Annotated in this window: 42 protein-coding genes, 2 pseudogenes and 1 riboswitch (1 of these 45 running past the window's edge); of the genes and pseudogenes, 30 read left to right on the top strand and 14 right to left on the bottom strand. The window is 62.8% G+C overall.

All coding sequences use genetic code 11. The features are described from left to right. Both xylG and PQR53_RS22685 read left to right on the top strand, forming a co-directional pair. Nucleotides 1-704 carry the 3' portion of a D-xylose ABC transporter ATP-binding protein gene (xylG, locus tag PQR53_RS22690; protein ID WP_408458682.1) on the top strand. Its footprint begins 865 nt before the window's first position, so the window shows 704 of its 1,569 coding nt (coding positions 866-1,569); the start codon falls outside the window, past its left edge; it ends in the stop codon at nt 702-704. Further along, nucleotides 701-1,900 carry a sugar ABC transporter permease gene (locus PQR53_RS22685; protein WP_408458679.1) on the top strand — a complete coding sequence of 400 codons (1,200 nt, stop codon included), beginning with the start codon at nt 701-703 and terminating at the stop codon, nt 1,898-1,900. Before xylG ends, PQR53_RS22685 begins: the two co-directional genes overlap by 4 nt. 394 nt (nt 1,901-2,294) lie before the next feature. Here PQR53_RS22685 and PQR53_RS22680 read toward each other — a convergent pair. Together PQR53_RS22680 and PQR53_RS22675 are read right to left on the bottom strand one after the other, a co-directional pair. Beyond that, nucleotides 2,295-2,747 (bottom strand): annotated as a pseudogene (locus tag PQR53_RS22680) (MFS transporter); the annotation flags it as partial. 639 nt (nt 2,748-3,386) lie between these two features. After that, nucleotides 3,387-4,313: an NAD(P)/FAD-dependent oxidoreductase gene (locus tag PQR53_RS22675; protein ID WP_408458676.1), complete on the bottom strand. Its 927-nt coding sequence runs from the start codon at nt 4,311-4,313 to the stop codon at nt 3,387-3,389. A 202-nt stretch (nt 4,314-4,515) separates the two neighbouring features. Here PQR53_RS22675 and PQR53_RS22670 point away from each other — a divergent pair, with 202 nt between their 5' ends. Further along, nucleotides 4,516-5,286, top strand: a complete 771-nt coding sequence (locus PQR53_RS22670) for a TIGR04086 family membrane protein (RefSeq protein ID WP_408458673.1) — start codon at nt 4,516-4,518, stop codon at nt 5,284-5,286. Nucleotides 5,287-5,412: 126 nt separating this feature from the next. On the opposite strand, the gene PQR53_RS22665 is transcribed toward PQR53_RS22670, so the two are convergent. After that, complete coding sequence (locus tag PQR53_RS22665) at nt 5,413-6,834, bottom strand: aldehyde dehydrogenase family protein (protein WP_408458670.1); 1,422 nt, start codon at nt 6,832-6,834, stop codon at nt 5,413-5,415. A gap of 101 nt (nt 6,835-6,935) precedes the next feature. On the opposite strand from PQR53_RS22665, the gene PQR53_RS22660 reads away from it, so the two are divergent. The 3 genes from PQR53_RS22660 (at nt 6,936) to PQR53_RS22650 (ending at nt 10,923) form a co-directional block, all read left to right on the top strand. Beyond that, on the top strand, nt 6,936-7,829 hold the full coding sequence (locus PQR53_RS22660) for a LysR family transcriptional regulator (RefSeq protein ID WP_408458667.1): 894 nt from the start codon (nt 6,936-6,938) through the stop codon (nt 7,827-7,829). A 335-nt stretch (nt 7,830-8,164) separates the two neighbouring features. Then, entirely contained in the window at nt 8,165-10,435 is a 2,271-nt protein-coding gene (locus PQR53_RS22655) for a xanthine dehydrogenase family protein molybdopterin-binding subunit (RefSeq protein ID WP_408458664.1), read from the top strand. Between the two features lie 26 nt (nt 10,436-10,461). Further along, nucleotides 10,462-10,923: a (2Fe-2S)-binding protein gene (locus PQR53_RS22650; RefSeq protein ID WP_179739193.1), complete on the top strand. Its 462-nt coding sequence runs from the start codon at nt 10,462-10,464 to the stop codon at nt 10,921-10,923. 287 nt (nt 10,924-11,210) lie between these two features. Here PQR53_RS22650 and PQR53_RS22645 read toward each other — a convergent pair whose 3' ends face one another. The 8 genes from PQR53_RS22645 to PQR53_RS22610 form a co-directional block, all read right to left on the bottom strand. Then, nucleotides 11,211-12,755, bottom strand: coding sequence for an efflux transporter outer membrane subunit (locus tag PQR53_RS22645; protein ID WP_408458660.1), 1,545 nt, complete (start codon nt 12,753-12,755; stop codon nt 11,211-11,213). Next, nucleotides 12,752-13,849: an efflux RND transporter periplasmic adaptor subunit gene (locus tag PQR53_RS22640; RefSeq protein ID WP_408458657.1), complete on the bottom strand. Its 1,098-nt coding sequence runs from the start codon at nt 13,847-13,849 to the stop codon at nt 12,752-12,754. Before PQR53_RS22640 ends, PQR53_RS22645 begins: the two co-directional genes overlap by 4 nt. Then, complete coding sequence (locus PQR53_RS22635) at nt 13,846-14,055, bottom strand: DUF1656 domain-containing protein (protein WP_408458654.1); 210 nt, start codon at nt 14,053-14,055, stop codon at nt 13,846-13,848. The genes PQR53_RS22640 and PQR53_RS22635 overlap by 4 nt, the downstream gene beginning before the upstream one ends. 45 nt (nt 14,056-14,100) lie before the next feature. Then, complete coding sequence (locus tag PQR53_RS22630; RefSeq protein WP_408458651.1) at nt 14,101-16,203, bottom strand: FUSC family protein; 2,103 nt, start codon at nt 16,201-16,203, stop codon at nt 14,101-14,103. A gap of 6 nt (nt 16,204-16,209) precedes the next feature. Then, entirely contained in the window at nt 16,210-16,671 is a 462-nt protein-coding gene (locus PQR53_RS22625; RefSeq protein ID WP_408458648.1) for a MarR family winged helix-turn-helix transcriptional regulator, read from the bottom strand. Nucleotides 16,672-16,823: 152 nt separating this feature from the next. Next, the gene (locus PQR53_RS22620) at nt 16,824-18,482 is read right to left on the bottom strand and encodes an ATP-binding protein (protein WP_408458646.1); all 1,659 of its coding nucleotides are present in this window, start codon (nt 18,480-18,482) and stop codon (nt 16,824-16,826) included. A gap of 4 nt (nt 18,483-18,486) precedes the next feature. Further along, nucleotides 18,487-20,004, bottom strand: a complete 1,518-nt coding sequence (locus PQR53_RS22615; RefSeq protein ID WP_408458643.1) for an ATPase domain-containing protein — start codon at nt 20,002-20,004, stop codon at nt 18,487-18,489. 148 nt (nt 20,005-20,152) lie between these two features. After that, nucleotides 20,153-21,061, bottom strand: a complete 909-nt coding sequence (locus PQR53_RS22610) for a LysR family transcriptional regulator (RefSeq protein ID WP_408458640.1) — start codon at nt 21,059-21,061, stop codon at nt 20,153-20,155. A 201-nt stretch (nt 21,062-21,262) separates the two neighbouring features. On the opposite strand from PQR53_RS22610, the gene PQR53_RS22605 reads away from it, so the two are divergent. The 5 genes from PQR53_RS22605 to PQR53_RS22585 all read left to right on the top strand — a co-directional run bounded on the left by PQR53_RS22605 (nt 21,263) and on the right by PQR53_RS22585 (nt 26,488). Then, on the top strand, nt 21,263-22,318 hold the full coding sequence (locus PQR53_RS22605; RefSeq protein ID WP_408458637.1) for a porin: 1,056 nt from the start codon (nt 21,263-21,265) through the stop codon (nt 22,316-22,318). A gap of 74 nt (nt 22,319-22,392) precedes the next feature. Continuing rightward, a complete protein-coding gene (locus PQR53_RS22600; protein ID WP_408458635.1) occupies nt 22,393-23,469 on the top strand; it encodes an alpha/beta hydrolase in 1,077 nt (358 codons plus the stop codon). After that, a complete protein-coding gene (locus PQR53_RS22595; RefSeq protein WP_408458632.1) occupies nt 23,466-24,821 on the top strand; it encodes an MFS transporter in 1,356 nt (451 codons plus the stop codon). The genes PQR53_RS22600 and PQR53_RS22595 overlap by 4 nt, the downstream gene beginning before the upstream one ends. Before the next feature lie 53 nt (nt 24,822-24,874). After that, nucleotides 24,875-25,888 carry an alpha/beta hydrolase gene (locus tag PQR53_RS22590; RefSeq protein WP_408458630.1) on the top strand — a complete coding sequence of 338 codons (1,014 nt, stop codon included), beginning with the start codon at nt 24,875-24,877 and terminating at the stop codon, nt 25,886-25,888. A gap of 159 nt (nt 25,889-26,047) precedes the next feature. Then, nucleotides 26,048-26,488 carry a hypothetical protein gene (locus PQR53_RS22585; protein WP_408458628.1) on the top strand — a complete coding sequence of 147 codons (441 nt, stop codon included), beginning with the start codon at nt 26,048-26,050 and terminating at the stop codon, nt 26,486-26,488. A 113-nt stretch (nt 26,489-26,601) separates the two neighbouring features. Here the strand turns inward: PQR53_RS22585 and PQR53_RS22580 are convergent, their stop codons facing one another. After that, entirely contained in the window at nt 26,602-27,177 is a 576-nt protein-coding gene (locus tag PQR53_RS22580) for a histidine phosphatase family protein (protein WP_408458625.1), read from the bottom strand. A 97-nt stretch (nt 27,178-27,274) separates the two neighbouring features. After that, nucleotides 27,275-27,362: riboswitch (adenosylcobalamin (AdoCbl) riboswitch) on the top strand. A gap of 53 nt (nt 27,363-27,415) precedes the next feature. On the opposite strand from PQR53_RS22580, the gene PQR53_RS22575 reads away from it, so the two are divergent. From PQR53_RS22575 to PQR53_RS22555, 5 genes and pseudogenes are all read left to right on the top strand, one after another. Then, nucleotides 27,416-27,637, top strand: a complete 222-nt coding sequence (locus tag PQR53_RS22575) for a CbtB domain-containing protein (RefSeq protein WP_120348989.1) — start codon at nt 27,416-27,418, stop codon at nt 27,635-27,637. 11 nt (nt 27,638-27,648) lie between these two features. Next, nucleotides 27,649-28,395 carry a CbtA family protein gene (locus PQR53_RS22570; RefSeq protein ID WP_408458623.1) on the top strand — a complete coding sequence of 249 codons (747 nt, stop codon included), beginning with the start codon at nt 27,649-27,651 and terminating at the stop codon, nt 28,393-28,395. Nucleotides 28,396-28,654: 259 nt separating this feature from the next. Beyond that, nucleotides 28,655-29,839 (top strand): annotated as a pseudogene (locus tag PQR53_RS22565) (ABC transporter substrate-binding protein). Between the two features lie 57 nt (nt 29,840-29,896). After that, the gene (locus PQR53_RS22560; RefSeq protein ID WP_408458620.1) at nt 29,897-30,712 is read left to right on the top strand and encodes a VOC family protein; all 816 of its coding nucleotides are present in this window, start codon (nt 29,897-29,899) and stop codon (nt 30,710-30,712) included. 924 nt (nt 30,713-31,636) lie between these two features. Next, nucleotides 31,637-32,029 (top strand): hypothetical protein, encoded by a 393-nt coding sequence (locus tag PQR53_RS22555; RefSeq protein ID WP_408458618.1) that lies wholly within the window; start codon nt 31,637-31,639, stop codon nt 32,027-32,029. A gap of 170 nt (nt 32,030-32,199) precedes the next feature. Here PQR53_RS22555 and PQR53_RS22550 read toward each other — a convergent pair whose 3' ends face one another. Beyond that, on the bottom strand, nt 32,200-34,128 hold the full coding sequence (locus PQR53_RS22550; protein WP_408458616.1) for an FUSC family protein: 1,929 nt from the start codon (nt 34,126-34,128) through the stop codon (nt 32,200-32,202). Nucleotides 34,129-34,636: 508 nt separating this feature from the next. Then, a complete protein-coding gene (locus tag PQR53_RS22545; RefSeq protein ID WP_408458613.1) occupies nt 34,637-35,473 on the bottom strand; it encodes a 2OG-Fe(II) oxygenase in 837 nt (278 codons plus the stop codon). Nucleotides 35,474-35,717: 244 nt separating this feature from the next. Between PQR53_RS22545 and PQR53_RS22540 the strand changes: the two genes are divergently transcribed. The 14 genes from PQR53_RS22540 (at nt 35,718) to PQR53_RS22475 (ending at nt 57,656) form a co-directional block, all read left to right on the top strand. Beyond that, entirely contained in the window at nt 35,718-36,560 is an 843-nt protein-coding gene (locus PQR53_RS22540; protein ID WP_408458610.1) for an HTD2 family dehydratase, read from the top strand. A gap of 27 nt (nt 36,561-36,587) precedes the next feature. Continuing rightward, nucleotides 36,588-37,751, top strand: a complete 1,164-nt coding sequence (locus PQR53_RS22535; protein ID WP_408458607.1) for an acyl-CoA dehydrogenase family protein — start codon at nt 36,588-36,590, stop codon at nt 37,749-37,751. A 19-nt stretch (nt 37,752-37,770) separates the two neighbouring features. Further along, a complete protein-coding gene (locus tag PQR53_RS22530) occupies nt 37,771-38,949 on the top strand; it encodes a CaiB/BaiF CoA transferase family protein (RefSeq protein ID WP_408458604.1) in 1,179 nt (392 codons plus the stop codon). 112 nt (nt 38,950-39,061) lie between these two features. After that, nucleotides 39,062-40,459, top strand: coding sequence for an MmgE/PrpD family protein (locus PQR53_RS22525; RefSeq protein ID WP_408458601.1), 1,398 nt, complete (start codon nt 39,062-39,064; stop codon nt 40,457-40,459). Next, nucleotides 40,456-41,304, top strand: coding sequence for an HpcH/HpaI aldolase/citrate lyase family protein (locus PQR53_RS22520; protein WP_408458598.1), 849 nt, complete (start codon nt 40,456-40,458; stop codon nt 41,302-41,304). The genes PQR53_RS22525 and PQR53_RS22520 overlap by 4 nt, the downstream gene beginning before the upstream one ends. A 172-nt stretch (nt 41,305-41,476) precedes the next feature. After that, complete coding sequence (locus PQR53_RS22515) at nt 41,477-42,364, top strand: LysR family transcriptional regulator (RefSeq protein WP_408458595.1); 888 nt, start codon at nt 41,477-41,479, stop codon at nt 42,362-42,364. A gap of 305 nt (nt 42,365-42,669) precedes the next feature. Next, nucleotides 42,670-44,169 (top strand): L-piperidine-6-carboxylate dehydrogenase, encoded by a 1,500-nt coding sequence (gene amaB / locus PQR53_RS22510; protein WP_408458593.1) that lies wholly within the window; start codon nt 42,670-42,672, stop codon nt 44,167-44,169. A gap of 156 nt (nt 44,170-44,325) precedes the next feature. Then, nucleotides 44,326-45,498: an NAD(P)/FAD-dependent oxidoreductase gene (locus PQR53_RS22505; protein WP_408458591.1), complete on the top strand. Its 1,173-nt coding sequence runs from the start codon at nt 44,326-44,328 to the stop codon at nt 45,496-45,498. 136 nt (nt 45,499-45,634) lie between these two features. Further along, nucleotides 45,635-46,843: an aminotransferase-like domain-containing protein gene (locus PQR53_RS22500; RefSeq protein ID WP_408458588.1), complete on the top strand. Its 1,209-nt coding sequence runs from the start codon at nt 45,635-45,637 to the stop codon at nt 46,841-46,843. A gap of 498 nt (nt 46,844-47,341) precedes the next feature. Then, nucleotides 47,342-49,180: a DUF2138 domain-containing protein gene (locus tag PQR53_RS22495; protein ID WP_408458586.1), complete on the top strand. Its 1,839-nt coding sequence runs from the start codon at nt 47,342-47,344 to the stop codon at nt 49,178-49,180. 146 nt (nt 49,181-49,326) lie between these two features. Continuing rightward, nucleotides 49,327-50,028 (top strand): DUF1175 domain-containing protein, encoded by a 702-nt coding sequence (locus tag PQR53_RS22490; protein ID WP_408459040.1) that lies wholly within the window; start codon nt 49,327-49,329, stop codon nt 50,026-50,028. Then, complete coding sequence (locus PQR53_RS22485) at nt 50,025-54,857, top strand: alpha-2-macroglobulin family protein (RefSeq protein ID WP_408458583.1); 4,833 nt, start codon at nt 50,025-50,027, stop codon at nt 54,855-54,857. Before PQR53_RS22490 ends, PQR53_RS22485 begins: the two co-directional genes overlap by 4 nt. A gap of 149 nt (nt 54,858-55,006) precedes the next feature. Further along, nucleotides 55,007-56,818, top strand: coding sequence for a DUF2300 domain-containing protein (locus PQR53_RS22480; RefSeq protein ID WP_408458581.1), 1,812 nt, complete (start codon nt 55,007-55,009; stop codon nt 56,816-56,818). A 40-nt stretch (nt 56,819-56,858) separates the two neighbouring features. Beyond that, nucleotides 56,859-57,656, top strand: a complete 798-nt coding sequence (locus PQR53_RS22475; protein ID WP_408458578.1) for a YfaP family protein — start codon at nt 56,859-56,861, stop codon at nt 57,654-57,656. Nucleotides 57,657-57,671: the final 15 nt, after the last annotated feature.

Here is a 57,671-nt window from a genome sequence, read left to right as displayed (position 1 = left end):
GTGGCGAGATTCTCGGTGTTGCGGGTTTGGTTGGCGCGGGGCGCACGGAGCTGATGCAGGCGATCTTCGGCGCGTATCCCGGTGTGAGCGAAGCGACGGTGGTGATGGAAGGCAAGCCATTGAAGATTCGCGCACCCGTGGACGCGATTCGCGCCGGTGTGGGTATGGTGCCGGAAGATCGCAAGCGTCACGGCATCGTGCCGGGTCTGAGCGTCGGGCACAACATCACGCTTGCTGTGTTGCAACGCTTCGCGAAGGGTGGCCGGATCGATTCCGCCGCCGAACTCGACACGATTCACACGGAGATGAAGCGGCTTTCAGTGCGTGCCGCGCATCCCATGTTGTCGATCGCGAGCCTGTCGGGTGGCAATCAGCAGAAGGCTGTGCTCACGCGCATGCTGTTGACCGACCCCAAAGTGCTGATCCTCGACGAACCGACTCGCGGTGTCGACGTCGGTGCGAAATACGAAATCTACAAACTGATTTTTCAACTGGCACAGCGTGGCATGTCGATCGTGATGGTGTCGTCAGAATTGCCCGAAGTACTGGGCATCAGCGACCGCGTGCTGGTGATCGGCGAAGGCGAATTGCGTGGTGATTTCGTCAACGACGGCCTCACGCAAGAGGACATTCTCAGCGCCGCGATCCGTCCTGTGCAGCGATCCCTAAACCCAGGCGCACCAACCGAAGCGAGTGCCGCATGACTCCCGACGTCACTTCCCAATCCGCAGAAGGCGCCGCGCCACGAGGCGCATTCGGTGGCCCGCAGCGCATTCAGCAATTATTCGCGCGCTACAAGATTCTCGCGTTGCTGATCGCCGTGGCCGTGATCTGGATTTTCTTTTCTTTTCTGACGCACGGCGCGTTTGTCACACCGCGTAATCTGTCGAATCTGCTGCGGCAGATGTCGATTACCGGCATGCTCGCATGCGGCATGGTGTTCGTGATCATCGCAGGCGAGATCGATCTGTCGGTCGGATCGTTGCTGGGTTTGCTCGGCGGCGTGGCGGCGATTCTCGACGTGAACCGGCATTGGCCGATCGGCGTCACCGTGCCGGTGGTGATGCTGCTCGGTGTACTCGTCGGCATGTTCAATGGATGGTGGTCGACGTATCGGCGAGTGCCTTCGTTTATTGTCGGCCTGGGCGGCATGCTCGCGTATCGCGGCATTCTGCTCGGCGTCACGGGCGGTTCGACGATTGCGCCGGTTTCCGACGGCTTTGTGTTCGTCGGCCAGGGGTATTTGCCGCGCGTCGCGGGCGACTCGCTCGCTGTCGTGCTGTTCGTGGTGCTGGCGTTTCTGACGCTGCGCCAACGGCGCAACCGCGAGCGTTATAAGTTGCGCGTGGTGCCGGTATGGCAGGACGTCATGAAGGTGGTCGGCGCCGGCGTGATTCTGGCCGCGTTTGTCGCCACGCTCGATCGTTATGGCGGGATTCCCGTGCCGGTTTTGCTGCTGCTCGCGCTGCTAGGGATTTTCACGTGGATCGCCACACAGACCGTGTTCGGGCGACGCATCTATGCGGTGGGTTCCAATCTGGAAGCGACGCGGCTTTCCGGCGTGAATACCAATCGCGTGAAGCTCGCCATCTTCGCGTTGATGGGACTGATGTCCGCGTTCGCCGGGATCGTCAATACGGCGCGGCTTGCGGCCGGTTCGCCGTCGGCGGGATCGATGGGCGAACTCGACGCGATCGCTGCGTGCTTTATCGGCGGCACCTCGATGCGTGGCGGTTCCGGTACGGTGTATGGGGCGTTGATCGGCGCCCTGGTGATGGCGAGCCTGGACAACGGCATGTCGATGCTCGACGTCGACGCTTACTGGCAAATGATCGTGAAGGGCAGCATTCTCGTGTTGGCTGTTTGGATCGATGTTGTGTCGGGGTCGAACCGGCGGTGAAGCGCTTGGCGGCAAGGCGTGTCGGCCATGGAGCGGTTCATCACTAGTTCGTATTTTGCGCGCCTCCGGCGCCGCAGAACGCCAAATCAGTTGAACGCCGACGCATGTTTCGATTGTCGGGATGGATTCTCATTCTTCTCCCGATTGCCGTCGTCGGAGTGTCGCAAATTCGTCATCGAGACACCCTGTTCATGTTGATAGACGGGATAGTGCTGTTAGAGATATTCCTAGGCGGACTCGGGTGGTTCACGCTGTGGATGGCGGGCCAATGTAAGGAATGCGCACGTCAGATGGGAGCAACTCTATAGGATGTTCGAATATCCGTTCGCTTTCCAGACAGAACCCGTCCATTTGTCGCACCGGCCAAACAGAAGTCTTGATATTAACAACTGAGCTAAGTCGCCGTACCCAGATCCCTTCTGGACGTTTCCGCAATCAGCAGCAACGCAGCAATCGAAATGACCGCTGACGCGACCATAAGCCACGCAACCGAGGATCCCTTCCCGGTGGCCGACAGTAGTGCCGTCGTGACGATCGGCGTCGCGGCGCTGCCCAACAGTCCAGACAGCATGTAGCTGACCGACAGGCCGGAGTACCGAATCTGAGCGCCGAACGGCTCCGCGAGAAAAGTGGCAATTGGTCCGTAGTTGGCGGCGAAAGCGGTCATCATTAGCAGGTATCCCAGCAGTGCGAAGGGAAACTCGCGGGTGTCGAGCAGCCAGGATAGCGGGAATGCCAGCAACGCTTCAGCGACAATTCCGCCGACGATCACAAGCTTGCGCCCGATCAGATCCGAAAGCCGCCCAGATGCGGGCAACTTCACGACGCAAAGCGCGCCCTCGACAAACGAGCTGGTTAAAACGCTCTTCGCCTAGGGTTGTTCGATGGGAACGACAAGGCTCCGACTATATGGCCGGCGCGGCACGGTCCATGCTGATAGTTTGCATCATGAACTTTGGAGACCATCATGAGCAGATCAGCGCGGGTGCTCGCCCTCGTCGCGGGCGTAGCTTTCGGGGCGTCAGCAGGCGTGCAAGCACAGCAGGAGCGACCAAAGACGGCAAGTGGAACTGGCGCCATTGACTCTGGCACTGCCAGCAAGAAAATGGACGAGGCGGGAAACAAGGGAAGTCCTGGCAACGCGAGCGGGACGCTGATGGACAAGCGCTCGAAGGCTATGTCGCCTTCAGGCGCGTCGTCCACAGATAAATCGGGCGAGGTTCGGCAGTAAGCCGCTGCTAGTCATTGACGGAGGCTGCTATGCGAACATAGCCGAGCCGTTCTACGATCCGCGACGATTGGGCGGCCGGGGGAGCCGTCATCATCAATTTCGAGTCAGAAAGCCCCACCGACCTTCCTCGGCGATAGATCTTGTGATCGGCGGTATCCCGCTGCCAGCAATTCCCCCCCGCGGCTTCATCGCAGCGGAAATCACGAACGCGAAGCGGCAGCGCTGATGCGCCGTGGTCGGAGCAACGCAAGCGCTCTAACGGGCGTTGTGTGGAAGGCTCTTGTGAATCGCCGTCGCGGCAATGGCCGCTTCGCCCGAGGCAACGCTGATCTGATTGAGGGTATTGACGATGTCGCCAGCCGCGTACAGACGTTGGATGCTCGTACGCTGATGCTTGTCGGTTGTCACCATTCCATCCTCGTCGCGCCCTACTTCAAGTCCCAATACATCGGTCTGAGGATGGCAACCCATGACCGGATATACCGAGTCGAAACGGTGGATGACTCCGCCTTGATCGATGATCTGTATCGCCTGGTCATCGCCCGTAGGTGCTTCGAGTCTCGATAGAGCTATCAAACTGACGCCACTGGCCGCAGCTGCATCCACTTCTGCGCCAGAGAGCCCGTCAAGGTCGGACGCCACCACAGACACGTCGCGTGAAAAAGTCCGCATAAAGATGGCATGCGGTAGCGCGCACTTCGCCGGTCCTAACATCGCGACCCGCCTGCCTTCACTCTCGTAACCGTCGCATATCGGACAGAGGCGGAACAGGCCGGCGCGCGTCAACTCATCGGCGTTGGGCACCAAGGGCAGTCCGTCACGTATACCGGCGGCGAGCAAAACACGCCTGGCGTGTACCGAGCACGCTGTGTCCGCGTCACCGCCTCGTAGTGGACGATAGTCAATCCGGAATCCATCGCCGACAGCCACGATGCTTTCCACCACGGCATGTTCGGGCGCCACGTCGTAGAGCGTAAGCTGTTCACGCAGGTTCGCCAGCCAGGCCTCACCGCTGATACCCGCTGGAAAGCCGGGCACGTTGCGCGCAATGGGGATAAGTCGCGCGCGACTTTCGCCAGCGTCGAAGACGCGCGTCGTCCGGCGATAGCGCGCAAGATAAAGAGCCGCAGTCAAGCCGGCGGGCCCTCCGCCTACGATTACACAGTCGATCGAACTATTCATCGGAAAGCACCGCCATTAAGCACAATGACCGCACAACGCCCTTCAGCAACGCGCGCTACGGACGGCGAGCATCGACCGCGAGTCAGGTCGCTGCACGCGCGTCCTCTATCGTTTCAGTTTCAGGTGACGTAGCACTGATGGGGGCATTGTCATCATTGGATTGCGTATCCTCGCGGGAGAGTCCTTCAAGCCCGCAACGTTCATGCCGCGACCGCGCATTGGCGCCGGCGCCGCCCGTGGCTGGTGTCAAACCTGGCACGCTACGGACCCGTCCATCGTTTCCCTGTTCCGCGTTTCATGGGGTTCCGTGATCGCGGGCGTCATTCTCTCGTTGATCGTCTATCTCATCCTTACTGTACTCGGAGCGGCGATAGGCACGTCGGCCCTTTCTCCACTCACGCGGCCCAACCCGCTGCAGGGTTTTGGCTTTGGGTCAGGCGCCTATCTGATCATCATGAAGGTCATCGCGGTATTTGTGGGCTCTTACTTCGCGGGTCGCTGCGCGCCCGTGCTGGGATGGCTTCACGGCCTGCTTGCGTGGGCAGTCATGATTCTGATGGTGGTCTATGGCGCGACCGCGCTGGTCGGGGGCGCGATGAGTACCGCCGGAAGCGTCGCGCAGACCGGTGCGACAGTCGGGGCGACAGCTAATCTGTCGGGGACGGCCGGCGCGGTGACCCACTCCCTGGCGCAACAGGTACAGGGTGCGTTCGCCTCCGCGACCGCTGAGGCATCGAGCCCCCAGACTGAAGCCGATGCACGTCAGGCCGCCGACACAGCAGCACGCGGCGTAGCACGGGCGTCATGGTTTTCGTTCGCCGCACTCATAGTCGGCGCAATCATTTCGATCGTCTCGGGCCAGGCAGGCTTTCGTCATCAGCCGCCGTTCGAAGAAGCCGGTGGCGCTTCGACTGAAAGTGCCCTTCGGAGCCGCAATCCGCTTCCTGAAGTGCCTGGCTACCGGGCATCTTGATGCCCGGTTCCGACACCACCGATAGTTCAAACTCGTGCGAAACACAGGTTCAAGCTTAGCTGAGCGGCATAGCCGCCAAGCCCTGTTTTCGACGCCCATAGTTCAACCTTAAGTGAATCACGACAGTCAGTTCACGCCGAGAAGCGACTTCGGCTCCATGAACGCTTCCAGCCCGAAAGTACCGTACTCCCTACCGATGCCCGATTGCTTGAAGCCGCCGAACGGTGCAGCGGGTTCGTGTGCCAGTGTGTTGACCAGCACGCGCCCCGCGTCGATGCGAGTGGCCACGGCGCGAGCCCGCGCCGCATCGGCTGAGAGTACGTAAGCTTGCAGCCCGTAGCTTGTGTCATTGGCGATCGCGATCGCTTCCTCGGTATCGCGATACGCAATGATCGACAGCACGGGTCCAAAAATCTCCTCTCGGGCAATCGTCATGTCATTGCTGACGCCGCTAAACACGGTAGGCCGCACGAACCAGCCGCGCTCCAGTCCTGCGGGCCGGCCTTCGCCACCGGCAATCAGGCGCGCACCTTCGTCGATGCCAATGCGGATATAGCGCTGCACGCGTTCCCATTGTTTGCGGCTGACCATCGGGCCGATCTGCGTAACCGGGTCGCGCGGATCACCAGCTTGCGTGCGAGCGACTTCAAGACGCACCCGCTCTTCGAATTCCGCAAGACGGCTTTGCGGCACCAGGATGCGTGTGCCGGCAATACATGCCTGGCCGCTGTTCATAAAACCGGCTTGGAGCGCCAGCGGAACCGCTTCGGCGAAATCGGCGTCGTCGAGGACAAGCACCGGCGATTTGCCGCCCAACTCCAACGTGACGCGCTTCAATGTCTCGGCGCCCGTGCGCAGAATCGTCTTGCCGACAGCCGTCGATCCGGTGAAGGAAATCTTCGCCACATCGGGATGCGCGCTGATTTCCGCGCCGACAGTTTCGCCGCGGCCCGTAACAATGTTGAACACGCCAGCCGGCAAACCGGCATCGTGCAATGCCTCGGTCACGATCTGCGTCTGGATCGCGCTCATCTCGCTCGGTTTGATCACGGCCGTGCAGCCGGCCGCCACGGCCGCCGCCAGTTTCCCGCAGATAAAGCCGCCATTGCTATTCCACGGCGTAATCAATCCGGCGACGCCGAGCGGTTGCATGACGACGTCGGCCGTGCCGGCGCGCCGCGTGAATTCGTAGCTTCGCAGCACCGTGACGACACTCGCAATCACGTCGGCCGGATACTTCGCCATCCAGCGCGCACGTGAAACCGGTGCGCCGTATTCGTCGACGATCGCTTCGAAGAGCTGCTCTTCTCTTGCTTGAACCGCGTCGTGCATGCGTTCGAGCAGCGCGATGCGTTCCTCTTTGCTCGTGCGCGAAAACTGCGGGAAGGCTTGTTTGGCGGCGGCGATGGCGCGGCGCGCGTCTTCTGCGTCGGCGAGATGCACCTTGCCGATAACCGTCTCCCTAGCCGGATTGAACAGCTCGAACCATTCCTCGCCGTGCGGCGTGACGAACGCCCCGTCGATATACACCGTGTCGATTTGCTGCATGAAAGCTCCTGGACAAAAGTCGTGTTGCGTCAACGATAGGCTCAAGGGATTAGGCTGACTAGCCATATAATCAAGGATGATTCGTTGAGCAGGATGGGATAATGAAAACGCCCGGTTTGAGCGAACTGGAAGGCGTGCTGGCGGTGGCGCGCCATCGCAGCTTCCGCGCGGCGGCAACGGAACTCGGTGTGTCGACATCGGCGCTAAGCCATGCGATTGCGGCGTTGGAGGCGCGCATTGGGGTGCGGCTGTTCAATCGCACGACGCGCAGCGTGTCGCTATCCGAAGCGGGCGCGCAATTCGTCGACAGTGTGGCGCCCGCGCTGTCGACGATACGCGTGGCTATCGAGCAGGCCGGCAGCTATCGCGACACGCCCGCGGGCACGCTGCGCATCAACACCTCGGCAGGCGCGGCGCGGCAGGTCATGCCCTTATTGCTGGACTACCTGCGCCGCTATCCGGAGATGAAGCTCGATCTCGTCACCGAGGGGCGCATGATCGACATCGTGGTGGAAGGCTTTGACGCCGGCATTCGTCTGGCTGAGTCCGTGCCGCAGGACATGATCGCGGTCCCGTTCAACGCGCCGCAGCGCTTTGCGGTAGTTGGGAGTCCAGCTTATTTCGCCGATCATCCCAAGCCGCGCACGCCCGACGATCTGCGCGCGCACCGTTGTATCCGGCTGCGCATGCCGAGCGGGCGCATTTATCACTGGGAGTTCGAGCGGCGTGGCGAGGCGATCAGCGTCGATGTGCAGGGCATGCTGACGCTCGACGAACCCTTGCTGGTGATGCAGGCGGCCCGCGAGGGCTTCGGGTTGGCGTATATGACGGAATGGAACGTGGCCGCGGATTTGGAGGCGGGAACGTTGCAGCGCGTGCTGGAAGACTGGACGCCGCCGTTCGACGGGCTGTGTCTCTACTATCCAGGACGGCGCCATGTGCCGGCGGGGCTGCGGGCGTTGATTGAGATGATTCGGGAGGGCGGGGGGAGCTAGGCCGTTCAAAGGCTTTTCGTATGCGCGTTCGGCGCGTCATCGACTCGGCGCCCGATCGTTAGCAAAAATACGCCACGCCTGCGCTTCTTCGCCGTTCAACCCAGGTGCACTGCAGCGTGCCGCCACGCGACCAATAGCATTTAATGAACTGACATACGGCACGCGCATGTCCTTTTTCGCTAAGGCTCCGTCAGCGCCGAACCTGACGGCTGAACCTCTGGCTTTCAGTCCTCCACGCACTCGCCCGTCTTATTAGTGTTCTGAAGTACTAATCGCGAGCGTGCCCCGCGCTTTCACAGCTTCCCCGTCACCGTGCAAGCTGACCGAGCCATACGATGTTAAAGCGCAGAACCTTCCTGCTAGGCGGCGCCAGCGCCCTCGGCGCATTGCTGGTCGGCTGGTCGGTGCTGCCGCCGGGCCAGCGCCTGACCCCCTCCGCGCCGCTGCCGGCCGAAGGTAACCAGCTCGCGCTCAACGGCTGGGTCAAAATCGCCGCCGACAACAGCGTCACGATCATGATGTGCAAAGCGGAAATGGGCCAGGGTATCCACACCGGCCTCGCGATGCTGCTGGCCGAGGAACTGGATGCCGACTGGTCGCACGTCCGAGTCGAAAACTCGCCGATCGACAGGATCTACAACAGTGTGCAGAACATCATCGACGATCTGCCGTTTCGTCCGGACGACGACAGCACGGTCAAGCGCGCCACTGTCTGGCTGACCCGCAAGCTAGTGCGCGACGCCGGCACGATGATGACGGGCGGCTCATCGAGCATGAACGATCTATGGACGCCGATGCGCGAAGCCGGCGCCTCGGCGCGCGCGATGCTGATCGGCGCGGCGGCCGGGCAATGGAAGGTGCCGCCCGGCGAATGCCGTACGGAAGGTAGCTACGTACTGCACGCATCAGGCCACAGGGCGAGCTTCGGCGAACTCTCCACGTTGGCCGCACAGCAGCCGCTGCCGCGCAAGGTCGCGCTGAAAGATCCCGCGGACTTCAAACTGATCGGCAAACCAATGCGACGCATCGAAGCCGCATCGAAAATCAACGGCACGGCCCGGTTCGGCATCGACGCATTGCCCGACCGTCTCATCTACGCGAGCGTGGTGATGTGTCCGACACTGGGCGGCACGGTGGCGCACTTCGACGCCACGCCTGCTACAAAAATGCCGGGTTTTATCAAGGCGTTCGCGTTACCGCGCTACGCCGGCGGCAGCGGCGGTGTTGCGGTTATCGCGGACAACCCATTCCGCGCGATGAACGCGGTCAGCGCCATCGACGTAGTGTGGAACAATGGTCCCGCGGCCACGCTGTCGAGCGCGGATGTGGATGCCCACCTCGCGCAAGTACTGGATAGCAGCGACGGCCACGCTTACTACCAACACGGTGACGTCGACGCCGCATTGAGCGGCGCGGCGCGAACCCTCGCCGCCGAGTACCACGCACCGTATCTCGCGCATGGCGCGGTCGAACCGGTGAATTGCACGGTGCAGGTGGCGGACGGCACGGCCACCGTCTGGGTCTCGACGCAAATGCCGGCCCTCGCGCGGCAGCACGTCGCGAAGGTGCTGGACATCGACGCCGACAAGGTCGACGTGCAAACGCAACTGCTCGGCGGTGCTTTCGGGCGTCGTCTCGAACTCGATTTCATCGCGCAAGCCACGGCGATTGCGCGCGAAGGCGGCGGACGTCCGGTGCAAACGATCTGGTCGCGTGCGCAGGACTTCACCCACGATTTCTATCGTCCGGCGTGCGTGTCGCGATTGAAGGCCGGTTTCGACAAGGACGGCAAGCTGGTCGCGTGGCATGCCACGTCTGCGAGTCAGGCGATCGTGCCGGAAGCGCTTGCGCGTTACTACGGTGTGCCCCGCATTCCGATCGACAAGACCACTTGCGAGGGCGCGTTCGATCAGCCGTACGAATGGCCCAGCGCGCGCGTGGCACACAAGATCGTCGAATTGCCGGTGCCGGTGGGATTCTGGCGATCGGTCGGCCATTCGCATCAGGCGTTTTTCACCGAGGGCTTTACCGACGAGCTCGCCGTAGCCACCGGTCAGGACCCGATTGCGTTTCGCGCGTCGCTGCTCGCGCAGCATCCGCGTCACCTGGCCGTGTTGAGGCGCGTTGCCGCGCTATCGGAGTGGGACCGTCCAATGGCTCACCGCGCTGACGGCAGTAAGCAGGCGCGTGGTGTTGCGCTGCACGAAGCGTTCGGCAGTGTCGTCGCGCAAGTGGTGGAAGTATCGGTCGGTCCGAATAAGCTGATTCGCGTGCATCGGGTGGTCTGCGTGATCGACTGTGGACTGCCGGTGAACCCGAACCTGATTCGTCAGCAGATGGAGAGCGGCATCGTGTTCGGCCTCTCGACAGCGTTGCAGGACGAAATCACCATCAACGCCGGACAGGTGACGCAGAAGAACTTCGTCGACTTTCCCGTCGTGCGGATGAACGATTGCCCACTGATCGAAACCGACATCATGCCGAGCCAGATGCACCCGCAGGGCGTTGGCGAACTGGGCGTGCCGCCGGTCGCGCCGGCGGTGGCCAACGCGATCTTCGCGCTGACCGGCCAGCGCTTGCGCGCATTGCCGTTGAGGCTCGCATGAAACGCATCGGATTGACGGAGACAAGCATGGGATCGCTGAACATCAACGGCCGGGCGGTGGCCGTGCAGGCCGAACCGGATATGCCGCTGCTGTGGGTGCTGCGTTGCGATCTTGGCATGACCGGCACCAAGTTCGGCTGCGGCGTGGGCATTTGCGGCGCGTGCACGATCCATCTGGACGGCAAGGCGGGTCTTGCGTGCCAGACGCCCATGTCGAGCTTGCACTCGCAGAAGATCACGACCATCGAAGGCGTGCAGGGCGCCGAAGCGCAGGCGCTAAAAGCGGCGTGGATCGATCTCGACGTGGTGCAGTGCGGCTACTGCCAAAGCGCGCAGTTGATGGCCGCCTGCGCGCTGCTCAAGCAGAAGCCTGATCCCACCGATGCGGACATCGACGCGGCGATGTCCAACATCGTGTGCCGTTGCGGCACGTACCCGAGGGTGCGGGCGGCGATTCATCAGGCGGCCGCGAAGCGGCGGCCTGCTTAGGGCTGAAATCGCTGCGGCGGGCGCGGGCGCTTGCGTAAGCCGTTCGCTCGCCGATAACGCGGCAATCACACGGTAATCACCAACCAGGCGAACTCAATTCGCCAGCATCTCCACGACCGCGACGACTACCGTGAAAACGCCGATACAACCGCCCAGTGTGGCTGCGCCTTGCAGGAAATGCGACATACGTGACCCCGTAACGTGGTGTTGAGGCTCGTATTTAACCTGAATTGAAAGGTAAAAGAAAGCTTGTCAATAATAGCGATTTACCCGGATGTCAAAACCCGTCAGGGTGTTTTGCCAGCCGCCGCTGGCACGTCCTTAACCGGCACCGCAGCAGCAGGAGTCGCAGCCCCGGTCCCCGGCGCCGTCTGCGCATCAATCTCCCAGCCACCGCCAAGCGCGAGGAACAGGTTGACCTGGTCGATCGCCACCTGACCTTCCGCGGCCGCGACCTGCGACTTCGTCGACGTCAGCGTGCGCGTCGCGTCGAGATCCGAAATGAACGACTCGCGTCCGGCTAGATACAGCCGATGCGTTTCATCCGCCGACTCGGTCGCCGATTTCAACGCGGCACGCAGAGCGTCGGCGCGGGCGGCGTCCGACGCGTAGGTTGCGAGGTTGGTCTCGGTTTCGCGCAACGCGGTCAGTACCACGCCGTCGAACTTCGCCAGTGCCACGTTGCTCGACGCCGCCGCTTCGCGGACCCGGCCACGCGCGCCATTGGCCGGAAAGGTCCAGCTGATCAACGGACCGAAGGCCCAACGAGCCGTGGGCGACGTGCCGAGGTCCTCGAGAATCCCGGTCAAACCCGCCGACGCCCCGATGCTCACCGTTGGATACAACGCGCCGGTGGCCACGCCGATGCGCGCCGTCGAAGCCGCCAGTTGGCGCTCGGCCTCGCGCACGTCCGGGCGGCGCCTGAGCAGCGCGGCGCCGTCGCCGACCGGGATCGGCTGACGGATTTGCGGCAGCGTGTTGCAGGCCAGCACGGCCGGCGGCAAATCGGACGGTGCGCGCGCCAGCAGCGCCGCGAGCCGGTATTGCGCGATCTGGCGGCGCGCCGTATAGCGCGGAATATCCGCCGACAAGGTATCGACCTGGGTCTGCCCGCGTGTTACGTCAGGCTGATTGCCGCGGCCCGCGTCGCGCAATCGGCGCGACACGTCCACGCGCTGCTTCTGCAACGCCAGCGACTGCTGCGCGATCCTCAGCTCCTCGGCGGCGGAGCATTGTTCGACGTAAGAGCGCACCACGTCGGCCACCACCGTGATCCGGGCGAGATCGCCGGCCGCTTGCACGGATTCCGTATCAGCCGACGCCGCTTCGACACCCCGCCGCAGCTTGCCGAACAGATCGATTTCGTACGAGATGCTGATACCGATGTCACCTTCGTTAGCGACCGGCAGTTTGTTGAAGAGCAGATACTGCTCGGCCGATTCCTGAGCCCGCTCGAAGGCCGCCGACGTCTTGCCGGAGAAGCCGCCTTGCGCCTGCGCGACGCCCAGCGCTTCACGCGAACGCGCGAGATTGGCCGCCGCGACGCGTAAGTCGGTATTCGATTGCAGCGCTGCGTCGACGAGGCTGTTCAGCACCGGATCGTCATAGAGCTTCCACCAGATCGTGGGCACGTCCTGCCGGGTGGTCAGTTTGGCATCGGCGCCTTCGATCGGTGCATTGGCGAGGGGCGCGTTGACCAGCGCCTGCTTCGGCAGCGCGTAATCCGGGCCGACGTTCATGCAGCCGTTGAGCGCCACGGCTAATGGCAACAGCGGCAACAGCGGCAGTCGCGACAGCCGCGGCAATGAGGGCAGGGCACGCGACAGCTTCATTGCGATGCGCCCGACATGACGGCAGCAGATGCCGGCTGCGTAGCGGAAGCAGCAGAGACCGCCGGAACAGCAGACGTAGCCGAAGCCGAAGCCGGAGCCGGAGCCGAAGCCGTAGCCGAAGCCGAAGCCGAAGCCGAAGCCGAAGCCGAAGCCGAAGCCGAAGCCGAAGCCGCCGACGCATCCACCGCGCCCGAAGCCCCCGCAGCCGGACGCGGCTTACCGGTCGGCGATAGATCACGCACCGACACCGTCGCCGTGCGTCCGGCGATCAGACGAAAGTCGGCGGGCACCTCGTCGAGCGCCACGCGCACCGGAATCCGCTGCGCGAGCCGCACCCAGCTAAAGGCGGGATTGACATTCGGCAGCAGATTCGACCCTTGCGTGCGGTCGCGGTCCTCAATCCCCGCGACGATGCTTTGCACATGACCGCGCAGAACAGTCGGCTCACCCATCACCTGAATATCGACTCGCTGGCCGATGTCGATGCCGCGCATCTTGGTTTCTTCGAAATAACCGTCGACGCGGAACGAATGCATATCCACCACCGCGAGCACTGCACGCCCCGCGGAGACGAACTCGCCGGCCCGCGGCGCGCGGTCGTTCAGATAACCGTCCACCGGACTCACGATCGTGGTGCGTTGCAGATTGAGCCTGGCGGTATCGATCGCGACGTTCGCATCGGCGAGCGCGGCCTCCGCTGTTTCGACGCGCGAGCGGCTTTCTTCCGCGACTTCGGCCGCGACCAGGTTACCCAATTGGCGATTGCGCGCATCTTCACGGCGCGCCTGGTCGAGGGTGGCGCGGCGCTGCTGCGCGGTGGCCTGCGCCTGGCGCAGTGTGAGCGCATAGCGGGCCTGATCGATCACGAACAGCACCTGGCCTTGCTTGACCTGCTGGTTATCGGCTACCTCGACCGATGAAATCAGACCCGAGATATCCGGCGCGACCTGGATCACATCGGCGCGCACGTGTCCGTCGCGGGTCCACGGTGCGAACATGTAATAGTCGACCAGTTTCCACAGCACGAAGGCTGCCACCACAACGACGATCAGGGTCAGCAGAATTTGACCGACGGAGAACCAGGTTTTTTTCACGTTATTAGTCTGTGCGAAACGACGACGACAAGGCCCAGCACCAGCACATAGATGCCGAGATCGAAAATGGAACGGTGCCAGACGAAGCGGTAAAAGCCGACGCGCGCGAGCACCATGCGAATGCCCAGGTTGATCAGATAGGCGATCAACATCAGCACGAGCACGGCCGGCACGAACACGCCGAAGATATCGATTTCACCGATCATCGCGGAAATGGGCAAAGGGATGGATGGGATGGCGGGACGGGCGCATCAGGCAGCGGCTTCCGGCTCGGGCGGCGTGGGTGTGATCAGCGTGGCCGGAAACAGCGAAAGACGCAAGCCGACCAGTGCATGCAGCGCGTCGCGCAATTGGCGCGCCGAGGTTGGCGAGGTCGCGCTCGGTGCATCGGCGTTGGCGAGCCCTTGGGCCGTGACGCGCGCCACGGCTGCATCGATCGACGACATCAAGCTTTGCGGCACCGGCTGGCGCTCCCGCAGATCGACACACGATTCGAAGTATTGCTGCACGTCTTCAAGCACATGCGCGATCGCGGCCGGTGCATCGCCGCCGAGCTTGGCGGTCAAGCGGCGCAAATCGAGTGCATTGAAAGCAATGCGCAGATCGCGGAAGCTTTCGATCGACGGATGGCGATGGTCGTCCGTGGCGGCAAGACGCGGGATCAGCTGCATCAGCCGGTCGAGCATGCGCGCGGCGAGATTGCGCGGGTCGTCGATCGCGCGGGTGGAGGCGGTCAGCGCCACGTCGGCCCAGCTCGAGCGCAACAGCCGCGAGGCCGCGAGTTCGGCACCGAACGGCCGCGTCACGCGAGTCCATAGATACGCATAGAGCAAGCCGGCGAGGCCCGCGAGATTGCTGTTCATGAAGATCAGGAAGTCGGCCGAGTAGGCGTCCTGAATGCTGATGAAGGTGGCGGTGTTGACGGCCACCAGCACCGTGACCAGGTTGAACTGCGGGCGCGGCATCAAGGTGCCGACCAGAATGAACGGCGCGGCGAACAGGATGACCAGCATCGCGAAATCATGCACGTGCGGCAGCACGGCGAACAGATAGATGCCGGCGGCCACTACGGCGATCGCCGTGGCGACGAAGAACCTGAACACCATGGGCGCGGGCTCATCGAGCGCGGCGAAGAAGCAGCAGGCCACCGCCGCGAGCGTCACCGCACTGGCGCCGTCCGCCCAGCCGGAACTGATCCACAGGCTGCACGCAATGATCACCGCGGCGCCCGCGGAAGTCGCCGAAAACAGCATGATGCCGTGGTCGAAGAAGCGCTCGGTGCCGCCCAGCCGCCAATGGCGAAAGCGGGGGCGCCACGAGCCTTCTTCGCGCGTGATGATGATGCGCAGCGAGCGGCAGTCCTGCCAGACGTCGATCACCTGTTTCATGCGCCACAGCGCATTCGAAAGCAGCGCGCTGTCCCAGTTCGCTAGCGCGGCCGGCGGCGGCTGCATCGCCGCGATGCGCGCGCGCAGCGCGTCGGCGGCGAGGTCGGGGTGGATGCCGCGGCTGGCGGTTGGCAGCGGCGCCTCGAACCACTTGATGACGTCGTTGAGCAAGGCTTCGAGGCCCTCGGGCCATGTCTGCCGGCCGCTGTTGTAGAGCGCGATCAGCGGATCGGCCAGCGCCGACGTCATGGGCAGCAGCAACTGCATGCGCCCGCGCAGCTCATGAGCACGGGCCAGAATGTCCGGCCGGGTGTGGTCGTAAGCGAGCTGGCTCAGCAGCAGTTCCAGCCCGTTGATCGTGACCGCGATCCGCTGGCGGGCCCCCGAGATCGCCGCGCCGGCAATGCGGCCGGAGAGTGTTTCGGTCGTGTAGAACGCGGCGTCGCGAAACCACGCGTCGGTCCGCTCGATGATGGTGGGCGCGAGCCGGCTGGGAAACAGCGCACTGCCGACGACGCTCGCGCACACGATGCCGAGTGTGATCTCTTCGGTGCGGCTGATTGCCAGATCGAACACGCCCGCAGGATTGGTCACCGAAGGCAACGCGATGATCGGCATGGTGTAGGCCGCCAGCATGAACACATAGCTGCGCGCGGTACGGTCGGCCACGGCCAGATAGAGCAGCGTGCCGGTCCATAACGCGACGATCACGCTGAACAGATACGGCGATTCGACGAACGGCGGCACCAGCAGCACCGCGGCCGAAGCGCCGAGCGCGGTGCCGAGCGCACGATACAGCGCCTTGGAGCGGGTCGCGCCGACAAACGGATTCGACACGATGTAGACGGTGGCCATCGCCCAGTACGGGCGCGGCAACTCGAGCGCGAGACCGATGTAGAGCGCGATCATCGCCGCCGCAAAAGTCTTGACGGAGAACAGCCAGTCGCGAATGGAGGGATAGACCATAAACCGTTACCCGGACTCTCCGCCATTGTGCGGTGGCGCTGCCTCGGCCGTGAAAGCGTTCAGCACGCGCAAGGTCGCTTCGAGATCGCTGCGCGAGATACCTTTCAAAGCTTTCGCTCGCAGCGTGACGAGCTCTTCTTCCATTTTTGCCGTGACGGCGCGGCCTTCCTCGGTGAGCACCACGGTCTTGGCGCGCCGGTCCTCCGGATCTTCGTCGCGGCGCATCAGGCCGGCCGCGCACAACTGATCGAGCAGCCGCACGAGCGATGGTCCTTCAATACCAATGTATTCGGCCAGCGTGACCTGCCGCACCGCTTCGCCGAGACGGCTGGCGGTGAGCAGCGGCGTGGCGCACGCTTCGGAGACGTTGAAGGCCGCGAGCACGCCGTGGCTCGTGCGCCGCCATTTTCTGGCAGCGACGACCAAGGTGCTGCTGACGGTGCGGCGCAAGGCATCGAGATTCGACATGGCCGGTATTGTATTTCCAAAATATTCGTTAGCAAACTATTGAATTGCGAATATTTGTGAAGACACACCATGGGGTGGGGACGCCCGCTGAAGCCCAGGGTGACTGTTTCGGCGAGCGGGCGTGTCCTGATGGCCGTCCCCGCATGTTGTTCTCAGGCCGCGAGACCGAGTCTGACGGTGCGCGCCAGGTCGTCGAGTTGGAAAGGCTTGCGCAAGATCGTGCATCGCTTGACGGCGAGACCCGAAATGTCCACGTCCGCATAACCGGTTGCGAGGATCACGGGCAGGTCCTCGCGCATCTTGCGCGCTGCCGCGATCACGTCGATGCCGTTCATGCCCGGCATCGCGAAGTCGACCATCAGCAAGTCGGGGTTGTCGTCTTGCAGGCGGTTCAGTCCGGCCTGTCCGTCAGCGGCTTCGGTCACGGTGTAGCCGAGCATGCGCAAACACTCGACCAGCATCGCGCGCACCTCGCCGTCGTCTTCGACGACCAGCACACGTTTCACGCCGACTGCATTCTCCTCGACGTCGGAGACCACTTCGGTCTGCGAGACCACCCGCTCGCGCAACGGCAGCCAGATCTCCACCGTGGTGCCCACCCGCTCTTCGCTGAACAGGCGTGCGGTGCCCCCGGCTTGCCGCGCGATGCCGTAGACCTGACTCAAGCCGAGTCCCGTGCCTTTGCCGATCGGCTTGGTCGTGAAGAATGGATCGAACACGCGCGAGACCACGTCGGGAGCGATCCCCGAGCCGGTGTCGGCGACTTCGAGCACGATATATTGGCCCTCGTCGAGCGTTTGATCGGGGGCCGTGCGCTGTTTCACGTGAATGGCGAGCTGGCCGCCATTGGGCATCGCGTCGCGCGCATTGATCGCCAGATTGAGGATGGCCAGTTCGAGCTGATTGGCGTCGGCCTGGGTCCACATTTCCTCGCAATCGAATTCGGTGGTGTAACGGATGCTCGAGCCGAGCGACACGGTGATGATGTCGCGCATGCCTTGCAGCAAGGTCACCATGTCCACCGCTTTCAGATCGAGATTGCTGTTGCGCGAGAAGGTCAGCAACTGGCCGGTCAGTTTCGCGCCTCGCTCGGTGGCGCGTTTGATGGTGGCGGCCATGGCGCGAATGCGATCGTCGCTGCCCACCCGCGCGATCAACTCCGAGTTGACCATGATGACGTTCAGCAGATTGTTGAAGTCGTGCGCAATGCCGCCGGTGAGTTGTCCGAGCGCTTCCATCTTCTGCGATTGCACCAGCACGGCTTGCACTTTGGCGCGCTCATGAATCTCCATCATCAACCGGTTGTTGGCGGACGCGAGCTCATGGGTGCGCTCGGCGATGCGGCTCTCGAGCGAATCGTTGAGTTGCACCAGCGCCTCTTTCGCCTCGATCAGCTCGGCCAGATGGCGGCGCGACTCGTACTGCCGCGCACGCGCCCGCAGCGCCGAGCCCACCGCGCGCCGCAGCGTTTCCGAGTTCAGAGGGCGCTCGAGGACCACCACGTTGCCGAGCCGCTCGAGCACTTCGATGCTGCGCGCCGAGCGGCGCCCGACGCGATTGGCGGCGAGCAGAATGAAGGGGAAGTCGGACCATGCCGGCTGCTGTTCGAGCCAGTCGAACAGACGCGATGCCTGGCCGTCCGCGAGGGCCTCCTCGGCGATCAGCGCGCTGCCCGCGCCGGCGTCCAGCGCCTCGGCGAGGACATTGGCGTCGCGGCAAGCAACGCAGGTGCGGGCGTCCTTCTGCAGGACTTCGGCAATCACATCGGCGTCGCGGCCAAACGGTGCCAGGATAAGGACGCGTTGCTCCATATCGTTACTGCCGGGACGTGTCGATGAGACGATCCTGCGCGCCTAGCAGGGCGGTGCTGCCGCGATAGGCAGGCAGGCCGGAGAGCACGCCTTCGAAGTCGCGCAATGCCTCGCCCACTTCCACGCCGCCGCGGCCGAGCCGGAACTGGCGGATCGAGCGCTCGTGCGCGTTGGCGCGGCTCTTCACGGCGGTCACGGCCGTCAGCACTTCGCCATGATGTTCGAAATAGCGGAACAGTACGACCACGTCGCTCAGATAGCTGATGTCGAGATCGTTCTGTACTTCGCCGATGATGCCGTGCTGACCGAGCACCAGCATCGTGATGACGCCTTGCTGGTTCAGATAGCCGAGCAGTTCATGCATCTGCAGCAGCAGATAGCGCTCGCCGGGCATGGCCTGGAGATAGGCATTCAGACTGTCGATGGCGACGTATTTGACGCCCTTGTGTTCGACCGAGTTGCGCACGTCGCTCGCGAATTCGCCGGGCGAGATTTCCGCCGGATCGATCTGGCGCAGCGTCAGCAAGCCGCTTTCGACGTGCGGCGCGAGGTACATGCCGAGCGTCGCGCAGCGGATCATCAGCGTGGTGAGGGTTTCGTCGAATACGTAGTACACGCAGCGCTCGCCACGTTCGAGCGCCGCGATCAGGCACGACACCACCGTGGTGGTTTTGCCGACACCCGACGGCCCGATCATCAGCGCGTTGGTGCCGGGGATCAGGCCGCCGCCGAGCAGCGCGTCGAGGCCATCCGTGCCGGTGCTCAGCACGTCGGACTTGAACGCAGCGTGATGCTCGGCCGCGACCAGGCGGGGATAAACGTGGATGCCGCCCGTGTCGAGCGTGAAGTCGTGATAGCCCTCGCGGAACTTGATGCCGCGCATCTTCGCGACGCGCATGCGCCGCCGGTTGCCGCCATAGTCGTGCACGAGATTGTCGAGCGCGATCACGCCGTGCGCGATGCTGTGCAACTGGATGTCGCCGGGGTCGGACGAATTGTCGTCGAGTAGCAGCACCGTGCATTCGCGGGTGGCGAAGTAGCGTTTGAGCGCGAGAATCTGCCGGCGATAGCGCAACGGGTTCTGCGACAGCAGACGCAATTCGGAGAGGCTGTCGAGCACGATGCGCGCGGGCTTGAGTTCGTCGACCTGCTCGATGACGTTGCGCACGGTTTCTCCGAGCTCAACTTCGGCCGGGTGCAGTACGGTTTGCTCGTAGCTCGGATCGAGGCCTTCGTCGGACAGCAGTTCAAGAATCGTGAACCGGCTGATGTCCCAGCCATGGCTGTCCGCCACGGAGATCAACTCGGCGCGTGTCTCGGACAGCGTGATGTACAAGCCCACCTGGCCTTCTGCCACGCCCTTGAGTAAGAATTGCAACGCAAGGGTAGTTTTACCTGTGCCGGGCGCGCCTTCGACAAGATACATGCGATGGGGGGTGAAGCCGCCTCCGAGAATGTCGTCGATACCCTCGATTCCGGAGGAGAGGCGGGCCGCTGAAGCGGTAGCAGGTGTGTTGGGCATAGCGTAGCGAGTGCGTCGATGTGGGCGTTATCTTCCGAGCCGGTCCGGATCGAATGCAATTTGTATGCCTACGAGCGTTGCGTGGCTGGTCCAACCCGGCTTTACCGGTTTCAGCCCTTTGCGGCATCGTTGCAAAGTCCTGGAACAGTCAGCCGCGAACGCGTTCCTTCACCAGTTCGATAAAGCGGGTTGCCGCGTTATTGCGCAGTTCCGCAGGGTAGGCAAGATGCAGCGGCGCGCTCAGCTTCGCCGGATTCGTCAACGTGCAGTACACCGTTCCCACCTGGTCGTAACGTTGCATCGACGCCGGCACGAGCGTCACCCCCAAACCGGTTGCGACCAGATTGATGCCCGACACCATGCGCGGCACTTCACGCGCAATCCGCGGGACAAAGCCGGCTTGCCTGCAGGCAGCCAGAATGTCCGCATACATGCCGGGCGCCCCGGGCCGGCGTACCAGAATGAAATCCTCCCGCGCCAGTGCTTTCAGCGAGACCTGCGGCCGCTTCTTGCCCGCGCCCTTCAGTAGCGGATGCCCAACCGGCAGCACCACCACCATCGGTTCGTCGAGCAATAACTCGAACGCCACGCCTTCGCGTGCATCGACCGGCTTGCGCAGAAACGCAGCCTGAATCTGCCCGGCGGCCAGACGCTCGATAATCTCCGCCGCGTTGAGTTCCGCGAGCTCGACCGCGACCTCGGGACACACTGCGCGAAAGGCCCGAATCGCCTCTGTCGTGAAGGGATGGAACGCCGCTGAACTGGTCAGGCCGATCGAGATCGTGCCGAGTTCGCCGCGCGCAATCCGGTGCGCCTTGTCGACCGACTGCTGCAAGTCTTGCAGCAAGCGCTGCGCGTCTTCCGCAAAGGCCTGCCCCGCGGGCGTCAAGGTCACGCCGCGCGGCATGCGTACGAACAGCTCGAAGCCGATCTCTTCTTCCAGCGTTCGGATCTGTTGCGAGAGCGGCGGCTGTTGCATTGCCAGCCGCTCGGCCGCGCGCGTGAACTGGCCTTCCTCAGCGACCGCCAGGAAGTAGCGCAAGTGACGAAGCTCCATCGTGTTCTGTCTCCTCGGTCGCACTTTGCGTTGTGTTGAGTGCCATATTTTATAGATATGGATGGTGCATAAAACAGGTATTTTACATTTACCACCCCCGCTTCTACGATCTCGTCCATCGCATCGACCGATGCCCGCGTTGCCCACGGCAAGCAGGCTCGGGCGCGTCGCGACATAAAACAAAACCAACAGGAGACGTTAGTGAAAAAGCAATGTGCAGTGGCCGCATTGGCCGTGGTGAGTTGCGCGACTGCGCATGCTCAGGCATCGGTCACGCTGTACGGGGTGATCGACACGAACATCGAATTCCTCAATCATGCAGGTGCCGACGGTGGCTCCCTCGTCCGCGAAAACTCGGGCGGACTGAGCAACTCGCGCTTCGGTTTCCGTGGTGCTGAAGACCTCGGTGGCGGCAACAAGGCGTTCTTCATTCTCGAAGCGGGCTTCAACGGCAACGACGGCACCAATGCAAGCGCCGGCGTGCTATTCAATCGGACCGCGGCGGTCGGGGTGTCGAACGACGCGTTCGGCGCGTTGTCGGCGGGTTTGCAGTACACGGCGATGTACGACACGCTCATCAAATACGACCCGATGGTGTTCGGCCAGCAGTACACGTGGATGCCGACCACGGGCTCCGTGGACGGCTTTTCGTTCAAAGCGCGCGTGAACAACTCGGTCAAGTATGTGGGCCGCTTCGGCGGGTTGACGGCGACGGCGGATTACAGCTTCGGCGGCTCGGCGGACTCGTTTCAAAGCAGTGCGGCATACGGCGGCGCGCTCGATTACGATGCTGGCAGCTTCGCCGCGGCGGTGGCTTACGACTATCGCAACGGCGCCATCAATTCGACCGGCATGTGGACCAAGTCGCGCAACTGGAGTGCATCGGCGCGCGAGCAGATCGGCAACGCAACCATCATGGGCGGCTACGAGCACTATCTGTACAACCCGACCAAGGGCGCGACGGTGTCGGCGGCATTGTGGTTCGGCGGCGTGCGCTATCTGATCGCGCCGACGTTGCGCTTGACAGCCGCTGCGTATTACCAGACCAACAAGGCGGACAACGTGTCGAACTCGTTGATGGGCGTGCTCGGCGCGGACTATATTCTGTCGAAACGAACCGATGTGTACGCAACCGTTGCGTATGCCGCTTCCACGCGTTATGCCAACGACCAGTACACGCCGGTCGGCGTGACGAGCGACACCGCTTTCGGTCCGAACCAGACCGGCGTGACGCTCGGCATTCGCCACCGGTTCTGAGTTTTGAGTTTTCAACGACGGATTTGACGATGCGCCGCGTTCAAGACAGTGCACGGTGATCAGGAGCAAGCTGCATGACATTCAATCTTTCCCGGCGTCTGGTGATGGGGTGCGCGATAGCGGGTGCTGCAATGCTGGGCTTGCTCACGCAACCGGCCTTCGCGGTGCACGCGTACGAGCCACATCTGAAACCGGTGGCGACGGTCTCGGATACACGGTTCACGATCGACACGCCGCAAGGGCACGCTGAGTTTCCGCTGTATCTGTCGAAGGATTGGAACGTCGCGCAGCCGCAGGTGACGCGTGCGGTGATCGTGATTCACGGCAAACTGCGTAACGCGGACGTGTACTTTCGCACCGCGCAGAATGCACGTGACGCCGCCCACGCGGACGCCGACAGCACGCTCCTGATTGCGCCGCAATTTCTCGCCACGCTCGACTTGCGCGTGCATGACGAACCGGCCGATCTGCTGCGCTGGACCGGCAACGCGTGGATGGGCGGCGAAGCGGCGCAGGCGCCGCTGCCCGTCAGTTCGTACGAGGTGCTGGACGCGATCGTGACGCGCCTCGCGGATCGCAAGCTGTTCCCCAATCTGCGGCATGTCGTGTTCGCGGGGCATTCCGGCGGCGGCCAGGTGGTGCAGCGTTACGCGGTGGCGGCGCGTAACATCGCCGTGCTGACCGATGAAGGCATCGATGTGCGCTATGTGGTGGCGAGCCCATCGACGTATGCGTATTTCGATGCGCAACGGCCGAATGCGCAAGGTGGGGTGGCGCCGTTCGACGCCGCGCAATGCGCCGACTTCAATCAATGGAAATACGGCATGGACAATCGGCCGCCGTACCTCGGCGATCGCACGCCCGCGCAACTCGAAGCGACTTATGCGTCGCGCCGGATCGACTACCTGGTCGGCGGCACGGACGACGATCCGCAGCAAAGCGCGCTCGACAAAACCTGTGCCGCCGAAGCGCAAGGTCCGCAGCGCGTTGCCCGCGCCGAAGCGTATTACCGGTATATCCAGTCGCGTCATCCGGAAGGCCTGAAACAGCGCTTTCATATCGTGCCGGGTGTGGGCCACAACGGCGCGCGCATGCTGACGTCGGTCTGCGCACTGTCGGCGATGTTCGATACTAAAGGATGCGAGCAATGAGCGAGACAAGCTTGAATCAGCGTGACGGTGTGATGTCCGCGACGGGGGCATCGAACGGCTTGAGCCCTTCGATGGTACGGCGCGCGATCTTTGCCTCCGTGCTCGGCAACGGGCTCGAGTGGTTCGATTTTCTGATCTACGGCTACTTCGCGAAGATCATCGCGCAGGTGTTCTTTCCCGGCGGCGGGTTCGTGTCGATCATGCTGACGCTGGCCACCTTCGCCGTCGGTTTTATCGTGCGGCCGATCGGCGGGATTCTGCTCGGCATCTACGCGGACCGGGCAGGGCGGCGCAAAGCGCTTTCGCTGCTGATCATTTCCATGGCGGCGAGCACGCTGTTGATGGGCCTCACGCCGGGTTATGCCAGCATCGGCATTGCGGCGCCATTGCTGGTGGTGCTCGCGCGGCTGTTGCAAGGGCTCTCGGTGGGTGGGCAGTTCGCGACGGCGTCGGCGATGCTGGTCGAGTATGCGCCGCCGCATAAGAAGATGTTCTACGGCAGCTTCAACATGTCGGCGCAGGCCTTCGCTTTGCTGCTTTCGTCCGGTGTCGGTTATTTGCTGACCACGCAGCTTACGCATGGGCAACTGGTGGCCTGGGGCTGGCGTCTGCCATTTCTGTTCGGCGCGTTGGCGGGGCCATTCGGTTTCTATATCCGGCATCGTGTGGCCGAGTCGCCGGAATTCGAGCGTTTGCTGGATCATAAGGACAAGCCGCCGCGCGTGACGGTGCGCCAGTTCTTCCGCGACAACGGCGACGCGGCGATCTGCGCGATGGGCGTGATCATCGTCGGCGCGGCGACTAATTACGTTTGGCACTCTTATCTGTCGGTGTATGTCGAGCGGCAATTGCATTTGCCGTTGTCTACCGCACTGCTCGGCGCGTTTGTGTCGGGAGTGCTGAATCTGTTCCTGTTTCCGCTGTCCGGCAAGCTTGCGGATCGGTACGGCGCGTACCGGCTGTTCTATCCGATCGTGATCGCGTGGATGGTGTGCGTGTATCCGCTTTATCACTTCGTCGTGACCAATCCGACGCCAGGGCATCTGTTCATCGCACAGATGGTCGCGACAGTGTTCCTCGCCGCCATGTCCGGTTCGCATCCCGGCATGCTCGCGACGCTATTTCCGGTGCGTAGCCGCTCGGCGGGCGTGGCGCTGTCGTACAACATTGCAGTGACGCTGTTTGGCGGCATGGCGCCCCTCACCATCACCGGCTTGACGCATCTGACCGGCAGCAGTTTGACGCCGGCGTTCTATCTGATTTTTGCCGGCTTCGTGTCGCTCGCGATGGTGTATTTCACGCGCTCGGGACGCGAGCAGGACGCCGTGCCGGCGAAGTTCGTCACGCATTAGCCGCCACACATTGCCATTCATTAGACTCATTCGATTAATCACGAGCTTATTGCATGACCCAGTCTTTGATCACAGATGACGAACGCGCGCCGAACGAACGTCCGGTCGCGGTCGTCGCGAGTCGGCATCTGAGTGTCGCGACGCAAGCGGGCAGCGGCACCGTGCCGGTATTCGTAAATGGTGACTGGCTTGCGCCGTCGCGTGACATCAAACGCGCGGTGATCCTGATTCACGGACGCTTGCGCAACGCGGACACGTACTTCGATCTGGCGCAACGCGCGTGTGCGCTTGCCGGTGGCGACGCGGCCGATACGTTGCTGATCGTGCCGCAGTTTCTCGCGACGGCTGACATTGGCGCGCATGCGTTGCCGCCGTCTACGCTGCATTGGGAGTGGACGAGCTGGATGGGTGGCGGGTACGCCGAAGGTCCGGCGCCGCTCAGTTCGTTCGATGTGCTCGACGCGATCCTGCGGACGCTGGCGTCGAGCGAGCAGTTTGCGTCGCTGACCGAGGTGGTGATCGCCGGGCATTCGGGCGGCGGCCAGGTGGCGCAGCGCTATGCCGTGGTGACGCAGGGCGAGGCGCCGCTTGTTGCGCGCGGGATCGCGCTGCGCTATGTGGTCGCGAATCCTTCGTCGTATGTGTACTTCGATGCGATGCGGCCGACCGCGTCCGGCGAATTCGTGGCGTTTGATGCGGCAGCCTGTCCGTCGTTTAATCGCTGGAAGTATGGGCTCGAGGATTTGCCCGCCTATGCTTCGGGCCGAGGGGGCGCGGGTTCGGCTGATGCACTCGAATCGCTTTATGCGCACCGTGACGTCACGGTGTTGCTCGGCGGCGCGGATTGCGATCCACAGCATCCGGCGCTCGACCGTTCATGCGCTGCGCAGACGCAGGGCGAGCATCGGCTGGGTCGAGGGCTGGCTTATGCGCGTTATATGGCTTCGAGGCATCCGGAAGCGGCGGCGCTGCATCGTACGTTTGTGATCGACGGCGTGGGGCACGATGCGAAGGGGATGTTTGCTTCGGCGCATGGGCTGGCTGCGTTGTTCGGTGTCAGGCGTTGAAGTGAGCTCTTAAAGCGCTTGTCGAGGCGTTTCGCGCAGGGCTATGCAGAGGGCCATGGATTTCGCCGACGAAGGCGTTAGTCGTCGGTGCGCATGGGCACGAAGCGTGCTACCGCGCTAATGCCACCCGTGAGCCACCTTTCGAAGGACTGCGCCGACATGAATAAGACCAGAATCCTTGCCGCCGCGATTGCCACGGTATCGCTAGGCGCGTTGCTGCCATGCAGCGCGAATGCCGACGATGCGCCCAGCCCGTGCACATCGCTCAAACGGATCGTCGCGGCGGCGCCGGACGGTTTGGCCGCACTGACGCCGGACGACGGCAAGGGCGTCGCGCAACCCTACGGCGATGACGCGCAATGTTCAGCGAGCCGTGGCAGCTACCAATGTACGTGGACGCCGCACCATGACGCCGGTTCCAGTGCGGATGCGCTGCAGGCCGTCGCGGCGGACATCGCGTCGTGCCTGCCGGATGCGACGCATGACCAGAATTCGCCGGGACGTCAGCATTTTTATCTGGGGACGCGGGCCAAGCGGACTGATATTGCGTTGACGCGGGCTGGTTCGAACAAGCTGAGGTTGGTTGTATCGGGGAAATAAGTCAGCACATGCGGGTTTGAATCGGTTGTCCGCGCCCGGCGCACCGTATTCACGTGGTCCATATTTGTTGTCGTCGCACTTCCCCGAAGACGGGAAGACATCGCGGGCGGCTGTTATTGTGGCGCCGGCCACCATGTCCAACCGCGTCGCGTGCGTCGCAACTCGACCATCGAAAGCGGCGCGATCTCGATGCGCGAAAACACTTGCGGCGACGCCCCGAGTGCATGAACGATGGCAGCTCGGATCACCGCGGCGTGCGTGACGGCTACAACATTTTCCGTATCGCGCGGTGCTTCGTTCAACGCATCGAGCCACCGTCCTATCCGTTTCACGAGCCGACTGAATGACTCGCCGCCGTGCGCGGCGGCGTCGGGGTCGTGTGTCCAGGCGGCGAGGTCTTGCGGCGCTTCTGCGGCGAGATCGGTGAGACGCCGGCCATGCCAACGACCGTAGTCCATATCCGCCAGTCCCTTGTGGACCACCGCACTGAGACCCAAGGCCGACGCCGTTTCGCGCGCGCAAACCGAAGAGCTGACGAAAGCCGCCGCATCCTCCGGAATCGACAGGCGCGCTCGCGCGGCGTCTGCTTCGGCAAGGCCGCGTGCGTCGAGCGGATCGTCGGCGGGGAAGCGGCCTGCGCGCATCGCCGCGGTCGCTGCGTGGCTGATCAGTAACAGCCTTGTGTCCATTCAGTTGATTTCCATGGAGGCCAGACTAAAGTAGGACGCATGAGGCGCATGTTCTGCGTAGCCGGGACGTCAAGTTTAGCGCGTAGAATAACGGCACTGCGAAGCACGGAAGCCGGTGAGAGCCCGGCGCGGTCGCGCCACTGTAATCGGCATTCAAGAGCCGAAAGCCAGACCTGAGCTTCGCACCATTCCTCTTCAATCGACTATCGGGGCGCGTTACCCCCAGGAGATGTCCATTATGTCCAACGCTGTTTTCGATTCCGCGACCCAGCCCGTCGCTCAACCCACGCCGATTCCGCTGCGTGAGCTGCTGCCTTGGGTCGTGTTCGGCGGCTTGCTGCTGTTGCTCGCGATCTATTTCGTTGGGGCCGAAGAAGGCGCCACGTCGCTCGTGCCTGGCATGTATGTGCATGAATTCGTGCACGACGGCCGCCATCTGCTCGGCTTTCCCTGCCACTAACGGAGTCGAACATGGTTGGTAAATTGTTGGTACGCGGCATGCTTGCGGGCATCGCCGCGGGATTGCTCACGTTCGGCTTCGCCAGACTGGTGGGCGAGCCGCAGGTCGATCAGGCGATTTCCTTCGAGGAGAAGGCCGACGCCGCCAAAGGCGACGCGCCCGAACCCGAACTGGTGAGCCGCGGTACGCAAGCGGGCCTAGGATTGTTGACCGGCGTGGTGACGTACGGCGCCGCCTTCGGCGGGCTGTTCTCATTGGTGTTCGCGTTTGCGTATGGCCGCGTCGGTGCGTTGAGTGCGCGCGCGTTATCTGCGTGGCTGGCGCTTGGCGCGTTTATCACACTGGTGATCGTCCCGAACATCAAATACCCGGCGAATCCCCCTTCGGTGGGCGACCCCGAGACGATCGGGATGCGGACCGGCTTGTTCTTTCTGATGATTGCGATCTCGTTGGCCGCGATGGTGTTTTCGCTGAAGGTACGGCGTCGCATGGCGCTGACGTTGGGCGCGTGGAATGGCTCGATTGTGGCCGGTGTGGTGTTTGTCGTGATCATTGCCGCGGTGCAGTTGTCGATGCCGGTGATCAACGAAGTGCCCGCGGCTTTCCCGGCAGTGCTGTTGTGGAAGTTTCGCGTCGCGGCAATCGGGATGCAGGTGATTATGTGGACCACTATCGGGCTGCTGTTCGGCGCCCTGGTTGAGCGGAGCAAGCTGTTGGCTCCCGTGAACCGCGGCACGGCGAAGTCCGCTTACCTTTGATGTGAGAGGCGCGGCCGTGAAGGCCGCTTACTCCCGGTGCAAAGGCGCGACCGCGCGAGCGGTCACGCCGACGTGCACTACGAGAGAAGCCCAATACATCAAGGACTTGGCGCGCTTGCCAGAATGTTATCCACAGGCTTGCGAACATTTTCTGTGGACAAGTTCCCTGGCCGCATAACGATATGCGAATCGCTTGGCTGCCCGAAGCCGGGGCGCATCCGACACTCACTCCAATCTCAAGCACATCGAGCCTGGAGCCATGTCGAACACATCAAGCCTGCGCCCATCATGGGCCACTCAGATTGCGGCAGTTCTGCTGCTGGCCGCATCGGTACTCACGACGTCAACGGCAATCGCCGCGCCACCTTCGGGCGAGCCGATCCTGATCGGCGTCAGCGGTCCGCTCACCGGCCAGAACGCGCAGTATGGCGCTCAGTGGAAGGCCGGTTTCGACCTCGCGTTGGATGAAATCAACAGCCACAATGGCATCAACGGCCGCCCGCTGAACTACGTCTTCGAGGACAGCCAGAGCGACCCACGCCAATCCATCACGATCGCGCAGAAATTCGTCAACGACCCGCATATCCTGATCGAACTCGGCGACTTCTCCAGTCCCGCTTCGATGGCCGCCTCGCCGATTTACCAACATGCCGGCCTCGTGCAACTCGGTTTTACCAACTCGCATCCTGACTTCACCAAAGGCGGCGACTACATCTGGAGTCCGTCCGTTAGCTAGGCCGACGCTCAGCCGCTGCTCGCCGATCTCGCCGTGAAAACGCTCGGCCTCAAGCGTGTCGCCGTGCTCTATCTGAATACCGACTGGGGACGCGCCAGCAAAGACGTCTTCGTCAAAGCCGCCAACGAACGCGGCGCACAAGTCGTTGCGGCCGAAGGCTATCAGCCGACCGAGAAAGATTTCCGCGCGACGCTGGTGCGCGTGAGTGCTGCCAACCCCGACGGCATCGTGCTGATCTCGTACTACTCGGATGGCGCACAGATCGCCCGCCAGGCGCGCGCGAGCGGCATCAATCTGCCGATCGCAGCGGCCAGTTCGGTGTATTCGCCGAAATTCCTCGAACTCGGCGGTGCGGCCGTCAACGGCGTGGCATCCAATACCAGTTTCTTCCCTGGCGAATCTGGGCCTGAGGTGCAGAGCTTCGTCAAACGCTTCGAGGCGAAATACCATCGCGAGCCGGACGCGTTCAACGCCTATGCGTACGACGCCGTCATCATCGCGGCCTATGCGCTGCGTGCTGGTGGCCCCGATCGCAAAGCCGTGCGCGATGCGCTGCCGAAGCTGCACGATATTCCGAGCGTCGTGTTCGGCAAGGCCAATTTCGATCCGGTGACGCGTCGTGTGATCGGCGTGAAGAACATCAACGTGGTGGTGAAGAACGACAAGTGGGCGTTGCTTGAGAGCAAGGCAACGGTTGCGCAGAAGTAGGCATCCTCCGGTCCGTCGAACTATCCGATCAATCACGATTTCCACGACATTTGCGCCATGAGCCTGTTACTCGATCACATCGTTATTCGCGTCCACGACCTGACGCAGACCATTGAAGATTTCACCGAGCTCGGTTTCACCGTGCAGCAAGGCGGCACGCACGCCGATGGCGTGACGCACAACGCGCTGATCGGTTTCGCCGACGGCAGTTACATCGAGCTGATCGCTTTCTTGCAGCCGGCGCCGCAGCGTCGCTGGTGGGATGGGGGGCAGCGTTATGGCGATGGCTTTGTCGACTACGCGTTGTTGCCATCGAGCGTGGGTGCTGTGATCGATGCGGCGCACGGGCACGGATTGCAATACGACGGTCCACAGGCGGGTGGTCGTGTGCGTCCGGATGGCGCGCGGCTGGAGTGGCAGACTGGTCGGCCGCGGACCAGTGATTTGCCATTCCTGTGCGGGGATGTCACGCCGCGTGAGCTGCGTGTCGCGGAGGGCGCGGTGCGTGAACATGCGAACGGCGCGGGAGGGGTGGCGAGTTTGACGGTCGCAGTGGAGGATCTGAAAATCAGTTTGCAGCGGTATCGGGCGTTGCTTGGGGTGAGCGAGCAGGAGACGCGGGTGGTGGCTTTGGCGGGGCTCGGGGCGGTCTCGGCGACGGTTTCGGTGGGCGATACGTCAGTTGTGTTGTTGAGCCCTGTGCGTGTCGATGCCGCGAGTGTCGCCACCGAAGGCGCGGCGTTGCGTCGGCAACTCGCCACGCGTGGGGAAGGGGTGTTTGGGGTTGCGCTGCGCGCTGATTGGCACGCGGAGTCGCAGGTGCTCGATCGTGTGCGGACGCATGGCGCGTGGTTTGAGATCGCTGCGGGGTGACGGAGCGTTGTTATCGCGCGCAGTGTGCAGGAATGTAAGCGGATCAAATGCTTAGGGCTGTTGTCGGAGGGTTATCCACAGCCTTGCGAACAAAAACCGGGGATAACTCTTTGGGTTGCCGTTCAAATGGCTCGCAGTGAGGTTTGAGTCGTTTTCCCTAAGTCATTGTTCTTATGCTTTGTACTGTTGTTAGCCTCGTAGCGCTTTCTTGCGCTATCTCTCTCTTCCCTGGCTTGCGCTACGTCTCCGTCTTTTCCCATCGAGTTGGGCTACGTTTGTGCGTTAGCTGCTCGCCATTCTCACCTACGTATATTCCACGTCTTTGTTCTGATCGTCGTCACCGCCGCGTGGCGATGACTGACAGGTTCTTGCGTGCTTTCCTGCAGGTCACGTAGGAGGCTTGAGGGCGACGTTTGCACTCGCTTAAGCGAAATGAAATTTTAGGAATTGTCGGATACGCAAGAGCCCATCGAGAGGCCGTGAGGACAATAGCTGGTCAGAGGTTGAATGGTATGGCCGGCTGACGTTTGGTCATAGCGCCGCGGCGACAGGAGCGCCGCCGCTGCTACTCGAACGCGAGGTGCAACTGTCGCATATCACGATTGCCCGGTGGCGCGCAGGCCGGTGCCTGCCGGATGCCAGCAATTTCCCGGAACATTTGACGTGGCCAAGCAGACGGGATGCGACACGTGGCGTAGCCGCCAGTACGACTCACCCGATGACGGTGCTTGCGTTAATGCGTGATCGCGCTTCGAACGGCCAATAATTGAGATGGTCTTGAGTGAGCGGCCAATATATATAATCGGCCGCTCCACTTTGTCACAAAGAACCCTCATGCGAGTCGCCGTCATTAGCGCCTACTGCAAAGAGCCGCCTCACGTCTTACGAAGATGTCACGAAAGCGTCCTTGCGCAGCAAGGTAACGTGACCCACTTTATGATCGCAGATGGATTTCCCGTCTCCGAAGTGGATAGCTGGGCGGGTGTGGTTCACATCAAGATTCCCAATCACGCCGACTGCGGGGATACACCTCGTGGTGTAGGTGCCGCTTGCGCGGCGTGGCTCTTCAAGGACGCGCGCGAAAGCATCGTCGGCGACAGGCTATTCTGGAACGCCGTGCAAACCGGAGGCTATACGCGTTTCCACTCAATCGTGCCAACCGTGAACGACGTGAGCACGCTCGCATCTCATTACGAGATGTTCGGAGAAATTCCGCCCGACGACTCAAAGATGATTTTGAAATTGACCGGCCGCGAGCATTTTCAGATGATTAGTTACGCACAATACAGGGCAACGGGCGGCGTGCCCGGTCGGTAATAACGGTCGTGTCCACCCGAATTCATTGTGGCAACGTGTGCGTCGCGTCCGTCAGCTTCGCCTCGCCGATACGGCACAAGACGCAATCGCCAGAACAGCCCGTCGATAAGTTCACAGGAGCAATAGTTCTCCAACGCCGCGGACAAACAAACCCCCACCCCCATCGCCCCCTACGCGCTCCTCCCCCGAAGCGCCCAATTGAACCCCCACCGCGTTTCCACAACCGGCTGCGTCAACCGCTCAAACAACTGTGCGACGGCGCCATCTAGCTGAGCGAGTGCCGATGCCTTCGTCGGATCAACTTCAACGGCAGCTTCAACAGCAGAAGTCACCGAAACACGCGCATCCAATTCGCCACACGCTGAACCCGCCACCCCACCGCGATACCGCACGATCAACGAATCCAGCCGCGCCACAATCGATTCGACATGCGCAGCACTCACATCAGCCAAATTCAACGCCACATCTCCTGACCACTCATCGCGCCGCGAGGAATCACTCAACACCCGCGCCCAATGCAAACAGCAAAGCAGCGAACCGGTAGCCATTTCGACATCGGGATTCCACACCACCACGCGCTGCGTCTGCAGCGGCCTCAACGCGATCCGCAAATCATGCCAGGTGCGATCGAGCTTGCGCATGGCCGGTGCCGTCTCAGGTATTTGCACAACGGAACCTGCAAGCCTCACCACCTCGCGCAACGCCCCCAGTACAGCCCCGAGTCGCACCTCGACATGCCGGGTCGCCGCCAGCGGCATCATCAAAACCGCAACCGCAAACGACACAAGACAACCGACCAGCACTTCTTCGATCCGCAACGCGACCAGCGGCCCCATCGCGAAACCCAACTCGCCATACACGAGGCCGACGAGCACCGTAATGAAAAACACCCCCGGCGCATAAGCACTCAGGATGTAGTAAGCCCAACCGAACACGCACAACACCATCGCAGCCACAAGCAGCATCGGCGAGTCGTGGAGCGGCGCGACCAGCAACACACTGACGAACGCGCCGGCCAACGTCCCCACCAGGCGTTGCGCGCCACGATAGATCGTGTCGGCGCGAGACCGCGTACCGAGAAACACCACGAAGGTCGTGATGACCGCCCAGAACCAGCGCTCGGGAGATAGCGAGTGGCCGATCAGCATCGCGAGAAATGCAGCCGTTGTGGCGCGCGTGGCGGGCAGCCAGCAGAGCTTGGTGCGTAGATCGGCGAATCGCTGGGCTGCGGAAAGCGCAACAACGCCGCCGGACAAACAAGGCGAAGCGTGTCGCGTATAGCCTCGATGCCCGAGTTCTTTGAGCCGGGCGATCGCATGACGCAACACATCTCCACTCGCGTGCATGCTGCTGTGTGCCGGCGCCGAAGCAAACGCATGCTGGCCAGCCGCCACTTCCACTTCGACGATTCGCTCTCGAATGTTCTCGGCGTCCGGCGGATTCAGCAACGCCAACTGCTCTTCAAGCGAGAGCGCGGCTTCATTGAGCGCCGAAAGATGCACCACGCTCGGCGTGGCGAGTACACGCGACGCGCGCAATGTCACGGTGTGAATGGCAAGCCGGAAGCTGGCAACTGCCCGCATCGGCACGATCACACGGCCGACCAGCACGACCATCAGCGGGCCTGACAAGGACAGCGAAAGCGACTGCACAAGGTGCAAGGACGAAGGATGCAGATACAACCCAAGGTAAAAACACACCACGCCCAGCATCGCGCAACCCAACGCGCGCGGACCGCATGCCTGACACAGCATGCCAACGAACATCACGACCAGGAAGCCCGCATCCCCAGCAAGCGGATAGCTGCTTAACACACTCGCCAAGGCAAAGCACGCACAGGCGCAGAGATAAAGGCAGAAGAGCGTGACGAACCACGCAGGCCGTCGCGCATCACGCACGAATAGCGGCGCCACCATCGCAAAGAGGATGCCGGGCGCGGCGAGGGTAACCGGTTGTTGATGAAAGACGATCCACGCGATGCTGGCAATGCCGGTCAGCAGGCAGGCAAGCGCAACGCGCAGCGCGGTATGGAGACGAACGAGTCCCGGATCCGCAACCAGCAGGCGGTCGGCGACGCGCGAAAACGCGGCAGCAATCATGATCGATGATATCCAGGCTAAATGGCCGCCACCGGCTTTTGGCCGATCGCGACAGGGCGGACTGCGAGCCCGCCACCTTCGTATCGCCGAACTGGGCTGCCATGCCGGGATCACCGGCTGAAAGCCCCGTCCGACGACGGGCGATAACACGCGAACAGGTAGGCCGGACGCGCTGCAATGGGTGGTGCAACGTGTCAGGTGAGTTCGGGTTTTCCCGAATGATACCGGGTCAAAATTGCGGTTGTCGAATTTTTGCGGCGCCGCAGCAGTGCCGCAAGCGGCGAGGGTAGTAGCCGCAGCGGTGGACCTCGAGAGAACAAGGACAATGGTGGGGCGGGCGCCGCAGCCGTGCCGCCACCGGCGAGGGTGGCAGCCGCAGCGCCGTACCTGGAGAGAACAAGGACAATGGTGGGGCAGGCGCCGTAGCCGTGCGGCGACCGGCGAGGATGACGCTCTGCCGCGAGCATGCAGCGGCGCAACCTGAGGCCGCCCGCTGAGTCAACCCACTTCAACTAGCATCATGAAAAATCACCCCCAGCGTATGCCGATGGCCCGACCGTAATCGGCTCACGCCATGCCTTAGATTCACCCGGTACACGCCGCGTGTACCTTGCACCGGCCGGTGATGAACCGCAAACACGACCGCGTCGCCCTTGCGAAGCGGTACGACTTCCGTGCGCGACTGCATCCGCGGACGCTGTTCCGTCATCACGAACTCGCCACCCGTGAAGTCCTCGCCCGGCTCGGACAGCAGAATCGCGACCTGAAGCGGGAACACGTGCTCGCCGTACAGATCCTGATGCAGGCAGTTGTAATCGTCCGTGGCGTACTGAAGAATCAGCGGAGTCGGGCGCAGTTGGCCGGCGGCGTGGCAGCGCGCGATAAATTCGTCGTGCGCGACCGGATAACGCACATCGATATTCATCACTTCATTCCAGCGATTCGCGACCGGCGCAAGGCGCGGATAGAGTTCTGTGCGCAATTCCGCAATCAGCGGTGGCAGTGGATACGCAAAGTATTTGTATTCACCACGACCGAAGCCATGCCGGGCCATCACGACGCGGCTGCGGTACGGCGCTTCGTGCGGATAGAGCGCGCTCATTGCGTCACATTCCTGTGCACTGAGCAGATTGCGCAGCATCGCGCAGCCATAGCCGTTCAGCTCTTCTTCGACATCGAACCAGTCGATCGCGTCGATCCGCCGTGCGAGCGGGCCGGCTACCGCACCCGGCGCCGCGGCGCGTTGCGGCTTCTGCTCCGGCTCCAGCTCCGGCTCCGGCTCCGGCGCAAATCCCAGCCCCAATTCCAGTGACTGCGAGCGCGGGTCCTTCGCAACCGTATTCATGAACATCCTCCATAAGGCAATCAGCAAGCAATGACTCAGTGTAAACACGCGCCTCTGTCCACACACCCCGACTCTTGCTCACCAATTCTCCGCCCGGCCGCGCCCTCCTAACCCATCGCGCGGGCGTTCCAGCCGTCTTAAGCAAAAGCAAAGGCATGCTTCGAAAATGCAAACTTCGCGAAACCCGCGGCCGGGTTCATAGTAAGTCCCTAATTAGCTCAATACACGTACGGAGACTTTGCCCATGTCTGCCTCCCCGCAGAAACTCGACGACTGGCTCGACAAGGAGGCGGTGACCGAAGACGACATCACCGCGTTCCCGCTGACGGCAATGGCCGCCACGCTCGACCGGGAAGAAAACAGCGATACCGTCCCGCCGCTGTGGCACTGGCTGTACTTTCTGCCGATTGCACCGATGTCCGACGTAGGACCCGACGGTCATCCGAAGCGCGGCGGTTTTCTGCCGCCGGTGCCGTTGCCGCGTCGCATGTGGGCCGGCGGCCGCCTCACGTTTCATGCGCCGCTCAAAGTCGGCGAGCATGCGAAGCGCACATCGATCATCGCCAATATCGAGGACAAAACCGGCCGCTCGGGCCGTCTCGTGTTCGTGACGGTGCAGCACACGATCGAAGCCGGTGGCGAACTGAAGCTCGAGGAAGAGCACGACATCGTCTATCGCGACGCGCCGCAAGAGGGCGCGCGGCCGCCGCAAGCGTCGCTCGCGCCCGAAGGCGAAACGTGGCGGCGCACCATCGACGCCGACGCCGTCATGCTGTTCCGCTACTCCGCGCTGACGTTCAACGGCCACCGCATCCATTACGACTACCCGTATGTGACCGAGGTGGAAGGCTATCCCGGTCTGATCGTTCATGGTCCGCTGATCGCCACCCTTCTGGTCGATCTGGTGCGCCGCGAACAGCCCAAGGCAACGCTGCAAAGCTTCGCGTTCAAGGCGCTGCGTCCCACCTTCGCGGGGCAGCCGTTCACGGTATGCGGCAAACCCGCCGCCGACGGCAAAACCATCGACCTGTGGGCCAAAGATCACGAAGGCTATCTGACCATGCGCGCCACAGCGGCACTCGCCTGAACACCAGGAATACTGAGAAATTCGACTATGCAAACCACACATCAGGATTCGTTCCAGGACATTCGCGAAGCAGTGCGCGATTTATGCCAGCAGTTTTCCGGCGAGTATTTCCGCAAGATCGACGAAGCCCGCGGTTACCCCGAGGCATTCGTCGATGCGTTGACCAAAGCCGGCTGGCTCGCCGCGCTGATTCCGCAGGACTTTGGCGGCTCGGGGCTGGGGCTCACGGAAGCGTCGGTGATCATGGAAGAGATCAATCGCGCCGGCGGCAACTCGGGTGCATGCCACGGCCAGATGTACAACATGGGCACGCTGCTGCGCCACGGTTCGGACGAGCAGAAGCACAGGTATCTGCCGCAGATCGCGAGCGGCGATCTGCGTCTGCAATCGATGGGCGTGACCGAGCCGACCACCGGCACGGATACCACCAAGATCAAGACCACCGCCGAACGGCGCGGCGACCGCTACGTGATCAACGGCCAGAAAGTGTGGATCTCGCGCGTCCAGCATTCGGACCTGATGATCCTGCTGGCACGCACCACACCGCTCTCGGACGTGAAGAAGAAATCGGAGGGCATGTCGATCTTTATCGTCGACTTGCGCGAGGCGATTGGCCACGGCATGACCGTGCAGCCGATTCTGAACATGGTCAATCACGAGACCAACGAACTGTTCTTCGACAACCTCGAAATTCCCGCCGAGAATCTGATCGGCGAGGAAGGGCAGGGCTTTAAATACATCCTTGACGGCTTGAACGCCGAGCGCACGCTGATCGCCGCGGAATGTATCGGCGACGGTTACTGGTTTGTCGACAAGGTCACCGAGTATGCAAAAGAACGTATCGTGTTTGGCCGGCCCATCGGCCAGAACCAGGGTGTGCAGTTCCCGATCGCGCGCTCGTTCATCAACGTCGAAGCGGCCAGCCTGATGCGCTTCGAGGCCGCGCGGCGTTTCGATGCGCATGAACCGTGCGGCGCGCAAGCCAACATGGCAAAGCTGCTCGCCGCCGACGCTTCGTGGGAAGCGGCCAACGCATGTTTGCAGTTCCACGGTGGCTTTGGCTTTGCTTGCGAATACGACGTCGAACGCAAATTCCGTGAGACGCGTCTTTACCAGGTCGCGCCGATTTCCACCAATCTGATTCTGTCGTACGTGGCCGAGCATATTCTCGGCTTGCCGCGTTCGTTCTGATTTCCGGGCCGGAATAAACATGAGACCACTCGACGGTATCAAGGTCATCACACTCGAACACGCCATCGCCGCACCGTTCTGCACGCGCCAACTCGCCGATCTCGGCGCGCGCGTGATCAAGATCGAGCGTCCTCATGTCGGCGATTTTGCGCGTGGCTACGATGAGCGCGTGCATGGGCTGTCGTCGCATTTCGTCTGGACCAATCGCTCGAAAGAAAGCCTCGCGCTCGATCTGAAGCAGCCTGCTGCAACGGAAATTCTCGAAGCGTTGGTCGCCGACGCCGACATACTGGTGCAGAATCTCGCGCCCGGTGCGGCGGATCGGCTCGGGCTCGGCTATGACACGTTGAGCAAGAAGTATCCGAAGCTGATCGTCTGCGATATTTCCGGCTATGGCGCCGATGGCCCGTACCGCGACAAGAAAGCCTACGATCTGCTGATCCAGAGCGAAGCCGGTTTTCTTTCGGTCACCGGTTCGCCAGGCGCGCCGGCCAAGGCGGGTTGCTCGATCGCGGATATCGCAGCCGGTATGTACGCGTATTCGAACATTCTCAGCGCGCTGTTGCTGCGTGGCCGCACAGGGCGCGGTTGCCGCATCGATGTGTCGATGCTGGAGAGCATGGTCGAGTGGATGAGCTATCCGCTGTACTACGCGATCGACGGCCAACCGCAGCCCGCGCTCTCCGGTGCGGCGCACGCAACGATCTATCCGTACGGGCCGTTTCCCGCCGGCGACGGCAAGACGGTGATGCTCGGTCTGCAAAACGAGCGCGAATGGAAGCTCTTCTGCGAGCAGGTGCTCGTGCAACCCGAACTCGCCACCGACGAGCGCTTTGCATCGAATTCGAAACGCACGTCGGCGCGTGAGGCGTTGCGTCAGGTGATCGTCGCGGCGTTTGCCGAATTGACGGCAGCGCAAGTGATCGAGCGGCTCGATCAGGCGGGGATCGCCAACGCGCAGATGAATAGCTTGGGCGATGTGTGGGCGCATCCGCAACTCAAGGCGCGCGATCGCTGGCGCGACATCGGTACGCCGGTGGGTACGGTGCCCGCGTTATTGCCGCCAGGCTTGCCGGATGACTTCGATCCGCGCATGGACCCCGTGCCCGCACTCGGCGAACAGACCGACGCGATCTTGCGTGAACTCGGTTACGACAGCGCACGGATCGACGCACTGCGCGAGGCCGGCACGATCTGAACGGCCTTCTTTGCGTTCTTTACCTTCGCGGCCGGTGTGCGAGTATTGCCACCCTGGCCGTCGGAGCAAAACCTGACACGCGACCCAAAAGCTAATTTGGAGTGACCTAGCCATGACCGATCATCCCAGTCTCACGCTTGCCACCTTCGCCGCTCAACTCGACTTCGTCAGCATCCCGCAGGCGGTGGTCGAGCGCACGGTTAATCTGTACGTTGACTGGCTCGGTTCGGCACTGGCCGGCAAAGGCGCGCGCCCGGTCGAAACGATTGCGCGGTTTGCGCGCCAGGCCGGTGGTGGCGCCGTCAACGGTAACGGTGGCCCAAGTGAGGTCCTGATCGATCGCAGCCGTACCACGCCGTATTTCGCGGCGATGATCAACGGCGCTGCCTCGCATTTTGCAGAACAGGACGATGTGCACAACGGCTCGGTGTTTCATCCGGCAACCGTGGTGTTTCCGGTGGCGCTCGCGTTGGCGCAGGCCAATCGTGCGTCTGGGCGCGACTTCATCGCTGCGGCGGTAGCGGGGTATGAAGTCGGCATCCGCATCGGCGAATTTCTCGGGCGCTCGCACTACAAGGTGTTTCATACCACCGGCACCGCCGGGACGGTAGCGGCCGCCGCCACGGCTGGGCGCATGCTCGGGTTGTCGCCGGCACAAATGCTCGACGCATTCGGTTCGGCGGGCACGCAGGCAAGCGGCTTATGGGAGTTCTTACGCGACGCCGCCGACTCCAAGCAACTGCACACGGCGATGGCGGCGGCCAACGGTTTGATGGCCGCGCAACTCGCCGCCGATGGTTTCAAGGGCGCGACGCATATTCTCGAAGGCGCGCAAGGCATGGCCGCGGGCATGTCGAGCGACGCCGATCCGGCGCGCCTCGTCGACAGGCTCGGCACGCGCTGGGCGACTGCCGAGACCTCGTTCAAATACCACGCTGCTTGCCGCCATACGCATCCCGCCGCCGATGCGTTGCTTGCGGTGGTACATGAACATAAGCTCGCGCCGCGCGATATCGCCAAGGTGGTCGCGCACGTTCACCAGGGCGCAATCGACGTGCTCGGCGCGGTCGTCACGCCGCGCACCGTCCATCAGGCGAAGTTCAACATGGGCACGGTGCTCGGGCTTGTCGCCTATCACGGCTATGCGGGCGTGACCGAGTTCGAACAGGGTTTCGACGCCGACTCGATCGCGGCCTTCCGCGACAAAGTCGAAATGGCGTTCGATGCCGAAGTCGATGCCGCTTATCCCGCGCGCTGGATCGGCAAAGTGACGGTGACGACCACCGACGGCCGCACGTTCAAGGGCCGGGTCGACGAACCGAAGGGGGACCCCGGCAATACCTTGTCGCGGGATGAAATCGCGACCAAGCTGCATCGACTGGCGGCATTTTCCGGGGCGGCGACCGAAGGCGAGGCGGCGGCCTTGCTTGGCAACGCATGGAAGATCGCCGGACAGGCGCGCGTCGAATCGGTGTTCGGTACCGAGGCCAACGCAACGGTGGCAGCATGAGCGCGCGATTGCCGCGTTCATATCTGTTCGTGCCGGGCAACCGGCCTCAGCGCTTCGAGAAAGCCCACGCAGCGGGCGCGGATGCGGTGATTCTCGATCTCGAAGACGCCGTGCAGCCCGATGAAAAACCAGCCGCACGCGCGGCGGTGCTGGCCGCTGTTTCGGGCGGTGCAACCGGTGGCGCTTCTGATGTCGCTTCTGATGACGCTTCCGGGTCTGCGTGGGTGCGGGTCAATGGCTCTGACACGTCATGGTTTAACGACGACATCGCCGCGCTAGTCGAGCATCCGGGTGTTGCCGGTGTCGTTCTGCCCAAGGCGGAAACGCGCGAACAAATCGAGGCCGTGCTGGCGCACGCGCATCCGCACTTGAGCGTATTGCCGATTGTCGAGACTGCGCGCGGTTTTGCGAATCTCGCCGACCTGTGCGCTGCGCCACGCGTGGAGCGCATCGTGTTCGGCACGCTCGATTTTCAGATCGATCTCGGTATCGATGGCGATCACGAGGAGTTGCATCTGTTTCGCTCGCAGATCGTGTTGTCATCGCGACTGGCGGGCATTGGCGCGCCGGTGGATGGCGTGTCCACCACCCTCACCGATATGGAGCAGATCGAAGCCGACGCGCGACGCGGGCGGCGCTTTGGCTTCGGCGGGAAACTGTGCATTCATCCGAAGCAGATTGATGCGGTACATCGCGCTTATGCATGGAGCGACGCGGAGCAGGCGTGGGCGATACGTGTGCTGGCCGCTGTGGAGACAAGCAACGGCGCGGCGGTGGCTGTCGATGGAAAAATGGTGGATATGCCGGTGATTCTGAAGGCTCGGAGGATCCTGGCGGGCACCTAGCACACGTCGGTTGATGCAGGCCGCACGAAGCGTAAGTGATCGCATGACTACATGGAAAGCATGATGGGCCGGGAATCCGGCTTTCTCCAGGCGCAGGCTTCGCGCCCGGTTAAGATGGAGCATCGCACTGCAAGCGTTCATTGGCGCTTGCGCCTCCTCTTTGGCCATCATCATGCATTTCGATTTTGTGGATTTGCGTTTGCTTCTTCATATCGCCGACACGCAGAACCTGGCGCGTGCGGCGGAACGCTCGCATCTGTCGGCGCCAGCGGCGAGCAATCGGGTCAAGAATCTCGAGGAGCAACTGGGTTTCAAGCTGCTTTATCGAACCAGCCAGGGCGTGACGCTCACGCCCGCCGGTGAAGCCTTCGTGCATCATGCGCGGCTCGTGCTCGAGCGGGTCGAGCATCTGGCCGGCGACATGCAGGAGTACGGCGAAGGCATTAAAGGCCACGTGCGCATCTGGGCCAATACCACCGCGATCAGCGAGTTTCTGCCCGCCGTGCTGAGTCATTTTCTGCGTGATCATCCGGACGTCAATATCGATCTGCGCGAAGTGCTGAGCGGCGAAATCGTGAAGGGCGTGGCGGATAGCGCGACGGATATCGGGATCGTCGCGGGCAACGTTCACGCGGAACATCTGGAAATGCTGCCGTATCGCGACGACCGCCTGGTGCTTGTGACGTCGCGCGATCACGCGCTGGCGAAGCTACCCTCGGTCGATTTCGCGCAATTGCTCGACGCCAATTTCGTGGGCCTGCCCACGTCGAGCGCGATTCACGCGTTCATCACCAGCGCTGCCGATGCCCTCGGCGCGCGTCTGAAGCTGCGCATCCAGGTGGGCAACTTCGAGGCGGCCTGCCGGATGATCGAAGCGGGTGTGGGCATCGGCATCGTGCCGGAATCGGTCGCGGTGCGGCACAAAAAGACAATGCAGATCGCTATCGTCGGCCTTGACGACGCGTGGGCCGAGCGCAAGCTGAAGATCTGCGTGCGCAGCGTGAAGGACTTGCCGCCGTTCGCGCGCGTGCTGGTGGACAGGTTGGTCGCCGGCGTCTGAGCAGCACGACGCGGCCGAATCGCGTCGGGCGTCGGGCGTTGGCCGTCGGCGGAGTGCTACCCAGGTCAAAGCCAATAATTTCCAATAAGAAACGATCGGGCAAACTATGCCGCCCCGCCGGCACCTCGGCAGTAACGGCCAGCAGCACACGCCGACGCTAGCCATTTTCCGGCACATCAAGCTCACAAGCCCTTCCACCCCGGTCAGCGGCCCAGCCCCGGGCAAATACCCTTGCCGCCAGAAAATCCCGCGTGTATAGTTTCCGAACTTACTCTTGTTTCGCATCGGAAATTAAAGGGATTCTCATGGACGCTTCCACCATCCTCGCCGACCTCGGCATCGCCCACGCGGCGCAAGCCGGTGACATCGCGGTTCATTCGCCGATTACCGGCGAACTCATCGGCCGCGTGGCCAGCAACACGGTGGCAGAAGTCGACGCGGCCCTCGCCCATGCGAAAGAAGCGTACGCGGCCTGGCGCAACGTCCCGGCGCCGCGCCGCGGCGAACTCGTGCGTCTGCTCGGCAACCGTCTGCGCGAGAAGAAGCAGGCGCTCGGCAGCATCATCACGCTCGAAACTGGCAAGATCCTGCAGGAAGGCATGGGCGAAGTGCAGGAAATGATCGACATCTGCGACTTCGCGGTCGGTCTGTCGCGTCAGTTGTACGGTCTGACAATCGCCTCGGAGCGCCCGGGCCATCGTATGGCTGAAACCTGGCATCCCATGGGTACATGCGTCGTCATCTCGGCGTTCAATTTCCCGGCAGCGGTGTGGTCGTGGAATGCGGCGCTCGCGCTGGTGTGCGGCAACGCGGTGATCTGGAAACCGTCGGAAAAGACGCCGCTGACCGCGCTCGCCGTCAACCAGATTCTCAGCGAGGCACTGCAGGAATTCGGCGACGCGCCGGCCGGCCTGACCGCATTGATCAACGGCGGCCGCGACGTCGGCGCGAAGCTGGTGGCCGACCCGCGTGCGTCGGTCGTCAGCGCGACGGGCAGCACGGAAATGGGCCGCACGGTCGGCGTTGAAGTGGCGAAACGCTTCGGCCGCTCACTGCTCGAACTCGGCGGCAACAACGCGGGTATCGTCGCGCAAACCGCGGATCACGAACTCGCGATGCGCGGCATCCTGTTCTCGGCGGTCGGTACAGCGGGGCAGCGTTGCACGTCGCTGCGGCGTCTGTTCGTGCACGAGAGCGTGTATGACAAAACCATCGAACGTCTGAAGCAGTTGTACAGCAAGGTACCGATCGGCAATCCGCTCGAAAAGGGCACGCTGATGGGCCCGCTGATCGACAAGCAAGCGTACGCCCGCATGCAGGAAGCGCTGCAACAGGCTGCGGCCGAAGGCGGCAAGGTGTTCGGGGGCGAGCGCGTCGAAGTAAAGGGCTATGAAGGCGGTTACTACGTGCGTCCGGCGATTGTTGAAATGCCGTCGCAAACGGCGGTGGTGCTGAAGGAAACCTTCGCCCCGATTCTCTACGTGCTGCGCTACGCGGATTTCGCGGATGCGGTCGAGGCGAACAATGCGGCAGTGCACGGTTTGTCGTCGTGCGTGTTCACAACCGATCTGCGCGAAGCCGAACGCTTCCTGTCCGACTCGGGCAGCGACTGCGGTATCGCTAACGTGAACATCGGACCGAGCGGTGCGGAAATTGGCGGCGCGTTCGGTGGCGAGAAGGAAACCGGCGGCGGTCGTGAATCGGGTTCGGACGCGTGGAAGGCCTACATGCGCCGCGCGACCAACACGGTCAACTATTCGTCGGCGCTGCCACTTGCGCAGGGCATCGACTTCAATATCGGCTGATGCGTTAAGCAGCGGTAGCACATTAAAGCATTGAAGCGGTAGCGCATTTCAGCAGAAAGCAGCGGCGCATTCACGCGCCGCTGTTCACAATCTCTTTCAGCAATCCGTTGCGCCGCCCGCCGTTTCTGAGTGGCCAGGCTATTCGTGGAGTGAGACGTGAGTTCCAAAGTCGTGATCGTCGGCGGTGGGGTGATCGGCAGCTCGATTGCGTATTTCCTGCGGCTGTCCGATCCGACAGTCAGCGTCACGGTGATCGAGCGCGATCCGACTTATGCGCGTTCGTCGTCGGCATTGTCGGCGGCCTCCATTCGCCAGCAATTCTCTACGCCGCTTTCCATTCAGATGTCGCTCTTCGGCATCGAGTTTCTGCGCTCGATCGGTGAGCGGCTCGAACTCGACGGCGCGAAACCGTCGATCGATCTGCACGAGGGCGGCTATCTTTTTCTCGCCACACCCGCCGGCGAAGGAACGCTGCGCGAGAATCACGCGCTGCAAAAGAGCCTTGGCGCCGATATCAGTCTGCTCGACAAAACTGCGTTGCGAGCGCGCTTTCCCTGGCTCAATACGGACGACCTTGTCGCCGGTGCTTATGGCGAAAGTGGTGAGGGTTGGTTCGACGGCTACGGCCTCGTGCAGGCGCTGCGCAAGAAGGCCCAGGCGCTCGGTGCACGCTATGTTGCCGCCGACGTCACCGCGCTGCATCGCGACGGTAATCACGTCACGCAAGTGCAGACCGCGAGTGGCGAGGCCTACGCATGCGACGTCGTTGTGAACGCCGCAGGCGCCTGGTCACGCAAGGTCGCGCAGATGGCCGGCATCGACCTTCCGGTGTTCGCCCGGCGCCGTAGTATTTTCAATGTCATCTCGCCCGCGCGGCTCGAGGATTGTCCGTTGCTGATCGATCCGAGCGGCGTGTATTTCCGGCCCGAGGGCCAATCGTTTATCTGCGGTACGTCGCCGTCGGCGGATAATGACCCCGACGATTTGCCGCTCGACGAAGTCGATCACGCACTATTCGACGACGTGATCTGGCCGACGCTCGCGCATCGCGTGCCGCAATTCGAAGCGCTGCGCGTGCAGAACTGCTGGTCCGGCTACTACGAATACAACGTACTCGATCAGAATGCGATCATCGGCTATCACCCGGGTGTCGATAACTGCATTTTTGCCAATGGTTTTAGCGGGCACGGTTTGCAACAAGGCCCGGCAACAGGCCGTGGCATCAGCGAATTGATTCTGCACGGCCGCTACACGACGCTCGATCTCGGTTCGTTGAGCTTCACGCGTGTACTTGAAAACCGGCCGATCGTGGAAAAGAACGTGGTTTAGCGGTACGCGTTCGAGGTGATGCGGAAAACGCAATACCTAGTGCGTAGATATCGTTTGCCGCCCGCCTGGACGATGGCCACAATCGGCATCGATCTTCCACCGACAGCTATCGTCACCCAAGCGGCCCGTCACCACCATGTTCACGTTCAATCCCGCCTTTGAAGCGCCGACCGGTTCGCCGATCCGCGAGTTGTTCAAGTATCTGGCACAGCCCGGCATGATTTCGTTTGCCGGCGGCTATCCGGCGAGCGATCTGTTCGACCGTGAAGGGCTCGATGCGGCCGCGGCGCGTGCGTCGCAGCAGTCCACGCTCTGTCTGCAATATGGCCCGACAGATGGCCTCGCCGTCCTCAAGGAACAACTCGCGCAGTTGATGACGCGCCGTGGCACAGCTTGCACGCCGCAGGAATTACTCGTGACCACGGGTTCGCAGCAAGGCTTCGATCTACTGTTGCGCGTGATGGTCGCGCCGGGTGACGTGGTGCTGGTCGAGCAACCCGCCTATCCTGCGACCTTGCAGGCGCTTAAGCTGCAGGAGGCCGAGGTGGTGACCGTGCCGGTCGATCAGGACGGACTCGACGTCGCCGCGCTCGCCGCGTCGCTCGAAGCGGGCACCCAGGCGGGCACATTGGCGCGGCCGCCGAAGCTGCTCTACACCGTGCCGACCTTTGCCAATCCTACTGGCGCGACTTTGTCGCTCGAACGCCGCATGGCGCTGTTGAAGCTGGCGGCGCGTCACCATTTTCTGATTGTCGAAGACGATCCCTACGGCGATCTGCGTTTTAGCGGCGCGGCGTTGCCGTCGCTGCTTGCATTGAGCGATCAGGTGCCGGGTTCGCGCGACTGGGTCGTGCATTTTTCGAGTCTGTCGAAGATCGTCGCGCCGGGTTTGCGAGTCGGCTGGATGATCGCACACGCGGAAATCTTGCGCCGGTGCGTGATCGCCAAACAGACCGTCGATCTATGCAGTTCGCCGTGGACCCAGGCGATCGCCGCCGAATACCTCGCGAGCGGCGCGCTGGAGCGCCATCTGCCGCGGATCGTGGATGCCTACGCCGTGAAGTGCCGCGCGCTGTGCGATGCGCTCGATGCGCATTTGTCCGACACCATGGCGTTTCATCGTCCCGCCGGCGGCATGTTCGTGTGGGCGCGATTGACCGGCGCTCGGAACGCGTCCGACGCTCTGCGTGCCTGTATCGAGCGCAACGTCATGTTCGTTCCGGGCGTCGCATTCTATAAAGACAATATCGACGTTGCGGCACTGCGCTTGTCATTTGCCGCGCCTGGTGTAGCCGAAATTGAAACCGGCGTGCAGAGAATGAAACAGGCGCTGGCATTCGTTTGATGGCGACTCACGCGGCTAATGCAGCTACTACGGATAACATGCATTGATTGAAAAGCGGTAAGCGTAGTGCCGGAAATAACCCGGCGAGCACGCAATGTGCAGCCGGGCTTTTATGCGAATGCGAAATCGAAGCGATTTAGCATAAGCATCCCGATCCGCTAATGCAGCGCAAAGCCGCACAAGGCCGAGCTCTGATCGACGGCTTGTTCGGTTCAAGTCGATGCGTGTGCACATACCGCCTTGCACGCGGCGCACGGCCCGCACACCGGTTTAAGCCGGGCGATTGAATCGAATGGCCGCAGCTGCGAATAGCTTAATCCAGCGCTTCCGGTATTCTCGTCAAACCCCCACGAAACATGGCTAAGTGTTAAATGCCGGGTGCCACCGTTTTCAGCAAAAAATATCGGTTATCATGCGCTGCTTTCAGCGCGTGATTCCGATGGATTAATCCTCGGGGTATCCACGTTAATACCGTCGCATCGAACCAGAAAAAATCAGATGAAGATGTCGCGCAAAAAGATTGCAATCCTGGTGGTCGGTCTTCTGGTCGTGGCCGGCGTGGTGATTCAGGCGGTGTGGCGTCCCTTCGCGCATCGCAAAGCCGCCGAGACCGGTGAAGTCGCGCTCGATATTCATCACCCGGATGCGGTGATCGACAGCGAAGCGCTCTCGCGTTTGCCGCGCGACATCTTGCGCGTGCCGCTGTTGCACGACGTGCTGACGCAGGACTTCGTCGACTATTACGAATCGAACGACACGCGGCTGTCCGCCGAGGGCGCGCTGCGGCGTCTCGCCTTCGAACATCAACTGGACTGGCGCGATGAATTGATCCGCCGCGTATTCGACGAACCGGCGCACGTGCTGCTGTGGCGCTCTCCCGATGGCCGCCTCGGCTACTGGGTGATGTCGATGCACCGTAACGGTCTGGCGAAGCTGCTGCAAGGCTACGCCAACGTCGCCACGAGTGACGCGCAACTGAGCCGGGTAGCCAGCCTTTCCGGCGACGTCCCGGTCTATGCGTTGAAGCTGGCGGTCGGCCGCACGGTTCTATTCGCGACGAAGGACGACCGCCTGGTTGTCATGTCCGCCCCCGGCGTGTTGCTCGACGCGAAAGGCGGCTTGCTGAGCGAGCGGGCCGACGCCGTGTCCGACATGCTCTCGTCAGGCCGCGACGATGCCGCGCGCGCCTATCAACTGGACGCGCCCGGCGAGGCGCCGAAGGGGCACCGACTGGTGGTGTCGGCCAATTATTTGTCGTTTGGCTATCAGGCGTTTTTCTCCGGTATCGACGCACTGCGATTCGATTTTTCGTCGAACGATAGTCCCCCAGGCGGACTTCCTGCGGGGCGTGCGGCGGCGAACTGGCAGACCTCCGCGCTGATCGAGCCGGGCAAGTTGCCTCAAGCGTGGAATAGCGCCGATTTATGGCGCGCGTTGCCGGCCAATCCGGCGGCGTGCACGAGCCTGCCGGCGGACTGGAAAGAGGCGTCGGGTCTGTTGAGCAAGGTGGCGGACGTAGGCGCGGATGGCGCCGCTGCAATCGGCGATCAGCTCGCCGGCCCCGCGGCCGTTTGCTGGTATGCGAAGTCCACGCTGGTCGCGCCGCTATTCGTCGCGCGCGTGAAGAGTCAGGACGCGGCGAGCATCGCTGCGCTGAAGACAGCGCTCGGCAAGACCTTTGGCGAGGTGATCGGCGCGTACGAGGCGAAGGCCGCCAAATCCGCTGACGCTGATTCTGGCTATCGCCGTTTGCCGGTCACGCAGCGCGACCAGGGCGGCGTCACCGTGTGGCAGCGGCCGGTCAGTGCGCGCTCGGGTACGGCTTTGTCCAGCAAGGCGTCGTTCGCAACGCAACTGTCGGCGGAGCGCTATTTTCCGGTGACGCTTGCGTTGGCGCGCGGCTATCTGATTTTCTCGCCTGATTCGCGACTGGTTGACGATACGCTCGCGGTGCTCGACAAGCGCTACCCGGCCCTCGCCGATACGCTTGCGCCGCAGCGTCTGCCGCGCACGATTCTCACGCTGACACCATCGTCCGCCGCCGCGTTGATCGAACGCGAGGCGGGCGCGGCGTTGCCGGCGGATCAGGAAGCGGTGTTCCGCAATGCGTCGCGTACCCATCTCGTGCCGAAGCTGCATGCGCTCGCGCACTATCCGCCGGTTTCGTTGACGCTGCCGCAGAACTTGCCGGGCTCGACGGGCTGGGTGCCGGTGGAATGGTGGTTTGATCGCGCGAAGGCGGGCGCCGGTGATGATGCTAACGCCGGTGTGGCAGCGGGTGTGGCAGCGGGTGTGGCAGATACGCCCGCGGATCAGCCCGGCACCGAGGGCGACTAGTGCGCCGCCTTCACGTTTCCGACACGGCATTCGCGACGGATGCATGTGCGCAGACGCAGGCGCGTGAAGATGTGCTTGCGCCCGTGTCCGTGGTGCATCCGGTCGCCCACGCGTTCGAGGCGTCCGCTGAGGTAGCCACGCCGCGCATGGCTCACACGACCCGCACATCACGCCGCGTCTGGCTCACTCGCGCGGCTTCCGCGTTCGTGATGGCCAGCCTTGCGCCTTACGCAAATGCGCTCACCAGCACCACCGCCACACCCGACCCCGACGCGCTCTCACCGCAGCAATCCGCCGCATTTCGCGCGTGGTTCGTGCGCATCGTCGATCAGCAAATGCGCCGTGGCCCGACCCCGCGTTGGACCCAACGCGATTGCGCGGGCCTCGTGCGCTTTGCCGTCGGCGAAACGCTTAGGCCGCACGACAGCCGATGGCTGCGGGCGAACGGCATGACCAGTCTCGCGGACACCAGCAGCATGCCGCCCGAACTGCAACTGTCGGCATCGCAACGCGGAATCGCGAATCGCTGGACCCAGCTCGATGGTTCCACCGGCGCGTACGCATCGGCGATCGCACTGATTCAACGCAACAGCCGTTTCGTTTCGAAGGACGTGAACCAGGCGTTGCCCGGCGATCTCCTGTTCTTCGACCAGGGCGACGACCAGCATCTGATGATCTGGCTGGATCGCTACATCGCTTATCACACAGGCACCGTTACGCCGATCGATACCGGTCTGCGCGCCGTGGCCGTCTCCGACCTGATGCAATGGAAAGATTCCCGCTGGCAGCCGCTCGACGGCAACCCGAATTTCGTTGGCGTGTTTCGTCTGGATTTTCTGACACCATGACCCGAATCAATTCCTTCATCGCGTCGCGCGCGTGGCTCGGCAACCTGAAGCGTCGCGCGGGCGCCATTGTGGTTGCGTTCGTCGCGGCCATGGCGCTCGTCATGGCACCCACGGCTCATGCCGACGACGACGCCTCGAGCACCGCCGCCGATACCAGCATCGCCGCGAACCCGACGCTGCAGCCGGCACCATCGAGCAACTTTGCCTGGCAGAAGGTCGACGGTCAGCCGTTTTTCCTGCTCTCGGACGCGAGCTTCGGCAGCGATCAGTTGGCACAGGTGCGGCTGGAGGCGCCCGGCCGCGATTTCAAGGACACGTTGCAGCCGTATGGCGGCGCGGACATCGTCGTGTATCGCGTGCCCAGGCCGTTGGACTTTTTGAAAGCGCAGAAGAATCTGCATCGTTTGAATGTCGCGCCGAATTACCAGGGTGAAGGGCTCGCGAATACGCTGGCTTATCTGTGGGACCGCTGGTTCACCGAGGCACGCCGCGCATGGCAGCGCGTGTTGTCGTTCGCGACGCGCAGCAAGGTCACCCAGGCCGAGCCGCAATTCAAGCTCGGCGAGCAGCCCGGCAAGCAGACGCAATTCCAGCAGAACTCGCAGTTCGCACCGCTGAAGGGCTATGACATGGTCGCGCGCTTTCGCTATCCGATCTGGGACGCGAAGGTGATCGAGCCGCCCAAGGGCGTGAATCTCCAGGGCAGCAGCAGTAACTTCATCGAAGCGAGTTCGGGCAACGTGATGATTCCGGTCGGCAAGCTGCCGCCGGGGCTGTATATCGTCGAGGCGGTGATCGGCAACTATCGCGCGCATACCTTGCTGTTTGTGTCGGACACGGTTGCGGTTGTGAAAGCGGCGTCGAGCGGCATGCTGGTATGGACCACGCGGCGTGACACCGGCAAGCCGGTGCCGAACACCGACGTGAACTGGACCGACGGCATAGGCGTGCTGCAAAGCGGCACCACCGGCGCCGACGGTGCGTTGGTGCTGCAACACGTGAGCCCGGAGCGCAGTTACCTACTCGGCACCGATCCGCAAGGCGGCGTGTTCGTCTCCGAAAATTTCTATTACGACAGCGAGATCTACAACACCAAGATCTACGCGGTGACCGACCGTCCGATGTACCGGCCGGGCGACGCGGTGCATGTGAAGTTCATCGGCCGTACGTTCCAGAACGCGACGCAATCCAGCGCGCCTGCCGACGCCGATATCAAGCTCGATGTGCTCGATCCGAACGGCTCGCCGGTCGCGACGAGCAAGGTGCATTTCGCTTCCGATACGGGCGCGGACACGGCGTTCACGCTGCCTGCCGATGCCACTGCCGGCGGCTACACGCTGCGCTTCGATTACCACGGCGATGTGTACGGCAGCGCATTTCGCGTCGCCGACTATGTGAAGCCGCATTTCGACGTCAACCTGTCGATGGACAAAGCCGACTATGCGACGGGCGAGCCACTGAAGGGCAAAATCCAGTTGCGTTATCCGGACGGCAAGCCGGTGCGCGATAGCAAGGTCTCGGTCACGCTGCGCGCGCAGAAAGTGACGATCGTCGACGGTGAACTGCGCTATGCAGGATTATTCCCGGTCAAGCTGGAGCAGCAGGAACTCACGACCGATAGCGACGGCAACGCAAACCTCACGCTGCCCGCCGCCAAAGAGCCGAGCCGTTATGCGTTGACGCTGTTCGCGCAGGACGGTGCGGCCTACAAGGTGCGTGTCACGCGTGAGGTGCTGATCGCGCGCGGCGCGACGCCTTATCGCTTGTCCACACCCAAATCGTTTTCGCAGCCGAAGGAAGCGGTCAACTTCGATTTGCAGGCGCTCGGTACGATCGATCCTTCATCGCATGCGCCGGCCAGGTGGGAGTGGACGCGCCTCGAATCGCAAACGCATGGTGAAGGCGCACTCAAAGGCGCCACGGCAGGCGGCAAGCTGTCGTTCCCGGTGCAATTCGAGGAACCGGGTTCGTACATGCTCTCGGTCAAGGACGACACCGGCAATCTGCTCGCCGCCGCGAGCCATTGGGTCGCGGGCGATGGTCTGAAGGCGATTCCGGGCAGCGTCGAGATCGTGTTCGATCGCGACAAGTACAAGATCGGCGATACCGCCGAAGCGTTGATCACGTTCCCGATGCCGGTCGACGATGCACTCCTGACGCTGGAGCGCGACAACGTCGAACACCGTGCGTTGCTGAGCGCCGGCGGCGACTGGTTGCAACTGCAACGCGTGGCGCCTTCGCAATGGAAGGCGCGTATCAAGGTCGGCGCTGATTTCGCGCCGAACATGACGTTCTCGGTGCTATACGTGCATGCCGGCGAATACGTGTTCCAGAACGCGGGCATCGTGGTCGCGCAGCCGCAGATCGAGTTGAACGTGAAGAGCGACAAGCCGGTGTACGGTCCAGGCGATACGGTCACGCTGAACTTCGACAGCACGTTGAACGGCAAGCCGGAAGCGGCGAATCTGACGGTGAGCGTGGTCGATGAAATGGTCTACGTGTTGCAGCCGGAAATCGCGCCGAATATCGTCGACTTCTTCTATCACCCGCGCCGTAACAACGTGCGGACCTCGTCGAGTCTGTCGTTCATTACGTACGATCTGGCGCGCTCGCCGTTGAAGGGCGCGCCGGGCGGCCCGCAGCGCGCCAACTACAACGAGCGCGGCGTGAAGGTGCTCGAACGGCCGCGTCGCGACGATCAGGACACGGCCGCGTGGGAAGGCAATCTGAAAACCGACGCGAACGGCCACGCCACGATGACCTTCAGGATGCCGGACTCGCTGGCGCGCTGGCGCGTCACCGTGCGCGCGGCGGCGCCGGACGGCATGGTCGGTCAACGTACTGCGTACGTGCGTTCGGATAAGGCGCTGTATCTGAAGTGGAGCGGTCCTTCGCATTTCCGCGTCAACGATCAGCCGGCCATCGACATGATCGCCTTCAACCAAACCGACGCGGATATGGATGCCGAGTGGGTGGTCGACGGCGGTGGTCTCGCGTTGAACCAGAAGGTCACGCTCAAGCGCGGCGCGAATTATCTGCGTCTGCCGAGCGGCGCGCTGAAGGCCGGTGTGATCGACGCCACCTTGCGTCGTGCGGGCAAGGATGTGGATCGCTTGCAGACCACCATCCAGCTCGACGCGAGCGGCTGGCTCGATCTGCATCAGAACACGGTGGCGCTCGACGGCTCGAACAAGCCGCTCAATCTGCCGCAAGATGCACAGGACGTCAGCGTGCGTTTTATTGGCAGCGCGGCGAGCGAATTCGTGCGCGTCGCCGACGATCTGATCAACTATCCGTATGGCTGCGCCGAGCAGACCTCGAGCCGTCTGATTCCGCTGGCGCTCGCCCACGACGCCATCGGCCGCGGCCGAGGCTACGACGATAGCGCCAGTTCGACGCAAGGGCTCGAAACGCTGTTGCGCAATCAGCGGCAACGTCTGGCGATGCTGGCGGGTGTCGGCGGCACGTTCGGCTGGTGGGGCGATACGACCGGCGGCAGTTCGCTAATCACCGCTTACGCGTATTACGCGGACTGGCTCGCGAGCCGCAGCCTCGGCATTACGCTGCCCGCCGACAACTGGCAGCATGCAATGGACGTGTATCGCGATGCCGGGGCGAAAGAGCCGCTATTGCATCGCGCATTGGCGCTGTGGTTCATGCAGCAGATGGGCTTGCCGGTTGCGACGCCGGTCTCGGGTGTCGCGGCGGATTTGATGAGCGATGCGGCGGCTTCGGGCAATGCTTCCGCGCCAGCTCGCAACGGCACGTATGGCACATCGGACAGCATCGTGTTCGCGCAAGCTGATTCGCCGCGCGGCAAGCAGATGGCGACGCTGCTGATCGCCAGCATGGCGCGCGGCACGAATGCTCAACTGCCGGATAGCTTCGATGGCGCGGCGAGCGCCGCGCGTGCCGCATTGGCCAACGATTCCGCGCCGCTCGTGCAAAGCCTGCTTTACATGACAGGTGGCGACGGTGGCACTGTGGTCGACGCCTCGGCGTTGCTGGCGAAGAGCAGCGCCGATTACCCGACGCTCGATCGCGCCCTGACGCTGCTGTGGGTACGCAAAGCGCTCGGCGGTGACAGCGCGCCGGCCTCGCTGCCTTCACTGCAAGGCGCGGGCTGGACGCGCACTGCGACGCCGACCGGCGCACCGCTGTGGAAATGGACCGGTGCCGCACGCTCCGACGGAGGTGCTGCTGGTGGTTTGCCGGTCACGCTCGACGCAGGCGCAGCACGTAGCGACGTCAACGCGCTGGTGTCGTTCCGCAGTCATACGAGCGAGGACAGTCGCCTGAATATCACGGTTGAACGCCGTTTCTACAAGCTGGAGCCGCTCGACGTGAAGGTCGATCCGAAGAAGGTGGGCGGCGCCGGGAGCCAACTGGGCCGCTCGGCATTTACCGCGCGTCTCGTGAAGCCAGGCGATGCGATCGACAGCAATGCGCTATATGTCGACGAGATCAAGCTCACGCCGCGCGCCGGCAACGCGTACCACTACGGTCTGCTCGACGTGCCGTTGCCGCCGGGCGGCGATGTCGAGGCGACCAGCTGGGGCGTGTCGATCGACGGATTGCCTGGCGAGAAGGATGGGGCAAATGGTCCGCAGCCGTTCGCGCGCGCTGCTTCGTATGAGATGGGTGAGTTGGCCTATCACCAGCCGGTGCCCTTGCTCGATCGTCCGGTGACGTTGCGGCAACTGGTGCGTTTCGCGTTGCCGGGCACGTTCGCGTTGCCGCCCGCACGCTACTTCCGCATGTATCAGCCGGACGCCAAGGCGTTCGAAGGCGGCAAGAGCGATCGTGTGACAACCTTGCGTATTCAGTAAGCGAGACTGCTATGTTCTCCGCTCTTCGGTACTCGCGCGATCGTTCCGTAGCTGTGCTGCGGATTGCGCTTGCCGTGGGAGCGGGGTGGGCGTTCAGTGGTGGAGGCGTGGCCGGTTCTGCCACGGCAGCATCGTCAACCGTGTCGTCAATGACGGCGCCAACTGTAGCGCAGACTTCGGCGTCAAGCCCGTCGGCAGTTGCCTCGCCAAGGTTGGCGTCAGGCTCGTCGCTGAATGCGTCGGCAACATCGTCGCCCACATCGTCGCTGGAGTCGGCGCCCACATCGGCGCTCGCGGTAGCGCCGCGCTCGTCAACCGCGTCCTCGACCCAAACGCTGCGCTTCGCGTGGCTGCGCGACGGTCAAGCGCAGCTTTGGCAATTCAACACGGGCGCCACTGCTGACGGCCTCGCGCCGCAGTCCGCACATCCCTTGCCGGCGACGCTGGAGACGCCGCTCGGCAGCGTGTGGAAACTGTTCGTCTACGGCTATCTGGTCGATCGCAATATCGCCACGCCGGATTACACCTGTAGCGGCGGCGATCCTGAAGAAGTGTATTGCTGCATGATGGGCGGTCACGTCGACCGCGAACATGCGCTGGTGCAATCCTGCGGACGCTTTTTCGAGCCTGCCCGCCTGCAACTCGATCCCGCCGATTGGCGCAAGTACTGGACGGCCGCACATGCGCCCGCCTGGCTGCGCGACCTTCACGCGATGACGCCGGCGCACCGTGTGCCGGTAACCGACTTGCTCGCCGCCTTGCAGTCGATGCCGGCACGGCCGCGTGACGCGGCGGCGAGCACCTTGATCTCGGTGCTGACCAGCGGACGCGGCGAAGGCACCGTGTCGCTCTATGGCAGCGCGCTGCGCGCTAAAACGTGGACCATGCCGGATCCGGCGCGCCCGGGCGCCTCGATCGGCGGTGCGGCGGGCTGGCTCGTCGACGGCACGCCGGTGTGGCTGGGCGGTCCCGGCGGCAGCGCGCGCGTGCTGGCGGCCGCGGCGCCGCGTATTGCGTCATTGCTCACGCAAGTCCCCGTACCCGACGACAACGCGTGTGTTCTGGTCGATTTCTTCAGCCGCTATCCGATTCGCGAGGTACTCGGCGACAAAGGCCCGGCAGCGGCGCCGGACGGTCCGCTGCGCGGCGAGTTCCGGGTCGGCTTCGTCAACGGTAACTGGGCGCGCGTGGAAAGCCGCGGTGAACTGCGGGTCGATCGCGACGCCGCGAGCGCACCGCGCGTGGTCGGCCGCTTCGGCATGAACGACTACGTCGCGCGAGTGGTCGAGCGCGAAGGCGATACGAGCCAGCCGGAAGCCGCCAAGGCGTTGGCGGTGGCGGCGCGCTCCTACGTCGTGCAGCATGGCAATCACGATCACGGGTGCTTCCGTATCGACGACAGCAGCAGCACGCAGCGCGTCCTGCCGCGCGCGCCGACCGTGGCCGCGCGCCGCGCGGCCGATCTGACCGACGCGTTGGTTCTGACTGGCGTGCCGGTTCAGTACCACCACGACAAGGCCGCGCCCGGTCAGATGAGCTGGCTTGCCGAGAAGGCGTCCGCGCAAACCGGTCTCACTTTCGATGCCATTCTCGCGCGGACCTGGCCGCAAGCGACCTTGACGTCGTTCGAGAGTCCGTTGTCCGGCGATTGCATCCAGGTGGCCGGCGCGGAGCAATGGCTGCGGCGCAACGCGCCGTCATGGGCACGGCGCATGGACGGCGCGGCGGGCTACGAGACGCCCGATCTGCCGGCCGTGTGCGCCGTGCGGGAAGGGCGTCCGTATGCTGACGCGCAGCGCAATCGCGTGTACGTGTATCGCCTGCAGAGCGAAGAGGACCGTATCGCGTTGGCGCACGAATATATTCACCTCGCGTTCCAGCATCATCCGCGTGGGCTCGATGAGGCATTCGTCGAACGCACCGCGCGCACGCTGATTCGTACCGACAATCCGATCCAATGAACGACGTTTTTGCGCTAACAGCGAGATGGGAGCAGTAACGATGACGGTCAAGAAGACGCGTTGGATAAAGGCCGGCTGGATGATGTGCATCGCTGCCTGTCTGGTGGCCGCGCCGCTCGCGCATGCGAGCGATATCGACTTCGGCGCGCCGTTGAACGGCTGGCGCAATACCGGCGGCGACAGCGAGCGCTATACGCAGGACGTGCATTACCCGGCGGTGTCGGTGTCGACGCCGGAAGGGCAGTCGAAGTTCGCGCTGATCGAAGGGCAAATCCACAACACGCCGAAGAAGAAGGGCACCACGGTGGGCACGCTTGTAGTCGACGGTACGCCGTTGCCGCAACGCGTGGAGGAAGACGGCAAGTTTTCGCGGCCTTACGCGTTTCCTTCCGGCAGCAACAGCGTCGAACTGCGGGCGCCGGATGGGTCGCGCAAGCGCGTGCAGTTTTATGACGCCTACAGCGGAAAGACGCAGCCGAAGTTGCGCGTGCTGCTCGCATGGGATACCGACGGCACTGATCTCGACTTGCACGTGGTGTCGCCGGACGGGGCGCATACATGGTACGGCGAGCGCGTTGCGCCGAACGGCGGCGCGCTTGATGTGGACGTGACGACCGGCTATGGGCCGGAGATTTATTCGTCGGCGGCGCCGTTGAAGGGCACCTATCTGGTCTATGTGAATTTCTACGGCAACGGAAACAGCGGCAGCGATATGACCGTCGCTCAGGTGACGATCATCACGAACGAGAATACGCCGAACGAGAAGAGCGAAACGATTCGGGTGCCGATGCGTAAGCCGGGTGAACTGACGCTTGTGAAGACGTTTGTGATGCCTTGAGTTTTACGTTGAATC

It is taken from the genome of Paraburkholderia fungorum (genome assembly GCF_046027605.1).
Classification (GTDB): domain Bacteria; phylum Pseudomonadota; class Gammaproteobacteria; order Burkholderiales; family Burkholderiaceae; genus Paraburkholderia; species Paraburkholderia fungorum_F.
The sequence above is the reverse complement of the archived record's forward strand: the minus strand, read 5'-3'. Positions and strand labels throughout refer to the sequence as shown.

Coding starts and splice junctions, on each gene's coding strand:
- PQR53_RS22685 (WP_408458679.1), top strand. CDS start 701: ATGACTCCCGACGTCACTTCCCAATCCGCAGAAGGCGCCGCGCCACGA.
- PQR53_RS22675 (WP_408458676.1), bottom strand. CDS start 4,313: ATGAATAGTTCGATCGACTGTGTAATCGTAGGCGGAGGGCCCGCCGGC.
- PQR53_RS22670 (WP_408458673.1), top strand. CDS start 4,516: ATGCCGCGACCGCGCATTGGCGCCGGCGCCGCCCGTGGCTGGTGTCAA.
- PQR53_RS22665 (WP_408458670.1), bottom strand. CDS start 6,834: ATGCAGCAAATCGACACGGTGTATATCGACGGGGCGTTCGTCACGCCG.
- PQR53_RS22660 (WP_408458667.1), top strand. CDS start 6,936: ATGAAAACGCCCGGTTTGAGCGAACTGGAAGGCGTGCTGGCGGTGGCG.
- PQR53_RS22655 (WP_408458664.1), top strand. CDS start 8,165: ATGTTAAAGCGCAGAACCTTCCTGCTAGGCGGCGCCAGCGCCCTCGGC.
- PQR53_RS22650 (WP_179739193.1), top strand. CDS start 10,462: ATGGGATCGCTGAACATCAACGGCCGGGCGGTGGCCGTGCAGGCCGAA.
- PQR53_RS22645 (WP_408458660.1), bottom strand. CDS start 12,755: ATGAAGCTGTCGCGTGCCCTGCCCTCATTGCCGCGGCTGTCGCGACTG.
- PQR53_RS22635 (WP_408458654.1), bottom strand. CDS start 14,055: ATGATCGGTGAAATCGATATCTTCGGCGTGTTCGTGCCGGCCGTGCTC.
- PQR53_RS22630 (WP_408458651.1), bottom strand. CDS start 16,203: ATGGTCTATCCCTCCATTCGCGACTGGCTGTTCTCCGTCAAGACTTTT.
- PQR53_RS22625 (WP_408458648.1), bottom strand. CDS start 16,671: ATGTCGAATCTCGATGCCTTGCGCCGCACCGTCAGCAGCACCTTGGTC.
- PQR53_RS22620 (WP_408458646.1), bottom strand. CDS start 18,482: ATGGAGCAACGCGTCCTTATCCTGGCACCGTTTGGCCGCGACGCCGAT.
- PQR53_RS22615 (WP_408458643.1), bottom strand. CDS start 20,004: ATGCCCAACACACCTGCTACCGCTTCAGCGGCCCGCCTCTCCTCCGGA.
- PQR53_RS22610 (WP_408458640.1), bottom strand. CDS start 21,061: ATGGAGCTTCGTCACTTGCGCTACTTCCTGGCGGTCGCTGAGGAAGGC.
- PQR53_RS22600 (WP_408458635.1), top strand. CDS start 22,393: ATGACATTCAATCTTTCCCGGCGTCTGGTGATGGGGTGCGCGATAGCG.
- PQR53_RS22595 (WP_408458632.1), top strand. CDS start 23,466: ATGAGCGAGACAAGCTTGAATCAGCGTGACGGTGTGATGTCCGCGACG.
- PQR53_RS22590 (WP_408458630.1), top strand. CDS start 24,875: ATGACCCAGTCTTTGATCACAGATGACGAACGCGCGCCGAACGAACGT.
- PQR53_RS22585 (WP_408458628.1), top strand. CDS start 26,048: ATGAATAAGACCAGAATCCTTGCCGCCGCGATTGCCACGGTATCGCTA.
- PQR53_RS22580 (WP_408458625.1), bottom strand. CDS start 27,177: ATGGACACAAGGCTGTTACTGATCAGCCACGCAGCGACCGCGGCGATG.
- PQR53_RS22575 (WP_120348989.1), top strand. CDS start 27,416: ATGTCCAACGCTGTTTTCGATTCCGCGACCCAGCCCGTCGCTCAACCC.
- PQR53_RS22570 (WP_408458623.1), top strand. CDS start 27,649: ATGGTTGGTAAATTGTTGGTACGCGGCATGCTTGCGGGCATCGCCGCG.
- PQR53_RS22560 (WP_408458620.1), top strand. CDS start 29,897: ATGAGCCTGTTACTCGATCACATCGTTATTCGCGTCCACGACCTGACG.
- PQR53_RS22550 (WP_408458616.1), bottom strand. CDS start 34,128: ATGATTGCTGCCGCGTTTTCGCGCGTCGCCGACCGCCTGCTGGTTGCG.
- PQR53_RS22545 (WP_408458613.1), bottom strand. CDS start 35,473: ATGAATACGGTTGCGAAGGACCCGCGCTCGCAGTCACTGGAATTGGGG.
- PQR53_RS22540 (WP_408458610.1), top strand. CDS start 35,718: ATGTCTGCCTCCCCGCAGAAACTCGACGACTGGCTCGACAAGGAGGCG.
- PQR53_RS22535 (WP_408458607.1), top strand. CDS start 36,588: ATGCAAACCACACATCAGGATTCGTTCCAGGACATTCGCGAAGCAGTG.
- PQR53_RS22530 (WP_408458604.1), top strand. CDS start 37,771: ATGAGACCACTCGACGGTATCAAGGTCATCACACTCGAACACGCCATC.
- PQR53_RS22525 (WP_408458601.1), top strand. CDS start 39,062: ATGACCGATCATCCCAGTCTCACGCTTGCCACCTTCGCCGCTCAACTC.
- PQR53_RS22520 (WP_408458598.1), top strand. CDS start 40,456: ATGAGCGCGCGATTGCCGCGTTCATATCTGTTCGTGCCGGGCAACCGG.
- PQR53_RS22515 (WP_408458595.1), top strand. CDS start 41,477: ATGCATTTCGATTTTGTGGATTTGCGTTTGCTTCTTCATATCGCCGAC.
- amaB (WP_408458593.1), top strand. CDS start 42,670: ATGGACGCTTCCACCATCCTCGCCGACCTCGGCATCGCCCACGCGGCG.
- PQR53_RS22500 (WP_408458588.1), top strand. CDS start 45,635: ATGTTCACGTTCAATCCCGCCTTTGAAGCGCCGACCGGTTCGCCGATC.
- PQR53_RS22495 (WP_408458586.1), top strand. CDS start 47,342: ATGAAGATGTCGCGCAAAAAGATTGCAATCCTGGTGGTCGGTCTTCTG.
- PQR53_RS22490 (WP_408459040.1), top strand. CDS start 49,327: ATGGCTCACACGACCCGCACATCACGCCGCGTCTGGCTCACTCGCGCG.
- PQR53_RS22485 (WP_408458583.1), top strand. CDS start 50,025: ATGACCCGAATCAATTCCTTCATCGCGTCGCGCGCGTGGCTCGGCAAC.
- PQR53_RS22480 (WP_408458581.1), top strand. CDS start 55,007: ATGACGGCGCCAACTGTAGCGCAGACTTCGGCGTCAAGCCCGTCGGCA.
- PQR53_RS22475 (WP_408458578.1), top strand. CDS start 56,859: ATGACGGTCAAGAAGACGCGTTGGATAAAGGCCGGCTGGATGATGTGC.